General features: G+C 36.2%; 36 protein-coding genes and 1 tRNA gene. 29 read left to right on the plus strand and 8 right to left on the minus strand.

Features of this window, described 5'->3' with window-relative positions; translation table 11 throughout:
• Positions 1-290: 290 nt before the first annotated feature.
• Positions 291-1505 carry a hypothetical protein gene (locus RR062_05140; protein ID MEG2027092.1) on the minus strand — a complete coding sequence of 405 codons (1215 nt, stop codon included), beginning with the start codon at positions 1503-1505 and terminating at the stop codon, positions 291-293.
• A gap of 542 nt (positions 1506-2047) precedes the next feature.
• Positions 2048-2839, minus strand: a complete 792-nt coding sequence (locus RR062_05145) for a YhcN/YlaJ family sporulation lipoprotein (GenBank protein MEG2027093.1) — start codon at positions 2837-2839, stop codon at positions 2048-2050.
• 121 nt (positions 2840-2960) lie between these two features.
• Here RR062_05145 and RR062_05150 point away from each other — a divergent pair, with 121 nt between their 5' ends.
• The 5 genes from RR062_05150 to glgD all read left to right on the plus strand — a co-directional run bounded on the left by RR062_05150 (position 2961) and on the right by glgD (position 7342).
• Positions 2961-3155 carry a hypothetical protein gene (locus RR062_05150; GenBank protein MEG2027094.1) on the plus strand — a complete coding sequence of 65 codons (195 nt, stop codon included), beginning with the start codon at positions 2961-2963 and terminating at the stop codon, positions 3153-3155.
• An 88-nt stretch (positions 3156-3243) separates the two neighbouring features.
• Positions 3244-4155 (plus strand): alpha/beta hydrolase, encoded by a 912-nt coding sequence (locus tag RR062_05155; protein ID MEG2027095.1) that lies wholly within the window; start codon positions 3244-3246, stop codon positions 4153-4155.
• Positions 4156-4286: 131 nt separating this feature from the next.
• Positions 4287-4931, plus strand: coding sequence for a deoxyribose-phosphate aldolase (gene deoC / locus RR062_05160; protein ID MEG2027096.1), 645 nt, complete (start codon positions 4287-4289; stop codon positions 4929-4931).
• Positions 4932-5043: 112 nt separating this feature from the next.
• Positions 5044-6228: a glucose-1-phosphate adenylyltransferase gene (locus tag RR062_05165; protein ID MEG2027097.1), complete on the plus strand. Its 1185-nt coding sequence runs from the start codon at positions 5044-5046 to the stop codon at positions 6226-6228.
• A gap of 1 nt (position 6229) precedes the next feature.
• Positions 6230-7342, plus strand: a complete 1113-nt coding sequence (glgD, locus tag RR062_05170; protein MEG2027098.1) for a glucose-1-phosphate adenylyltransferase subunit GlgD — start codon at positions 6230-6232, stop codon at positions 7340-7342.
• A gap of 121 nt (positions 7343-7463) precedes the next feature.
• On the opposite strand, the gene RR062_05175 is transcribed toward glgD, so the two are convergent.
• Together RR062_05175 and RR062_05180 are read right to left on the minus strand one after the other, a co-directional pair.
• Positions 7464-7718 carry a sporulation transcriptional regulator SpoIIID gene (locus RR062_05175; GenBank protein MEG2027099.1) on the minus strand — a complete coding sequence of 85 codons (255 nt, stop codon included), beginning with the start codon at positions 7716-7718 and terminating at the stop codon, positions 7464-7466.
• A 66-nt stretch (positions 7719-7784) separates the two neighbouring features.
• Positions 7785-8522, minus strand: coding sequence for a tRNA 2-thiocytidine biosynthesis TtcA family protein (locus RR062_05180; protein ID MEG2027100.1), 738 nt, complete (start codon positions 8520-8522; stop codon positions 7785-7787).
• A gap of 108 nt (positions 8523-8630) precedes the next feature.
• On the opposite strand from RR062_05180, the gene RR062_05185 reads away from it, so the two are divergent.
• From RR062_05185 to RR062_05220, 8 genes are read left to right on the plus strand one after another with little or no spacing between them, the layout of a single operon-like run.
• The gene (locus RR062_05185; GenBank protein ID MEG2027101.1) at positions 8631-9467 is read left to right on the plus strand and encodes a patatin-like phospholipase family protein; all 837 of its coding nucleotides are present in this window, start codon (positions 8631-8633) and stop codon (positions 9465-9467) included.
• A gap of 42 nt (positions 9468-9509) precedes the next feature.
• Positions 9510-10835, plus strand: a complete 1326-nt coding sequence (locus RR062_05190; protein ID MEG2027102.1) for an MBL fold metallo-hydrolase — start codon at positions 9510-9512, stop codon at positions 10833-10835.
• The gene (gene aroC, locus RR062_05195) at positions 10832-11884 is read left to right on the plus strand and encodes a chorismate synthase (GenBank protein ID MEG2027103.1); all 1053 of its coding nucleotides are present in this window, start codon (positions 10832-10834) and stop codon (positions 11882-11884) included. Before RR062_05190 ends, aroC begins: the two co-directional genes overlap by 4 nt.
• Positions 11884-12828, plus strand: coding sequence for a 3-dehydroquinate synthase family protein (locus tag RR062_05200; GenBank protein ID MEG2027104.1), 945 nt, complete (start codon positions 11884-11886; stop codon positions 12826-12828). Before aroC ends, RR062_05200 begins: the two co-directional genes overlap by 1 nt.
• Entirely contained in the window at positions 12825-14051 is a 1227-nt protein-coding gene (locus RR062_05205) for a 3-phosphoshikimate 1-carboxyvinyltransferase (protein ID MEG2027105.1), read from the plus strand. The genes RR062_05200 and RR062_05205 overlap by 4 nt, the downstream gene beginning before the upstream one ends.
• 16 nt (positions 14052-14067) lie before the next feature.
• The gene (locus RR062_05210) at positions 14068-14859 is read left to right on the plus strand and encodes an NAD(P)-dependent oxidoreductase (protein ID MEG2027106.1); all 792 of its coding nucleotides are present in this window, start codon (positions 14068-14070) and stop codon (positions 14857-14859) included.
• Entirely contained in the window at positions 14804-15229 is a 426-nt protein-coding gene (locus tag RR062_05215; GenBank protein ID MEG2027107.1) for a type II 3-dehydroquinate dehydratase, read from the plus strand. Before RR062_05210 ends, RR062_05215 begins: the two co-directional genes overlap by 56 nt.
• The gene (locus tag RR062_05220; protein ID MEG2027108.1) at positions 15226-15726 is read left to right on the plus strand and encodes a shikimate kinase; all 501 of its coding nucleotides are present in this window, start codon (positions 15226-15228) and stop codon (positions 15724-15726) included. Before RR062_05215 ends, RR062_05220 begins: the two co-directional genes overlap by 4 nt.
• A gap of 120 nt (positions 15727-15846) precedes the next feature.
• Here RR062_05220 and RR062_05225 read toward each other — a convergent pair whose 3' ends face one another.
• A complete protein-coding gene (locus tag RR062_05225) occupies positions 15847-16611 on the minus strand; it encodes a hypothetical protein (protein MEG2027109.1) in 765 nt (254 codons plus the stop codon).
• Between the two features lie 154 nt (positions 16612-16765).
• On the opposite strand from RR062_05225, the gene RR062_05230 reads away from it, so the two are divergent.
• The 6 genes from RR062_05230 (at position 16766) to RR062_05255 (ending at position 29558) form a co-directional block, all read left to right on the plus strand.
• A complete protein-coding gene (locus RR062_05230; GenBank protein MEG2027110.1) occupies positions 16766-17302 on the plus strand; it encodes a DUF4364 family protein in 537 nt (178 codons plus the stop codon).
• A 569-nt stretch (positions 17303-17871) separates the two neighbouring features.
• Complete coding sequence (locus RR062_05235) at positions 17872-18390, plus strand: hypothetical protein (GenBank protein MEG2027111.1); 519 nt, start codon at positions 17872-17874, stop codon at positions 18388-18390.
• Positions 18391-18545: 155 nt separating this feature from the next.
• The gene (locus RR062_05240; GenBank protein ID MEG2027112.1) at positions 18546-23678 is read left to right on the plus strand and encodes a hypothetical protein; all 5133 of its coding nucleotides are present in this window, start codon (positions 18546-18548) and stop codon (positions 23676-23678) included.
• Between the two features lie 2 nt (positions 23679-23680).
• Entirely contained in the window at positions 23681-25390 is a 1710-nt protein-coding gene (locus RR062_05245) for a hypothetical protein (protein ID MEG2027113.1), read from the plus strand.
• A gap of 12 nt (positions 25391-25402) precedes the next feature.
• Positions 25403-27619, plus strand: a complete 2217-nt coding sequence (locus RR062_05250) for a prepilin-type N-terminal cleavage/methylation domain-containing protein (protein ID MEG2027114.1) — start codon at positions 25403-25405, stop codon at positions 27617-27619.
• A gap of 148 nt (positions 27620-27767) precedes the next feature.
• The gene (locus RR062_05255) at positions 27768-29558 is read left to right on the plus strand and encodes a hypothetical protein (GenBank protein ID MEG2027115.1); all 1791 of its coding nucleotides are present in this window, start codon (positions 27768-27770) and stop codon (positions 29556-29558) included.
• A gap of 160 nt (positions 29559-29718) precedes the next feature.
• Here RR062_05255 and RR062_05260 read toward each other — a convergent pair.
• From RR062_05260 to RR062_05270, 3 genes are all read right to left on the minus strand, one after another.
• A tRNA-Ser gene (locus RR062_05260) sits at positions 29719-29809 on the minus strand.
• A gap of 346 nt (positions 29810-30155) precedes the next feature.
• Positions 30156-30998, minus strand: a complete 843-nt coding sequence (locus RR062_05265) for a phosphatidylglycerol lysyltransferase domain-containing protein (protein MEG2027116.1) — start codon at positions 30996-30998, stop codon at positions 30156-30158.
• A 3-nt stretch (positions 30999-31001) separates the two neighbouring features.
• Complete coding sequence (locus tag RR062_05270) at positions 31002-31754, minus strand: histidinol-phosphatase HisJ family protein (protein ID MEG2027117.1); 753 nt, start codon at positions 31752-31754, stop codon at positions 31002-31004.
• A 302-nt stretch (positions 31755-32056) separates the two neighbouring features.
• Here RR062_05270 and RR062_05275 point away from each other — a divergent pair, with 302 nt between their 5' ends.
• The 10 genes from RR062_05275 to RR062_05320 all read left to right on the plus strand — a co-directional run.
• Positions 32057-32572, plus strand: a complete 516-nt coding sequence (locus RR062_05275; protein ID MEG2027118.1) for a hypothetical protein — start codon at positions 32057-32059, stop codon at positions 32570-32572.
• Positions 32573-32714: 142 nt separating this feature from the next.
• Positions 32715-38876 carry a hypothetical protein gene (locus RR062_05280; protein MEG2027119.1) on the plus strand — a complete coding sequence of 2054 codons (6162 nt, stop codon included), beginning with the start codon at positions 32715-32717 and terminating at the stop codon, positions 38874-38876.
• A 12-nt stretch (positions 38877-38888) separates the two neighbouring features.
• The gene (locus tag RR062_05285) at positions 38889-41120 is read left to right on the plus strand and encodes a prepilin-type N-terminal cleavage/methylation domain-containing protein (GenBank protein MEG2027120.1); all 2232 of its coding nucleotides are present in this window, start codon (positions 38889-38891) and stop codon (positions 41118-41120) included.
• A gap of 319 nt (positions 41121-41439) precedes the next feature.
• Positions 41440-41838, plus strand: coding sequence for a NifB/NifX family molybdenum-iron cluster-binding protein (locus tag RR062_05290; GenBank protein MEG2027121.1), 399 nt, complete (start codon positions 41440-41442; stop codon positions 41836-41838).
• Between the two features lie 154 nt (positions 41839-41992).
• The gene (locus RR062_05295) at positions 41993-42184 is read left to right on the plus strand and encodes a 4Fe-4S binding protein (protein ID MEG2027122.1); all 192 of its coding nucleotides are present in this window, start codon (positions 41993-41995) and stop codon (positions 42182-42184) included.
• A 109-nt stretch (positions 42185-42293) separates the two neighbouring features.
• Positions 42294-43328 carry a 16S rRNA (cytosine(1402)-N(4))-methyltransferase RsmH gene (gene rsmH / locus RR062_05300; GenBank protein MEG2027123.1) on the plus strand — a complete coding sequence of 345 codons (1035 nt, stop codon included), beginning with the start codon at positions 42294-42296 and terminating at the stop codon, positions 43326-43328.
• Positions 43329-43983: 655 nt separating this feature from the next.
• Complete coding sequence (locus RR062_05305) at positions 43984-44340, plus strand: transcriptional repressor (protein MEG2027124.1); 357 nt, start codon at positions 43984-43986, stop codon at positions 44338-44340.
• A 76-nt stretch (positions 44341-44416) separates the two neighbouring features.
• Positions 44417-45079, plus strand: a complete 663-nt coding sequence (locus tag RR062_05310) for a rubredoxin (protein MEG2027125.1) — start codon at positions 44417-44419, stop codon at positions 45077-45079.
• 2 nt (positions 45080-45081) lie between these two features.
• Positions 45082-46134 (plus strand): ferritin family protein, encoded by a 1053-nt coding sequence (locus tag RR062_05315; GenBank protein ID MEG2027126.1) that lies wholly within the window; start codon positions 45082-45084, stop codon positions 46132-46134.
• Between the two features lie 231 nt (positions 46135-46365).
• A partial coding sequence (locus RR062_05320) for a hypothetical protein (protein MEG2027127.1) occupies positions 46366-46640 on the plus strand: 275 nt, incomplete at its 3' end.

Here is a 46640-nt window from a genome sequence, read left to right on the forward strand (position 1 = left end):
GCCCGTCGCTTAAACTAACAAATAAGTTAAGTCGGCAACTAATTAAAATTGCCGACTTAACTTATTAAATTATTAAATTGTAGTAATATGTTGCCAATCTAAATTATTAAATCGTAGTAATATGTTGCCAATCTAAATTATTAAATCGTAGTAATATGTTGCCAATTTAAATTATTAGTTGTATAGTGCGTTGCCGACTTAACTTATTAAATTATTAAATTGTAGTAATATGTTGCCGACCTAAATTATTAATTGTAGTAATATGTTGCCGACCTAATATACTATAATTATTAGTTGTAATAATACTTATTTAATATTACATAAGAATTGCCATCATTTTGTTGAAAAACACTCACATTTGAATTTGGCGTTTCAATGATTTTTCCAACAATTGTCATCTCACCTGCATTCTCATGATTTTCTTTAACGGCGTTAAATGTCCCGCAAATCTCACTTTGATAGACTATGGTTTCTTTTGAAATGATAATGTCTTTAGCGTTCAATATCCCGCTTATTATGTCCTCGAAAGGATATCTAATATCCTGATCAACTTTGATTTCATATTTCACATTTAAAAACTTTGGCGCTTCGCCATTTTTTGTCAGCTTAACAAGGGCTTCTGTGTTGAAACAAATTAAATCCATATCGCCAAATTCGCCTCCAGGATCAAATCTTATAGGAGTCGTAAAATTATAAAGATATGAAACTTGCCAGCCTTGATTAACAAAATCTGCAAGGGCGCTAACAGAAGCATTTTTGTTATTGCCGTTTAAATAACCATTAATTAAAAGGTCATTAGTGACGTTTCTTTCGTCTTTTTTTGTGTGCAATACTTTTTTTTTAGTAATTAAATCGGAATTTAATGTTTCAAGAGAATTTAACATTTCGAAAATATTTTGATTATCATCAAAATATAAATTTGTTAAGATATGTTCTTCTTGAAAAATGACGCTATCACATTTAAAAGTAAGCATAATTTTAGTTTTGCCATCTTGATTTGTCATGCTATCAATTGAAACAACATTGAAATCTATGCTTACGCTTAACTTTTCTTTTAAAAGATTATTAAAACGATAAAACGCAATGCTTTCAGATTGCTCTGCCGTTAAGATTATGCTTGACTTTTGAGTTGCAATAGTGTCTTTCCCGCCTAAAGGTGAGACTTCAATTGTCATTCCGCCTTCAAGGGGAGTTAATGTAAGCTCGCGTTGCGATTCATTTAAAGTCTGAGTTCTTCCATTGATTGAAACAAGATAACCCGTTGTGTCCTTTTCACTGCTTGCATTTGGAGTTAGTTTCAAAATGCCACTATTGTTAACTTCAATCTTTGGCGCTTTTAGGGCAACCTTGTCAACGGGGATATCAATTGGCGGAGGCGGGTCGGGGTTGGGGTTAGGACCCGGGTCGGGGTTAGGGTTAGGGTTGTTGGACGAGCAGCCGGAAGACGATATAAGCACAAGGGAGACAAGCGCCGACGAAATAAAAGATTTAAAGCTTCTTTTCATAATTTCTCCTAATCAATATATTATAATTTATTAATGTTATTTGACATACCTAACAGCTTTGTCTACGTAATACCGCTTTAAGCGGTATTACCGACAAACAATACTTATAATCTTAATGGCAAGAATATCTACTTACGCAAGAAAATATGTCTTAAATACGCAAATTACATTAGATATATATATTAAGTATAAACTATTATAAATTAAAAAACAAGATTTTTATTTATTTTTGTTATAATATTTACAATTTTGTTGCTAATCGCTCAAATTTGCCCCTTTAAATATAAAAAGTATTTATAAAAGTTGCATCAACTTGGCAATCTAGAAATATTTACCTTAAAAAACTACTTACTATTATAAATAATGTATTGTTTACCTAACCGCCTTAGGCGGTTAGGTATTGTTGACAAAATATTTAGGCGGTTATGCCGACGCTATTTAAGCCTAAGTTTATGATATAGGCGGTAAGATAAATGCTCTGTGACTTGCAATTAGAAGTAAAATATTTGTTAGAATTTAAGCAAGAAATGTACTTGCAATTACTATTTGAGGCGAGTTTTTAGGTAGGGGAGAGCTTGCGGACGAGTAAAAGAGTTCTCGGTTGCGGTATTTGCAGGGTCGAATTGATAGTTGTCGCTTGAAGAAGTTGTTAAGGTTAGAGCGCTATTTTCAATAATTAAATTGTTTGTATCGTTTGACAAATTGAGAGTAGCTAAATTTTCGTTTACTTTTGCCCTTTGGCAAGGGAAAGAACTTTTAGCCGAGTCAAAAGGTTCTGTGGTACAATTTACCACGCTAGGCGTAACAACGGTAGGCAAAAAATTCGCAAGTAAATTATTACTTGCGAAGATTGTTAAATTTGCAAAGGAATTAAATTTTGGAAGTTCGTTATATTTTCTACGCCAATGCTCGGGAATTTCTTTTTCATTTGGTAGTTTAATGGGTAAGTCGTTGGTAGATAGCTCGAAATCTTTAATTAATTTTTCGTATTGACCCTTTTTGATATTTTCTAGCGCTTTAAACGCTCTAACAGAGCTACTTACAAATACTTTGTTAATTGAGGCGTCAGCCTTTGTTACCGTGTCTTTTACTAGATTAATCAAATTTTTGTAGTCCGTTGTCGACGCTACGCCCCTTATTTTTACAGCCACAAAAGCGCACGAACCAAAAATTGCGCATCTGCAATCAATAATATTAGGCAGGTCTTTTATAATTTTGCATAATTTGCAATTTGTGTCGCAAATGTTGGGTTTAATTGGTTTTTCCGCAAAGGCTATGCTTGAAGGAATTACAATAATTGCAATTAAAAGTAAAACTAAAAATAATTTTTTCATATACTACCTCTTTTTTTTATTATTTTGCAATAGTTTTAGTCAAAATATGTATTAATAATATTAATTATTACTTTTTTTTATTTAAATCTATCTTTATAATGAAATTTACAAGGAGGTGTTTATGAATTCGATAATTTTGTTCGTTTCAATTTGCGGAAGCGTCTTAGCTCTTTTTTTGGTTTATTTGATAATACAACTTAAAATTTACTATAATAACGCCGATAGAATAAGAATTACACGCAAAGCAAAAATTTTTCTTAATAAAGAAGAAAAGTATGTTTTTTATGAAATAAATCAAAAAACCGCTTCAAAATAGCTAATTTTGTATAAATATTTGTCGCATCTATTGACAAATTTATATTTTATACTAAAATAAAAGTAACTAAACAAATGGGGTAAAAAATATGAAGAACGTACAATTTTGCAGTTTTGACAAAACAATGCTTGAAACTTACTTGTGGGACGATGTTACTGCGCCAAAAGGAGTTGTGCAAATTTTGCATGGTATGGCAGAGCACGCTCGTCGCTATGACGACTTTGCAAAGTATCTCAACGCTTCTGGTTATATTGTATTTGCCGACGACCATAGGGCGCACGGAAATACCGAATGTGAACAAGACTTAGGATATCACGAGGGAGATATCTTTGAAGATACTGTTTCGGACGAAATAGCTATTACCGAATTTCTTTCTAACAAATATAATTTGCCTGTTGTTGTGCTTGGACACAGCTATGGCAGTTTTGTAGCTCAACGCTATCTTGAAAAACCTAGCAAAGCTTGTGGCATTATCCTTAGCGGTTCTGCCTATATGAAAGGGCTTATCACAAATGTTGGCGCAATGATTTCTAATATGCAATACAAAAAAGGCGCGCGTAAGAAAGGCGTTACAATGGACAACCTTTCTTTTGGCGGTTATAACAAGCCCTTTAAGGCAGAAGGCGTTAAATTTGCTTGGCTGTCGAGGGATAGGGCGCAAGTTGACAAATATATGGCGGACAAACAATGCGGATATGTTATGTCAAACGCTTTTTTCAAATATTTTATGCAAGGCTTAAAGGCAATTTATCACCCCGACAATTTGTCGCAAATTAGTTTGAACAAACCTATCGCTATTTTTAGCGGAGAAAAAGACCCTCTTGGCGGTAAAAATGCTAAGCTATCCTATAAACTTGCTAATATGTACAAAAAACTCGGCGTTAAAAACTTATCTTATACCGTATATCCTTCGGCAAGACACGAAATTCTTAATGAAATAAACAAAGAAGAAGTTTATGCAGATATGCTTGCAAGCATTGACAAATTTATTTTGGCTTAAATTAAATATAATTTTTATTAAAAACCGATAGTGATATCGGTTTTTTTAAAGTTGAACAAATTGTAAAACCTGCATTGACTTAATAGATTAAATGTGTTATATTTTAGATACTACAAAGAGAGGTAAAATTTATGAACAAAATTGCAAAAATGATAGACCACACGCTACTCAAACCAGCTAGTAACAAACAAATAGAAGAACTTTGTTCAACTGCTGTAAAATATGGTTTCGCAACCGTATGTATTCAACCCGACTATGTTAAATACGCTAAAAGCTTGCTTAACGGGTCAAGCGTGCTTGTTTGCACCGTAATTGGTTTTCCCTTAGGCGAAAATACGACGGCGGTAAAAGTATTTGAAACTAAAAATGCTATTAAAAATGGCGCCGACGAAATTGATATGGTAATAAATCCGTCGTTTTCCAGAAACAATCAATTTAAGAAAGTTGAAAAAGAAATCGCTAGCGTAGTTAAAGCTGCAAACGGCAAATTAGTTAAGGTAATAATTGAAGAATGTCTTTTGACCGACAAACAAATAGCTAAGGCAACCCAAGCCGTAATCAACGCAGGCGCTCAATTTGTAAAGACCAGCACGGGCTTTTCTACTCACGGCGCAACAATCAACGCAGTAAAAATTATGGCAGAAACCGTAAAAGGCACAAAAGTTAAGATTAAAGCCGCAGGCGGAATTAGAGATAAAGCGACAGCCGAAGAATTTATAACCGCAGGCGCAAGTCGCATAGGCACAAGCAACGGCGCTCAAATTGTAGAAGGTTAGTTAATAATTTATTAGTAAAATTGCAAATTAGCTTTGACAAAATAAATAAGCGGTATTAAACATAAGCAAAATATATTAGCCGAATGGCTAACAAATAAAAGGGGGGATAACTATGCAACACAAAAAAGATTGTATTGCAATGTTGCTTGCGGGCGGTCAAGGCAGTAGACTATATGCGCTTACAAACAACGTGGCTAAACCAGCCGTTAGTTTTGGCGGTAAATACAAGATTATTGACTTTACTTTGTCTAACTGCATCAATTCGCAAATAGACACCGTAGGCGTTTTGACGCAGTATCAACCCTTAATACTTAACGAATATATTGGCAACGGTCAACCGTGGGATATGGACAGGCTCTACGGCGGAGTACACGTTCTACCACCCTATCAAGCAAAGGGCAGTAGCGACTGGTACAAGGGGACTGCAAACGCAATATATCAAAACTTACAATTTATTGAGCGTTATAACCCTAATTACGTGCTAATTCTTTCGGGCGACCATATCTATAATATGGATTACAATAAGTTGAAAAATTTTCATATACAAAAAAATGCCGATATTTCAATAGCCACAATCAACGTAGATATTTCGCAAGCTTCACGCTTTGGCATAATGACGGCAAACGAACAAGGTCGTATTATTGACTTTACCGAAAAACCTGCTCACCCTAAAAGCACACTTGCCTCTATGGGCGTGTATATGTTTAATTATCAATCGCTTAAAGATTACTTAACGCAAGACGCTAAGCGAAAAGATTCTTCTTTTGACTTTGGCAAAGATATTATTCCTAAAATGCTTGCCGATGGCAAAGAAATGTACGCTTATCAATTTCAAGGATATTGGAAAGACGTTGGCACTCTCGACAGCTTGTGGGAAGCTAATATGGACTTGCTTTCGGGTTCGCCTTCCTTTGATATATTTGACGGCAGTTGGAAAATTCACTCTCGCAACCGCTTATCTCCGCCTATTTATAATGGCGATAATGGCGATATCAAAAATACTATTGTAAGTGGTGGCGCTAATATTTACGGCAGAGTTCGCAACAGCGTGCTAGGCAAAGGCGTTACCGTGCTTGAAGGCGCAAATGTAATTGATAGTGTGATTTTTGACGACGTAACAATAGGTCAAGGTAGTACGGTCGATTATTGCATAATTGACGAGGGAGTAAATATAGGCAAAAATGTTTCAATAGGTTCGCCAAGAATTACTAATAAAGGCTTAACCGTTATTTCACGCAATGTAAATATAAGCGATAACTGTGTTATCCCTAGCGGAATGATAGAGGAGGATATATAAGATGAACGCAATCGGTTTAATTTTTGCAAATATTCACGATGATTTACTTGTAGAGCTCACTTCTAATCGCACTTCGGCGTCAGTTCCGTTTGGCGGAAGATATAGATTAATCGACTTTTCTCTTTCTAATATGGTAAATAGCAATATTAGCAAAGTCGGCGTTGCAACAAGGCAAAACTATCAATCGTTAATGGACCACCTTTCGGGCGGTAAAGATTGGGACTTAGCTCGACGCACAGGCGGATTATTCTTAATTCCACCTTATGGTATGACCAACACTAACGCAAACGCTACTCGTTTCGACGCCCTTGTTAGCTCGCTCAACTTTATAACTCGTTCCGAAGAAGAATATATTGTGCTTGCCGACGGCGATTGCGTGTACAATATGGACTATGCTGATTTACTTAAAACTCATATCGAACAAGGCGACGACATAACCATAGCTTATAAGCCAATGTTTGTTGACTTTGCCCTATCTACTCATATTTCTTGCATAGAATTAGACAAAAATAGGGTTAAAGGGTTACTTGTGCATCGTTCGCAAGAAGGACAGGCAAACGCAAATCTTAATATCTATGTTTTAAAAAGACAACTCCTTATTGACCTAATTACCGAGGCAATTTCTCGTGGGCAAAGTGACTTTCAACACGACATTATAGGTAAAAATATTAAAAAACTTAAAATCGGCGGATATTTATTCGAGGGTAGTTTCTTCTATATCGATAGCATTAAGCAATATTTTGACACTAATATGCAACTGCTTAGGCAAGAGATTAAGGACGAACTTTTTAACAGACCATATCGTTCAATCTACACTAAGGTAAAAGACTCTGCGCCTACTAAATATTTTGAGAATGCTAATGTTAGCAATAGTTTTATAGCCGACGGTTGTAAAATTGACGGAATAGTAATTAATAGTATTTTATTTCGTGACGTAAAGATAAGTAAGGACGCAGTAGTTAAAAACAGTATTATTATGCAAGATACGGTAATTGAGAATAATTGCAAATTAAATTACTGTATAACTGACAAAAATTGCGTTGTCGCTAAGGATTTAATATTGCAAGGTTGCGAAAAAATGCCCTATATAGTGCCAAAAAACAGTAAAATTTAATAATTTAATAAATTATTAGTAATAAAAAAATTTATCTAATACTGTAAAAATACCTCTTATTCTTTTAATAAGAGGTATTTTTAATAATTGTAATTAATTGCTTTTTATACTTTTTTTAAAATTACTTTTTACATTTCATATACTTTTGTTGAGTAGCTCTTCCTCCCCGAATATGCCTAGTCGATAAATTGATATCTAATATTTTTTTAATTTTTTCTAATCTTTCTATATCTAAATAATGCAAGCGTAAACTCAAATCTTTATGTATCGTTGACTTTGAAACCGAAAAAAATTTGGCAGTTTGTCGAATTGTCGAGTTATTGCGAATGATATAGTCGGCTACTTCAAGTACTCTTATAGAAATGTATTCTTTCAACGCTTTACTCCATAATTCTATTGTTAATAGTAATATATTGTCGTAAATTGTTTGATAGAACAGCGACTATTTCTTTGTATCGATATACTTTTGGTTAGATTTATCCCAAAGATTATAAGAATCTATATTTTTAATCGCTCCAAAAACTTTATTTCGTATGTCGGGGATAGAAGTTTCTAGGCAATTTAATATTTCTTTCATTTTTTGTCTTTTTGTCAATTTGTCTACCGGACATTTGTTAGCTACTATTGGCATATCTATTGCGTAACTAATTATATCTTTTTCTTTAATGCAAATTAATGGTCTAATCACGGTGATATTTGTGCGTGTCATATAGCTAATCGGCGCAAGCGTAGAGAACCGTCCTTCGTAGCAAAGCGATAGTAACATAGTATCGATAGCGTCGTCTGCGTGGTGTCCTAGCGCAAGTTTGTTGTAACCTTGACTTGAAAGTAGCTCGCACAAAGAGCCCCTCCTCATATTAGCGCACAGACTGCACGGATTTTTAGCGTTTTTTTCTTGGGCAACGTGGGCAATTTGCGTTTTATGAACTTGATATTCAACCGCAATTTGCTTACAAAAGTTTTCAATCGGCGAATAATTCATATCAAATCCCAAATCTATGGTAAAGGCTTTAAGAACAAATTTTTGAGGGCAAAAACGTTGATAGGCTTTAAGCAAAGCGAGTAAAACCAAGCTGTCTTTTCCTCCCGACATACCAACTCCAATATTATCGCCTTCCTCAATTAGATTAAAGTCCGTAATTGTCTTTCTTAATGTTGATAATAGTTCTTGTTCTGTCATTTTCTACCTCTTTAATGATAAATTATATATGTAATTGATAAAAATGTAAAGAACTATTTACTTTTGTAACCAAAGTGTTATATAATAGTTTAGTATAAGGAGAATTTTATGTGGCCGTTTAAGAAAAAGAAAAAAACCGAAGTAACGCAAATTATTAAGAAGAACAAACTGCCTTACAAAGCAGGTCTTTCTCTTGCCGGTGGCGGAGCGAGAGGTTTTGGACACGTTGGCGTACTTAAAGCGTTTGAAGAAGAAAATATTGTTTTTGACTATGTGACCGGCACATCTGCTGGTAGTATGGTAGGGGCGTTATACGCTCTTGGTTTTACCAGCCAACAAATTATCGAGTTTGGCAAGTCGTTAAAGGCAAAAGATCTTAGACCTATCAGCTCGGTTTTAATTTCTGCGCCCTCAAAAAATATTGAAACACAATTAAATAAAGTTTTAGGCGGAGTAACTTTTGATAAATTGCAAATACCTTTTTCTTGCGTTGCAGTAAATATCGCAACAGGAGAAGAAGTAGTGTTGTCTAAGGGCTTAGTAGCTCCTGCCGTTACGGCAAGTTGCGCTGCGCCTATATTTTTTAAGCCAGCAGTAATCGACGGAGTTCAACTTGTAGACGGCGGACTTCTCAACACTATGCCCGCCGACATAGTTAGGCAAATGGGGGCGGAAATTGTAATTTCGGTAGATATCAACAGCAAACGTGCGCAAGGCACAACTTCAAGTAAATTGCTCAACGTGCTTGTTGCAACTTGGCGAATTGCAACTTCGGCGTCGGCATACAAAGGATATATGAATTCGGACTTAGTTATACAACCCGACCTTGACCGCTTCAAAGCAACTTCGCTTGACCAAGATATTGACGAGATGGTAGAAGAAGGCTACAAGGCAGCCAAAGAACAAATGCCACAGATTAAAAAATTGTTAGGCATAATTAAATAAATAAAATGTGTTTTTAAAACATTTACATAAAGGGGTACGCAAATGGCAGATTCAAAAAAAGCAAGTCCTAAAAAATCAGGCGGTAAAAAGACTAAAAATAAGACCGAACAAACAAGCGATATTTTATCTTTTGCAACTAAGGTTGTTGCTGCGGGAGCGGTAGCTTCGGCTGTAAGCCGTAGGGGAAGCAAAAAAACTAAACGAATGACTAGCGTAGTAATATTTTTGCTTTGCATAGTTATTTTTGCCGTTGGCGTAATGTATTATTTTGACGTTCCGCCTTTAAATTTCGGCGACGGATTTAAATTTTATACCTATGAGGTCAACCAGTTTGACACTCCAACAGCCACAGTTTCGGGCGAACTCAATATACATTTTATTGATGTTGGACAAGGAGATTGTATTTTTATTCAATTTCCAGACGGCAAAACTATGCTAATCGATGGTGGCGAACGTCGAACCGCTGTCGCTACGGGTATTCCTCAATATTTATTTGCTCTTTATCCTAGTCAAGACACAATTACCATAGACTATTGTATGCTAACTCACTGCGATTCCGACCACTGCGGTAGTTTAGACGACGTTATCGCTAACCCAAAAATCAACGTTAAGTCGGTCTATCAGCCACGAGTTTATTCTAAATGCTCAAATGACCCGTTGCGTAGTTTAATGCAACAAAATCCAAATGCGTATAAGCACGTTCCCGAGATAAATACCGGCGTTTACGAGTCGTTTGTAGAAGCTGTTTATCAAGAAAAGCTTTCGGGCGTTTTAACTGAGATTAATTATAATTTTGAAGGGCAAATTATAAGCGGTAGCGATTATTCCATACATACCTATAACCCTAGCGAAGAAATGTACGGCGACTTATCTACGGCTTACGAAAAAAATGATATTTCACCATTGATGGTTCTAACCTATGGCAATTATGATATTTTGCTTACCGGCGACTGCGATAAAAATGCCGAACAAAATTTTGTAGATAACTTAAATGGCGAACTTACTTTTGCCGATGGGTTTGTTTGGGACGGCGATTGCGAAGTGCTTAAAGTAGGTCATCACGGCGGGCGTGACAGCACTAATCAATTCTTTATCGACACAGTCAAACCCGAATATGCCGTAATAAGCGTTGCCGAAAAGAACAAACACGGACACCCTACCCAAGACGCTCTTTCTAGAATTGACAAATATACCGACGAAATATATATGACAAGTAAGTTAGGCAGTATAGCTATGCGTATCAACAAAGACGGCATAAGTTGGGCAAATTCACTTAAAACCGAACTTCCTTTTACCGCAATAATACAAATTAGCTTAATAGCCCAAACTTTAAGTATGTTAAATAGTAATTATTGTAGGTATTTATGATTAAATTAGAAGTTTTTGGCGCTTCGCATAGTAAATTTATTGGCGGAAAAGTGTGGGGGCTACCCAAAGGCTACGCTATTGACCAATCACAAATTCTCAGCGAGCTTAAAAAAAGACAAAACGGCTATGGAAGAAGCGCAAGACAACAAATAGAAAGCAACAACTTTCTTATTACAAGAGGTATTAAAAACAATAAAACTACGGGCGGAACGCTAGAATTTTTTATCAAAAATTTTGACGACGATATTTTGAGCAAACCAGAAATTACTGCGTTAAGAAGCGGACACGCAGATTACGTTGGTTGCGTAAAATATAATCTTACTTCGGCTAGGCAAATAGCCGAGATGTCTAGCGGTCGTAACACGCTTGCGCATACTGTTTTAGGCGCTATATGTAAGCAAATTCTTGCAACAAAAGATATATTTTTTTACAGTTATGTAAGGCAAATAGGCGGTGTTTCTACCGATATAGATGTAAATTTATCCCAAGCTATGCAAATTGAGGCAAGTTTAGTAAGATGTCCCGACCAAACTGCATCGCAACAAATGGTAGAATTAATCGACAAAGCAAGGCTTAACGGCGATACGCTAGGCGGAATTTGCCAAGTCGTTTGCTCAAATTTGCCTATCGGTTTAGGCGAGATTGTTCCTTACGCCGACAAACTTCAAAGTTTAGTAGGTAGATATTTGCTTTCGATTCCTTCGGTTAAGGGCATCGAATTTGGCAAATGGTTTGGTTCAAGTTTTGTCGGTAGCGATTGCGTCGAGCAGTTTGCTCTAAATGGACAGCGAATTGTCTACGATACAAATTTTTGTGGCGGAACAATAGGCGGTCTTACTACGGGCGGAGAATTGACGGTAAGACTTGCGGTTAAACCTATAAGTTCGCTAGCGTTACCTACCCAAACTATTGATTTATTGACTAAACAAGTCGTAACAACTTATCACGAAAGAAGTGATGTTTGCGTAGTTCCAAACATAGCTGTAATTGCCGAAAATATGCTTTCGGCAACAATATTAAATTTATTTAGTAAGGAGGGCTTAGTTTAATGGGAATTATTTACAAAAAATTAGATGTCGCTCAGCTTACAAAAGATAACACAGTTTTTGTCACCATAACAAGATTTGCCAAGCTTTTTAATTTACCAAAGGACAAAACCTTTATCGTGCCAAGCGGAGAGATGGTAAAATCACTTTATTACGCAAAAAAGTTATGTAATTTTTTAATTAAAAAGAACATAACTAGGCAGGGCGCAATCGTAGCCATAGGCGGTGGGACAGTAGGCGACCTTTCAGGTTTTGTAGCCAGTGTTTACTTGCGAGGAATTGACCTTATTCTTGTTCCAACAACATTACTTGCTCAAATAGATAGTTCTATCGGCGGTAAAACGGCTATAAATTACAAAGGTATTAAAAATATAATCGGTTCATTCTATCCCGCAAAACAAATTATAGTAGATTTTAGCTTACTTCACACCCTTAACAATAAAGAACTTATAAATGGTTATGGCGAACTGGTAAAATATACATTATTAAATCAAGAAATAGACCAACTTTACAAGTACGACGAGTATTTTAATGCGCCTTTAATTCAAAAGTGTATCGAATACAAAGATTTAATAGTATCTAGCGATTATTACGACCATTCTTTGCGTAGAAACCTTAGCTTAGGGCATACGATAGGTCATGCGATAGAAAAATGTTATAATATTCCTCACGGTAGAGCTGTTCTTTATGGTTTATATTACGAATTAATGATTTCTTCTTACTTAGGATATTTAAATTCAACCGACTTGGCTTGGGCTCGCAAACGCATACTTGACATTTCGCCTATTCCAAAATTACATAACATCAAAAATTTAGTTAGCTTAATGCAATATGACAAAAAGAACAATTTTGACAGCATAAACTTTGTATTGTTTATTGGCAACTTTTCCACCAAAGAAATATCTTTATCTTACGAGGAGGTTACAAAAATTTTACAATGTCTATGATTGTAACTCCTATCAAACGCATTAATATCAAACAATCTTCAAACGTAGGCGATAAATCTATCACGCATAGATTGCTTATTTTGGCGTCTATTTCTTCGGGAGTTAGCCACATAAGTAACGCAAATACAGGCGAAGATGTTGCGCATACAGTAGATTGTCTTAATAGATTAGGCGCAAATATTATTTGTAATGGCTCTTATTTTACCGTAAACCCAATCAAAAAAGTTGTAAGTCGAGCCACTCTTGATTGTGGCAATAGCGGTACGACAGCTCGATTGCTCGCCGGACTTGTCGCAGGCTTAGGCGTAAACGCTAAATTTATAGGTGACCCTTCATTGTCTTCTAGGCCTATGTCAATGCTCCTACCTCTGCAACAAATGGGGGCTAATGTAGAATATACTAGCGACAGTTTGTTCGTCCTAACGGCAAATGAGGGGCTTAAAGGCATAACTTACCGCAACACTTCTTGCTCTGCGCAGATTAAGAGCGCAATTTTAATAGCCGGACTGTTTGCCGAAGGCATTACTACAATCGAAGAAACTGATAAATCTCGTGACCACACCGAACGAGCTTTGTTATATTTTGGCGCAAATATTAAAATGGAAGATAAGATTATTTTGACTAAATCTAATCTATACGGTCGAGATGTCTTTGTGCCAAATGATATTTCAACAGCTAGCTACGTTATTGCCCTAGCTTTATGCAAAGGCAAAGCCGTTATCCATAACGTAGGCATTAACCCAACGAGAATGGGCGTAGTTTTAGCATTACAAAATTCTCACGCAAAAATTACAATTAAAAATATCCGCTCGAATGGTTTTGAAGAATTTGCCGACATTTACGTATACAAAAGCAAACTTAAAAAGTTTGAAAATCTTGCGCCAATTTGTCAAATTGCCGACGAAATACCTTTGCTTGCTTTGCTTAGCGCCTACTACAAAAAAGAATTTGTGGTTAAGGGCGCAAGTTCGCTTACCACAAAAGAAACTAATCGGCTAGCTACGACAGCGCAACTTATACAGAGTTTAGGCGGAGTTGCAAATTATGATAGCGACAGTTTGACAATTTCTAAGTCAAGTGGTATTATCGGTGGCAATATCACAACTTACGGCGACCATAGAATTGCCCTTTGCGGAATAGTCGCAGGTAATATTTCAAAAAACGGCGTAAATATAGATAATGCCGATTGTATAAATATATCTTCCCCAAATTTTTATATATAGTTGGAGAGAATTACTAATGAAAAGATTTGCTTTGCTAGGCTCTAATTTAGCCAACAGCCTTTCGCCTAAAATGTATGCTTTTTTCTCGAAAAAGAGTGGCATACCTTTAATATACGAAACGGTAGAACTTAACGAAAACGCAACCGACCAAGAAATTCTTGATGTAATCAAGCAATACGACGGCGTAAACGTCACAATTCCTTTTAAATTTCGGGTCGGCAAGCTTTTGGGTAAAAATACGCCCAAAAATACCGTTATAAATAGTCCGGAAGGCGACATAACTTCTTATTCGACCGATGGCGAAGGCGTCCTTGCTGCGCTTGATTATTACGGTATTGAAGTTACCGGCAAGCATTTGTTAATTTTAGGCGCTGGGGGAGCGGCATATTCGGCGACAAAATCGTTACTTAGCGTTGACGCAGAACTTACAGTAGTAGACCGTCACAAAAAGAAAGCAAAAAATCTTATGAAAGAACTAAACATTGCTTCCCCTGTTACCAAGGTTAATGGCATTTTGTCTTTTATTCCGCTTAAAAATAAACTTTTTTATGTAAGTAAGAGAGATATTAGCAAATGTGATTTTGTATTTGATTGTCTTTATAGTAGCGAAACCGAATTACTAAAAACAGCCAGAAAATATCAAAAAACAGCTATAAATGGTCTGTCTATGTTGTTTTTTCAAGGCGTGCTAAACTTCTATTTGTTTACCGGATATAGATTTACCAACACAAAATTGCTTTTTGAGGAGTTTTATGAATATTCTTATAATCAACGGGCCGAATTTAAACTTACTGGGAAAAAGGGATAGCAATCTTTACGGTAAAGATACCTTAGACGAACTTAACGCAAAACTTGCTAAATATGCAACTAATTTAGGCGCAAACTTATCTTTTTATTTTTCAAATTGCGAAGGCGAGCTTATAACCGCTATGCAACAGGCAGATTGTCAAGCAATTATTCTCAACGCAGGCGCATATTCGCATTATTCGTACGCAATTAGAGATTGTATCGAGGCAATTAAAGTCCCGGTTGTTGAAGTTCACCTTTCTAATATTTTAGCAAGAGAAGAATTTAGACAAAAACGAGTTTTTCAAGATGTCGTCGTCGGCTTTTTTTGTGGCGAGCAAATTAATAGTTATGTCAAAGCTATCGACTTTTGTTTAGCTTTAAAAAAATGAAAAATATAGCTATTATCGGTATGATGGGCGTAGGCAAAACAACGATTGCAAAACTTCTTGCAAAACAGCTTGATAAATATTCTTTTGACACCGACGAATATGTCGAATATATTCGTGGGCAAAGCATATCAAAAATTATCGCCGACTATGGCGAGCAAACTTTTCGTGAGCTAGAAGCGCAAGTTTTTTCGCTTGCCGTATCATACGAAAATGTCGTTATTTCTTGTGGCGGGGGTATAGTTCTCGGGGAGAATGCTACAAAACTAAGAGAATGTACTGTGGTGTATTTGTCGGCAACCCCAAAAGTTCTTGCCGATAGACTAAAAACTTCTTACCCTAGACCGCTACTTAGCGGTAACGACGAGCAAGAAATTTGTAATATTTATAATCAAAGAAAAATTTTATATCAACAATTTGCCGATATCACAATAAATTGTTCATATTTATCACGCAAAGCCACAGCGCAACAAATTATTGAAAAATTGAAATTATTTTAACTACAATTTAAACTAAAAAGTAAATTGCATTTTAAATTCACTACAATTCAAACTAAAAAATAAATTACATTTAAATTAAAAAGCCTAACTATTATAGTTAGGCTTTTTGTAAATACTAATTTAAATTAAATTACTTTCAATCAATAGGACGTTTACTTTTTTTATGTACGCTTCGCTAGATTTTACAATACAAAGCGTATTTTTAAAAGCTATCCACATCAACTTAATTAGCTTTGGGTTTTTACATAGCAAAGCGTTTTTGAGCGACAAAGTTATTTCCAAACAGTCTTGTTTGTCTTGTTGACAAAAATATGTTTCGGTGTTTAGTTTTTGCGACAATCTATCTAGTTGTTGGGTCATTTCTATTAACGCCGTTGTATTTATATAAATATTCTCAACTTCAAAGTATTTTGTGGCTATATCTTGTTCTTCTAAATTTAAGGTGTCGGGATTAGTGCTATTTAGAATGTCCTCGCCGGCTTTTTTAAAAGGTTTTAGAAATTGTGTTGCAAACTGCGAATAAGATATGTTGACGTCTTCGTTAGCATAGTACTCGTTGAGAAAATCGCTAAGATTTCTTCTTGCGCTATCAAACTCGGTAAGTAGACACACAACAAAAGCAAATAAACGAATTGGGTTGATAGGGGGCTTTATTTTATTGTGTTTTGTGCCGTCGGGTAACACTACGCTCTCTTTTGCTCGTAAAAATTCTACGGCATAGGTAGTGTCGGCAAGCGATTGCATAGCGCAATCTAGCAAGGGTTTAATGTCGGCAATACACCTAAGCATATTGGTAATTGCTTTGTCGGCAAGTATCATTTTAGATTGTATCAAATCATTTGCTCGATAAACAAAATCTTTAATGTTGTTTTGCAAATCTTCCATACGCCATTTACTCCTATTTTTCTTGATTATATCATAGTTACTTAGGCTTTACAAATCAATTTGAAATTATTATTAAAAAAAATATCAAACTCTGTTGTTTTATGTACAAATGTGTTGTATAATTTAGTTCTAGTAATCTGCAAAGGAAATTGTAATGGTAGGACTAACACAAGACAGCACGCAAAATAAACTCATCTTATTATTTATAATAGACCAAATGGAAATGCCTCTTGCCGAGAGCACTATTTTTGACCTATGCCAAAATAAAAATAATTGGATTGAGTATTTAGATTGTAAAATTGCCCTTGAACAACTTGTCGAGGCAAAGTTTGTTTGTAAGGTTGGCAATGGCACAGGCGAGCCTTTTTATAACATAACGGTAGAAGGCAGGGTTTGTTTGGCGCACTTTTTTGTTAGAATTCCGTCCTCAACCCGAGATGTGATTAAGAGTTATATCAGCGCAAATAGAATGAGCTATCGCCGTAGGCAAGAATACAACTCGACTTACACCAAAAAAGAAGACGGCACTTATGATGTTATTTTGCGTATTATTGACAATCTTCAAGTATCGTTAGAAATAAAGATTTGCGTCCCTAATCGCAATGTAGCTAAGTATTTAGACAAAACGTGGGGCGACAAAGCCACAAAGGCATATTCTCAAATATATGACTTGCTTATCGAACAGCAGTAATTTTTAGTTTTTTAGAATTTATTTTTTTACGACAATATTTTAATTTTTTAGTATTTTTTTATTCTCTTATTTATAGCGGTAGTTTTTAATTTTTTTAATTCTTTATTTACGACAATGGTTTTTAACCTTTTGATATTTATTATGTTTGCACTCTTTAAACAGTGTATTTTTTTAACTTTTAGCATTTTATTTATATTTGTCCTAAATGTAATTATTAAATTAATTTGATACAAAGTTATACTTAATTAACTTGATAAATATATAACCTTACAACTATTGCACTTATGTATATGCTTACCACTTAATTAACTAGATAAATATATAACCTTACAACTATGGTACTTATGTATATATGTACCACTTATTTAATCTATATTATACATAATTATTATTTATATTTATATTTATACACTTTATTTTGGTTAATATGTTGATTTTTACTTTGATTTAGTGTAATATATTTGTATATTAATCACAGTATTTTTTTGTTAATAATGACTGTATTATCAACAAAAAGATTAATTAATTTGCAATTTATTATAAAAGACAATATTAAGGAGTAGAAATTAGTGAGCTTATTTAGCGTTATTTTAATAATGTTTTGTGTCGCTTTAAGCGCCGATGTTTTGCTTTATGTTGTAAAACGTTCTAATTTTTTCTGCCCAATTTCGCAATCTACCACTTTATCGGGTCAAAAATGCCCTTCTACACGCAAAAATGGCAGTTTTCACTTAGTTTTTTTGTTTTTTGTACTTCTTGGATTTGCCTCGCTGTTTATTTCGGTAAATTATATTGAAGTTTCTAATTTTGTTAAATCATATTTAAGCGATATTCAAATTCAATTAGTAAGAGATATTATTGCCAGTCTTACTAATGGCAGTACTACGGCTATATTCTTCCAGTCTTTAATTTCGCAAATTTTAGTCGCTTTAAGCGTATCATTAATTGTTTGCGCAGTTGATTTGTTTAGACGTTTATTTTGTATAATTATTCAACATAAAGTTCATATAAACAAAGATATAAAAACTAATTTTCAACCCACTTTGGTATCAAGAATTAACCTTCAATTCAGCCGTTTCAACCAATAGAATTTTCTTTTTGGTAAATTTATCTACTCTTAATGCAGTCAAAATTACCTACGCTTAATCATTAAAATTTGTTAGTTGTTAATCCAGCGATTAAGCGACGCATATTTGCGTTAAATCAATTAATTTTTAATTTAATATAAAAGGAGTTTTTTAAAATGCAGAAAACTAAAATTAACAAAGTATCGCTTTGTTTTGCATTGATTTTTATCTTAATATCAATTAGCGTGATATTATTGTTTTCGCCTAAGTCAAATGTTTTTGGCGCAACACAAGCGGATATAATCAAGATTGATGGCGTAACTATCACTAATCCTGCGCCGTCTTGGACAATCGTAGACAATGCGACAGGCGCATATTACAAAAGCAATATAAATGGAGTTGGCAGTGGTGATACGACATTTTCATTTACTTTTACAGCTACAACGCTTGGAATGTTTAGTATTGACTACAAAGTTTCTAGCGAAAAGAGCTACGACAAATGTTCAATCCAAATCGATGGTATTGGCAATACTACCGTTGTAATTGTCAACGAAGTTTCGGGAGAGATTGACTGGACTACGGTTACCATTCCTGTTGGCGCAGGCGCACATACAGTATCAATTAATTATAAAAAAGATGTTTCTAGCGATGTAGGCGAAGACAGCGTATGTTTTAGAAATGCCAAATATGTCTATGGCGAAAAGACTGTTACAGCGGTTTCGTCTAATCCTGCCTGTGGTACGGTAACCGGGACAAAGACCGCTACCGTTGGCGCTCCCGTTACTTTTACAGCTACCGAGATTAATGGCGGTGTGTTTACGGGTTGGTTTGATAGTTCTGGAAAAATTGTTTCGCAAAGTAAAGAATTTACTTTTAATGTTATAGATACTATTACTTATACTGCGCAATTTGATACGTTAGTAGAAATTACAAAGGAACTCTATACCGACGCTTTTACCTTGCAAAACAAGCAACCTACCGATAAGCTTTGGCTTGTTAAGGGCGCAAAGGGGAATTTCCACTACGAAAGCGATATTGCCGGACAACATAATACTGCTACCGAACTACGTTTTGAGTTTAGCGGAACAGGTTTGATTGCATTTGATTATATGATTTCTTCCGAAAAAAGCTGGGACTTTTTAACAGTCACGCTTGACGGGGTAGAAATATTTAGTTCAAAAGGAAGCGAATGGTTTACTTGGCAGACAATTAATTGTCCTTCTTCAACAACGGGAAATCACGTATTGATATTTCAATATAAAAAAGACGGTAGCGGTTCTAGTGGCGAAGACTGCGTAAAATTAAGAAATCTAAGACTTGTTAGCGGTTCTTCAACTATAACGGCGGTAACTAACGACGCAAATTTGGGTACGGCAACGGGCACGGCAACACAAGCCGTTGGAACGTCGATTACCCTTACCGCAGAGCCTTGTGTGGGTTGCCGTTTTATGTACTGGGAAGATAGCGCAGGCAACCAAGTAAGCGTTGAGAATACTCTTACGGTTGTCGTGATAGAGAACACCACATATACTGCGGTATTTAATAGATATGCGCCTATTAATACTATTACTCTTACTTATGGCTCAAATGCTATTTCCATTACGGATAATTATTCGGTCTCACAAGACTATATAACTGACCGGGAGAGAATGTACACAATACGTATAGCTGATAATGGAAATACCGTAACAGTTACGCATAATGGAAAGCCTGTAACAGTAACCAACGGCGTCTATACTTATAAGGGTAGTCTTCAAACGTCTAACACGATAGTTATTACTATGAGCAAAACCGGTTTTGCCGATAAATCAATAACCATTGTTACAAAAACAGATATTTCCCTAGCTTTATGCCCCGACGGCTCTTTAACAAACATTACTAATGACCCGACAAATCCTTGGAACATTGAAGTTGGAGACGGCGCAACCTATTTAAATAGCGCTATGAAGTTAAACGGCACAACAAATATAATTTCGGCTACTTTTTCAGGCAAGGGCGTACTTGTGTTTGAATATCTAGTTTCTTGCGAAAAAGGTTATGACTGGTTAATAATTGAAGTTGACGGTAAAGAAATTCTTAAAGCGTCAGGTATAGATATCACTACTTGGACGTCTTTCGTTCACTCAATCGAAACCGACGGCGCTCATACATTAAATATAAAGTATAAAAAAGACGGTAGTGGTTCTAGTGGCGAAGACTTAGCAAAGGTTAAGAATTTTTGTTTTGCCAGCGGTATTAAAGCGGTTACCATAGCTTCAAATGACACTGCCTTAGGTACTGTAAATACAAGTGGCGGTAGCTACGAAGCGGGTAAGTTCTTATCTCTTGAAGCTATGCCAACGGGTTCAAATATATTTTTAGGTTGGTATGCTAATGGAACTTTACTTAGCCAAAAATTACAATTTAAGTATAGCGTAGTAAGAAATGAAGCCGTTCAGGCTGTTTTTGCAAAAGTAGAAGGCGACGGAACGCAGGAAGCGCCATATAACTTAACTAATCTAATTGCATCTTTAAACAAAGGGACATTAAATTTAAAGTTATTTTTACCAAGTAAAGTAGCAAATATTTATTTTTCACACGTAGAGGGTATGACGATAAAAATTGGAGCAACCCTTCAAACAGCTGTAAACAATGTCTACACAATACCTCTTACAAGTGAAATTGTAGTAACTGTGGAATGTAATGGAAAGATTGCAAATATTACTTACTTTAACGCAGGTTTGGGAACAGGCGACAATTCTATTACTAATGGCCACGGAGTTATCGACAGTCCGTATATTATTTCTAACTGGGCTCAAATGGATCTAATAAGAACAAACTTAGATAAATTCTTTAAGTTAGGCAACGCTTTAACCGGAATTACCGGAAAAACTGTTACCGTTCCTACGTGGACAAGTATTGGTAACGTAGCAGCAACGCCTTTTACCGGGGGTTTTGACGGCAACGGGTGGACTATTATTATTGAAAAATTTATAAATGGCGCATACAATGGCGGACTATTTGGTTGCGCAGAAAATGCAAGAATTGGCAACTTTACTATAATAGCTACCGCAAAGGATCAAAGCTTTACTTCACTTGGCGCAGTAGTAAGCTATTCAAAGGGCGCAAATTTAATTTACAACGTAGACGCTACCGCTCATTTTAAAGTAACCGGTCACGTTGGCGCTCTAATAGGCTCGGCAGATGCCGGAGCTATCGCTGAGAATTGTACGGCAAGGGGCGAAGTTATGGGAAATGGCAACACCGGCGGACTATGCGGTAACGGCGGAACGTTTAATTCTTGTATTTCTTACGTTGACGTTTCGGGAACCTATCTAGCCGGCGGTTTTGTTGGAGGATATAGCACGACCGGTACATTTAATAATTGTATTATGGCAGGAACAGTCCATATTTCCGGCAGTCACGGCAATAACTACCCTTACTATGGTATTTTTCACGGTTACGGCGCTTGGGTATCATTTTACTTTAATAATACGGCTCAGCGCATAACCGTAACTTATACGGACGTTGCAAATAACCCCGCAACAAGTTATGAACTATACAATACTTGTGACTTAGGTTACAAACTCGAATCAAAAACTAAAAACGCAGACGGATCAACTACCCTCGTCTTTTTAGTTTATGTGGAAAAGAGTACGGCAGATTTGGGTTTACTTAATGAAACAATCGCTAACGGCGTAACCGGTAACTATGGCGGTTATACTATTAGATTTGTTATGCAAGACGGCACTTACAAATATATTGGCACTTATAACAAAGACGCCGTTGCCTTTGAGTCTAACTTTAATGTAGACTTATCAACGCTTACAAGTTACAACAACAACTTTGCGACTATGCAAATAGATACTTCATTGGGCTTAACTGCATATAGCGAGGTTGCAAAAGCAGGCGTAAAGAACTTTAACGCAATTACCGGCAAATTTGAAGTAGCTTCTTATGACGTTTCGGTTTGCGGGTCGGTAATAGTTAATAATTCGCTTGACTTCGAACACCTTTCTTGGATAGTTAACGGCGGTATACCTACGGTATTTGGTAGCGGAGCAAGTTCATATTATTACAACTGTCGTACAGTAGCTACTCTGTCGATTAAACTTAACGCCGACATAGATTTAACTTCTTCTCCTCAATTTTATGGTTTTGGAGTAGGCGAAATGCACCCGTACAGAGGTTGCTTATTCGGTAATTTCCACAGTATTACTGTAAATATTAATAGACCTGACGCTTACTTAGTAGGTATTATCAACCTTTCTAGCGATATGACCTATGACGTCGTAATCTCTAACTTAACCGTTTATGGTAGTATAACTGGCGGTTATAGGGTTGGAATAGTAGGCGGTAACGATAGATATTATCGTTCGGGCGCTACTTCATTTATTAACGTTAAGAATTATGCAAACATAACCGCAAAGGCGCAAGCCGGCGGACTTATAGGTTACTCTAACACCGGTACTTCGCTTGCAATTAAGATTTCTAACTGCGTTAACTACGGTAATGTTAAAACGCTAGGCAATTTTGCAGGCGGATTTGTAGGCGACACCACGACTAACTCAGGTTCTTCTATTACGATTACTAATAGCTCTAACTTTGGTAGTATTGAGGGCAACGCCTATGTCGGCGGATTTGTTGGGTCAACAATAGCAGGTAGAGCCACATTCGCTAAATTTACAAACTGTTCGAATTTTGGAATAGTTAAGGCAAAAACCGAATATGCAGGCGGTTTTATTGGACACACTAGCTTTTTACAACTTGATGGTACTAATACTAACTACGGCTCTGTTTTGGGTAGAAGTTATGTAGGCGGTATTGCGGGTCGTATAAATGCTAATGGCGGACTTAAAAGTTCTGGCGCAACAATTAATCAAGGCAACATCGTAGGCGCAGGGCATAGCGTTGGCGGACTATATGGTTATGTAGCAGAAATAACTTCTTCGGGAATTAGTATAAATCTTGGAGTTGTAAAAGGTGTTTCTCTTGCCGATTATGGCGTTGGCGGTATTGTTGGCACTTTGGTAAAGGGAATAATAACTAACGCTACCAACTACGGCGACGTATACAACACTTCTACGGCAGGTTCGGCAGGCGGTGTTGTCGGCAATATTAGGTCTGACAAAAATACCACAGCCGAGATAACAAATTGCGAAAATCACGGCGTAATTGTCAGCCTTAATGCAAACACCAAGGTAGGACAAATTGTTGGAGGAATTGCAAGACCCACTAACGAAGGCGTCACTGTAACGCTTAATATCACCGAAGTAAATAGAAAAGGAAAAATTGTTGGCATTGAAAACACTGCTACAAAAGGTACCTAACTATGAAGTACAAAGTTCAAAAAGCTACCCCAAACAAAAAAGTCTTGCTAATTATTATGATAGTAATCGCTTCAATTCTTGCCATCACAGCCATTACATTTCTTGTAATTTCACTGGTGGACAATGGAGGTGGCGGTGCGGACCGTTTTATTTATCACACTACGGGAACAATTGATTTTAACGACAATGGTTTACCCGATGTAAAAGTTAAATACGGCGAGATGTCAACTAGCACAGATAATTTAGGTAAGTTTAGCTTTACAGTTTACAGCCAAACAACAATTACCTTTGAGAAGGTCGGCTTTACCTTTGAACCTTCTTCGATTGTAATAAATCAAGAGAATCAAGTTGTAAACGTAAAAGCTAAGCCTAACGGCAATTTAAATAATTATAGCCAAGTTGTTTTAGTCGACTTCGACGGCAACCCAATTAACGTCGATGTAAACTATACTTGCGGTGGTGTTCCTTATACTTTTAGCAAAGGCAACAGCAACGGAGTTAGCACCGAAATTAAAATCGGCGACATTATAATCGTGCCGGATAACGAATTTATCACGGGGGCTAGTTACCGCATTGATAATCTTAGTCAATCTAAAATTATTATAAAGGTAGAGTATAAGAAAACTAATTTAACATTACAAGTGGTCGACAAAAATGGTAACGCATTGAGCAATATTAACGCAATCGTCGGCAAAGATACTCTTACAACCGACAGCGAAGGTAAATTTTATGTCACAGTACTATTCGGTCACATAAATGTTGTAGTAATCGACCCAAACAAAAACTATGGTTTTGCCGAAACATATTCGATTAGTAAGCAAGACAACAATCGTAAAATTGTTGGCGAATATGTCAATAAGGCTGATAAGATTATCCCTGTAACTTACTCATTTGTTGACAATACTGGTAAAGCCGTTACAAATGTATATTTGTATATTAGCCAAAAGATGTTTGACTACCAAGACAGTTCTATCTTTTCAAAATATGAAAAAGTCGGCGAGTTTTACAAATTTGCCATAAACGACAAGCTGATTATTAATGATAAACAAAAGCAGTTTAGTAGCAATGACAATTTTTTAATTGCTTACGCTATTGTCGGCGAATACGGCTATGTTTTTAAAATTTATAATAGCGGAAATGACGGAATTATAGTAGGCGAAAAGGCGACAGTGTTTAAAGGAACAGTTAGCGCTTGCAAAGCCGAAGATAATATTTCAAATGCCAACTTAACCAAGGTATTTATCACAAAGCTAGGCGTTGCTTATGAATGCGTATATGACCAAAATGGCGTCGGTTCTTTTAGTCTAGCCGTTCTTGACAACGATGTTATCTTTAATAACGAGTTCTTATTGCAAAAAGATAATGGTAAGCTGTTACCTCTTGACATTTGGAAGGCAACCAAACCTACCGAATTAGTAGTCTATTTAGCAAAGCGTGTAGAATACAGCGTAGAAGTCAGCTACATTGAAGAGTATATGGCGGTTAGCGAAGGTTCTAGTTTAACTTTAACTAACTCCGTCGGTCAAGCATTTGAATGTATCGTAACGTATAATCCAGATCCAAATAACCACGTGCAAAACACTATAATTAATCTTTATGAAGGCGCAGACCTTAACTTTTTGATTGATAAGTGTTCGGCTGAAAATAAAATAGTGTCGATAGTAGTTGATGAGACTTATCATACAATTAAGATAGTCGTAACTGTTAATTAAGGGAGAATTATTATGAAAAAAACAAATAAAAAGAAAGGCTTTACCCTTGTAGAATTACTAATAGTTATTGTAATTATTGGTATACTTGCAGGAGTGCTTATTCCAACTATGTCCGGAGTAATTAAGCGAGCCCACATTAGCACTGTGACTAGCGCAATAGGCAACCTCAACACCACTCTGGCTACTCTTAGAGTAGAAGGTCTAACGCTAGAAGATATTAGCGAATACGGCGAAGTATCCGCTCCAAAACTTAGAAACGCCCTTATTAAAGAAGAAGCGGTAAACGCAGAACAACTAGATAAATTTAACGTAGCGTATAACAACGGTTATTCGGTATTCTTCGACTCTGCTACATTTACTTTTGTATTAAAGAGCCAAGAAGATATAATTGCAAATAACTCCTACGTTAAAGCTACAAATAATCCTTTTGGTCTACAAACAACTTACGCAGAAACAGTTTCCCAAGACCAAGACTACGCTTTTCCTCAAAACTCAATTATTAAAGGTATGACCTTTATGAACTATCTTAGTAAGGCCGACCGCTCTAATAAGACCGACCCTTTACTTTATAGTTTAAGTATTTTTCAAGACTTTATGGACGGTGTAACCGAGTTTTCAGCAGAAAGTTACCTAGCATCGTTAATGGCTTTAACTAAGGAAAATGCTACCGTAATAGGGTCTGCCGAAAACACTTTGCTCACGCACACTTTATCTCGTTCTTTTATAAATATAGATGCAAATGGACTTAAAAGAGCAGATATGCCAAGAGCGGCGTTACTGAGTTTACTTAATATTTCTAATGTGCCAGTCAATAAACTTCCCGTGCTACCAACCTTACAAGCTATGTTAGACAATGCCGGCGTTGCTAAGGCGTACGTTCTTCCCAGTAACATTTTTGAAGGTTATGACACAGAAGCTTCTCTCGTGCTTACTATCCCCGAAAATATGGTAATTAACGTAGAAGAATTAGCCAAAGTAATAACTGCAACTAATTCTACTACCATTAAGCTAAACGTTACCACCGAAACTAAGACTACGACCCAAACAGGCGGTATAGGAGCAACAGGAACAGTTTCTACCACAACAAACGATATTTTAGTTCAAGTAGCTACGGATACTTCAAAAGTAGTAACCATAACCAACAATATTACTAACGGCGTTATCTCTTGTATGGGTAAAGATTATGCAAGCGGTTCTAAGCTTACAATTCCCGTAGGCTCAAAGAACATCAGTATAATTGTTAAGGGCGCAAACGGTTTCCGTCCCGAATTACTACCTAAAATAGATGGTTTAACACCAATAGCTAACGTTATTCACCAATATGCGGTAGATACTATGAAAGAAGCAAATATAACTATTTCAAGCAATTTTACGGTCAAAGTCATAGATACTTACGCTTTAACTTTAAATGCTAATTTAGGTAAACAATATGTCACTAATATTGAAAAACCTATTAGAGTAGACTCGGGCGACGTTATCTTTAAATTTACAATGTCTAGTATATTTAATATGGAGTGGCTAAACGCTAACGTAAAGATAGCCGGCAACTCGGTAGCTTCAACTGTTTCACAAGCAGGCAATATTTTAACAGTAACTATTAAAAAAGCAGACATAGACACCATCGCAAATACTCTTACCTTAGACCGCAACCGTACCTTAAACTTTGTAATAGAAGTTTACGTAGATGTTAACGTAGCTAACTTAGATGCAATCACTACGGCGATTAACAACGGTTCGCAACCAAGCCTCAACTTGTTATTTAAACTAACTGAGAATTTGACCAACGTAACCGCTTCGATTGGCAATATAGAACACCCCTTTGCAGGTATCTTTGACGGCAATGGCAAAACGATTGCCAATGTTACGCTTACCTCAACATCAAATCATATTGGTTTATTTAGTTATCTTGCTCAATCGGGTGAAATTAAAAATTTAAATGTATCTTCCGCTATAATTAATAATACTACAAAGGGTTCTAGCATCGGCGTAATAGCCGGTTACTCGCTAGGCAAAGTTACTAATTGTAACGTAACGGGAACAATTAAAATTACAGCCGACGTTTCAGTAGATTCAGGCGTTTCTATCGGTTCAATAGTAGGCTCTCAAATAACTACGCCAGAAAACTCAAATAACACCATAACAAATTGCTCTTGTACGGCTACAATAACTATTAATGGAGCAGTAGTAGCTACAACTCCTCTAATAGGAAAGGAAACTAAAAAATCTTAACCTTAATTTCCAAACAATAGCCGTAACTTAATTAATAACTATAATAAATTACTACAACAAAAAGCTATCTAATTTTTTAGATAGCTTTTTGTATTAATTTAAGGTAGATATTTGTTAAATTAAGTTTAAACTACGCAAAACCGCTTTCTTGTCGCACGGCAAAACCGTTAAATGCAAAGCTATTAATAATGATAAAGACGATAATAATAACGATAAATTAGGCGTTGCAAAAGAAAGCAAAAAAGAGTATAATGGACTTATAAACAATACTTTCCCTACATACAAAGAAGGTAAGGGAACACAAGCCAACGAATTATCTACTCGTTGGGCACATAGAGCAGATATTGAACCGGGAGACAGGACGGCGATATCGTTTAATGATAAATGGTATTTGATAGAAAAATTTGACGACTCGGATTTGGGCTATCAAATTGTTGCTTCATTAACAGAAAAACAATATAAAGAATATACGGAGGAACGTTCAAATGGCAATAGACAAGAACAATCCATACAGAAAGGCGTTAGTAGATTTACTTCACTCGATAGACAACGAAATTTCTCTTTCCGAGGGGAATCGAATAATGATATTGCACGTTCTCAACAGCGAGCAGAAAATCAAAAAGTTCGTGGATTGGGTGAAGAAAAACCTCAAAGCGGGCAAACTTCAAGCAACCGAGGCAGAGATAGTGAGAGCGGCAGTTCAAGCAAGCAAGGAGAATTAAAATTTTTTCTTAAAGACAGCAAAGGCAACGCCTTAACCCAAGAACAAGTAGACTTCTTCAAAGACAGCAAGGTTAGAGACGAGTACGATAATTTACAAGTTGTCTATCACGGAACAAACAATAAGTTTTTTACCTTCGAAATGTCCAAAAACAACAAAAGAAATGTTTGGGGAGAAGGCTTTTATTTTGCAAAAGGAAAAGGATTAGCTTATGATTATGGGGAAAATATAATCGAAGCTTATTTGAATATTAAAAATCCATACATTAATGTAAAGTCAAATCTTGGGACAGCTGACTACATTAAAGATAAGTACTTTAATGATATGTGGGAAAGTAGCCGACAACTTGGTATTGATTATATCACAGACAAACTTGAACATAGTCCTATTGACCTTTTGCAATTTATAGCGGAGGAAAACAATAAACAAGTTGCGGATATATTAAATGACTATGGATATGACGGTATAATTGACGGCACGGAAATAGTTGCTTTTGACTCAAACCAAATCAAGCTCACAAGCAATCTTAATCCTACTGAAAGCGTAGATATTCGTTATTCCCTAAAACCGTTTGCCGAGCAGGTCGATGATGTTTTTAGTGGGGCAGACTCTACAAATACGCACCTATGTGTAAGCGAAAACACTCCTGAAATTTTATTGCAAGTAGGATTAGCTGATAAACCAATGCTGATTACGGCAACGCACACAAAAACAGCAATCGGTATTAACGTTTCTAACAAAAATATACACTCAGTTGATAAAACTGTATTTAAGCAGTTGCCAGAACTAATAAAAAATCCTGCTATCATAATGGAATCAATAAAACAGGGTAGTCTTGTTATTTTTGTTAACGCAATGGATTCTTATGGAAATCCTATTATTTGCGTTGTTTTAGTTGATGGTAAAGGAAACTATAACAATATTGAAATTGACGCAAATATTGTAACAAGTGTATATGGCAAAGATACCAACCCTGTTAGATTTATTCAAAAAGCCGTTGACGAGAATAGGATTCTTTATTGGGATAAAAAAATGAGTCAAGGCTTATTCAATACCCCCGGACTCCAATTGCCCGACAACATTGATAAACTTGACTCTAATGTTATTATACGCAAAACAAAGGCAAATGTCAATAGTTTTGATGAAAATGTTCGTTTTTCACTCAAAAACGGTGGCGGAGAGAGTGGGATTCGTAAGGAGCGAGATAACAAAAATTAACTAATTAAGACGATTGACAAAACAAATATATATTTTGTTAAGTTAATTGTAGCGACGGGCTAGCATTTTGGTATTTGCCAAAATGCGTTACCGTTCGTAGCCCACTCTCGTAGCAATACAAAACCACCCAAAAGGCGAACGTCTGCTTGGGTGGTTGCGGTGGCGGAGAGAGTGGGATTCGAACCCACGTGGGAGCAAGCCCCCAAACTGATTTCGAGTCAGCCCCGTTATGACCACTTCGATACCTCTCCGTATTGGTTAATTATTCTTGTTTGCAAAATAAATTAATATCGCTTAATGTTTGTTAATTATTTGTATTTGCAAAATAAATTAATGTCGCTTAATGTTTGTTAATTATTCTCGTTTGCAAAATAAATTAATGTCGCAAAATATTTGTTAATAATTTGTATTTGCTAAATATTTTAGCGAAAATATTAATTTGCTTAAAATGTAATTTAATTTACTAGATATTATCTTATGTGTTTTTGCTCGTTTTGTCAAGAATATTTGTTGCAAAGTAGATAAAAACTGTTAAATATTTATTAATTCGTTAGATTTATATTTATTTAGATAATTATAATTTACTTTGTCATAGGTCTAGTCGTTGCTAATTTTTATAATAAATTTATCGAGCAAAGCGGTGGGGTGGTAGCTTTGTTTTGATTGCCTTAGACCGTCTAACCCCATATCTTCTTCACGGTTTAGATACTTGTAGTTTTGTCCAAAAGTTGTCACAAAACTATGTAACAGCATCTCGCAAACGCCCGAAAAGCTCTTGTCGGCTCTTTCAGTGTGTTCAAACAATGTTTGTCCGTTGCCCTCGCCTAGCGCAAGCCCTACTATTTGCTTATCGGCAAAAAGAACTCCGCCGATTTGATTAAGTTTATTCCAGTTATCGATACAATCAAGCGTGGTTTCTATTTCGTATTGCGATAAACTGCTAGATTGACCGCTTTCAAGCTTTCTTAAAAATATTTCAATTTGTTTTATATCGGTTTGTTCAACGTTTATAAATTGCCAGTTATACAAACTTTTAAATTTTGCAATAAAATTTCGTTTTGCGTGATATTTTTTGCCTGCAAGGTTTGTTAAATCTTCGATATTGTAAAGATAGTCTGCCCAATTATCGTGTTTTGTCGCTTGTCCTAAGTCAAAATAAAACTGCATATCGCTCGCAATCGGCGAAAATGTTATGTCGCCTTTTACGTGTTGTCTAAGCATTTGCAAATGCTTTTGTTTATTTTCGTCCAAGCAAGGAAAATAAGAATTCTCATTTTTGCTATAAATAAACAATAAATCGTCTTCAATAGCGTATAAAAACTTATAATAATCTCGCCACATATATAACGTGCCAATGGTATAGTCGCATAAATTATGCAAATTTAAGATATGTTGCGCAATTTCGCCAACATTTTGACTATTAATTTCTTTAAATATCATAGGTTATAATTCAATTAATTTCCTCTTTTTGTAATAGCATATCACTATGCCTTTTGGTAAAGTCGAACAAATATCGTCGTAGTTACTGCCTATATCGGTTACGTTGTGACTGTCGCTACCTATTGTTACATATTTTCCGCCAAGTTTATGGTAAAGTTCAATAACTTCCATTTGTGGCGAAGGCGGTAAATTCTTACGCATTGTTGACGTGTTAATTTCTAGCGATATGTTATTTTTCACACATTCTTTAAGAATTTGTTCAGTCATAGTTTGGTCATAGCAATATTTGTTTACAAATTTCTTTGGAAAGTCTAAGTGCGCTAGGCTGTCAAACTTGCCTACTTTTGCCATTGCTAGCGTGCGAGAATATTGTTCTTGCCACAGCTGTTCTACGTTAAGTTGCCCTCTTAAATATAGCTCGGTAGGTATATGAACCGACCCTAAAATAAAGTCGTATTCAGTTGCTTTTGTTACTTTTTCAAATAACTCCAAATTTGTGTTGGGCTCGGCATATTCTAGTCCAAAAAGAATTTGCATCTTGCCCTCGTAACGTTTACAAACCTTAGCGTAATCTTTTTTGCGATTAACAAAGTCAAAGTTACGGTAAGTTTCAAACGGACCATAAACGTCGATATGGTCGGTAAAGCAAATTATATCTATACTGTTATCGATGGCGCATTGACAATTTCTTTCAAATGTCGAGTCCGCCTTAGCGTCGGGAGAATAGTTTGTGTGAACGTGCAAATCTGTTTTCATAGTACGATTAGTTTAACACTTTGCAGGGTAAATTGTCAATTTTAACTTGTAATGTTGTTAAAAATTATTATAAATAAAAAGTTTACAACTTATAAAAAGTAAATTTTACAATATTTTTAAATGTTTTTAGCCTTAGAAATAATAGCTATTTTATATAGTTATATGTAACAAAATACTTATAGTACTCAAATATTGTATAATTTTAGCAAAAGTTGTCACTTTTTTTAATAAAAGCATTGCAATTTATTCTAACGTGTTGTAACATAAGTGTATAAATTACACAAATATAAGGGGTAGGGGTTTTGACATCATTAAATATCATTTTAATAATATTTTTAGTTGCCGTTATCACAGATATTGTGTTATGGTTCTTTAAGTATTCTTCATTTTGTAATGTCGAAGATAATTCAATTTCGTCAATCCAAAAATACCCCCCCCCACAAACATACAAAGGTTTTTCTAGCACATTCTTATTACTTGTAGTTGTTTGTTTAATCTCTATTTTTGTTTCAATTAGCTATGTAGAAATTTCTAGCTTTGTCAAGTCATATTTAACCGAGACTCAAATTCAATTTGTTAAAGATTTTATCGCTAGCGCAACTAACGGTAGCGGTTTTGCAATATTTTTCCAAACCGTCGTATCCCAAATATTGCTACTATGCGGTCTTAACTTAGCCGTTTGTTTTGTTGTTAAATTTAACACTATTTGCAAAAATGTTATATTTAAACTAAATAGTATATTTAAAAAATGCAAACCTCGTCTACTACAAATTTTATATCTATATCTTAATCTTCAATTCAGTCGTTTTAACCAATAGACCCTAACTCTATTTCAATTTAACCTTTACCTAGCTTAGAATTTTAAATTTAAAATTCTATTCTTGCTATTGTAATTTAAACGGTCTAGCAACGCTAGACATTAAAAACAAATTAACTAAAAAAATATAAGGAGTAGCGCAAATGAAACCAAAACTAATCCAAACCCTTGTTTGCCTTGTCTTATCTACAATAATGTTATTCACTGCGTTTGCCGGTATTCTACCCGACACCGTCAACGCTATTAAGACCGCAATCAATCTAATCAAAGAAACTACGTCGGCTTCGGCAAATCCGCCTGCTAGCCTTGACGATATCGACACGTCTAGGCTGCCTAGACCTAAGCCGGGTGAGGCTACAAGCTCAGGCAATATTCAAGTCGATTTGCTTAGCAAAGATTCAATGAGTCCAGATATTACTATTACCAACGATACGTATTATCCTTGGATAGTAGACGGCTCTTACAACGGAAACGTTGCCTATAAATCAACAATGAAGACAAACGCTCTGTCTTCTGCAATTACCTTTAAGTTTACAAGTAGTCAAGACGGCGCTTTATATTTTGACAATAAAATAGCGTCTGGCGAGCATGGAGATTACTTAAAAATAATGTTAAACGGCGTAGAAGCGAAAATTTCAGGGTATTTTAACAATAAACAAGATTGGAAGACCAGTTATATTCCATTCAAGGCAAGTAGCGCTGAGCAAACTATACACATTATATATGCAAAAGATAGCGTAGATGGCAATTTCACGCCTCCAAACCCAAACGAAATATGGATTGCAAACGTCGGGTTAGCATTTGGACAAGCTACGATAACTTTGCAAACAAATCAAATGGATAATTCCAATTTTACTGTTAGTTCAGTAGTATTAGGAAATGCCCCCGGCGCTGTTGTTGCTTCAAATAAAGTAACCGCAACCGTACCATTTGGCACTAAGTTTTTTGCAGATTACGATAATAAAGATTCGGCAAAATATAAAAGCGCAGGTTGGTATGATGAAAGTGGTAACAAGATAGCCAATGGTAGTAGCTATATTACTGCTACAAAAACTGCTACCTATACGTTTCGGTTTGAAAAATATGTTGAAATTGACCCAATAGGTTTGACTTATAAATCAGGTTCAAAGGTAGAATCTATTATTAAAAACGAAACAACATTAATTATCAACGCTGACGAAAACAAAGATTTTTCGCTTGATTTGTCCCCCAATATCGCAAGGGGCAATACGGTAAAAATTTTACATAATAATGTTGAGAAGACTATTACCAACGGGAAATATACCTTTCCTTCTCTGCTTAGCGGTAATGACGAAATAGTAGTAACAATCTCGAAAACAGGTTTCTATGAAAAAACCATTAAGATTACTCTGCAATCAAGCCTTGTATCTTTTTTAAGCAAATCGCTTGGTGTTGGCGTTGCCGTAGATCATAAAAATACGCCTCCTTGGATAATCAAGCAAATAGAAGGAAAATTTGCTTTAAAAAGTAACTATATAGAGGGCGGTGGCGACAAGACTATATGTTCTATCGCGTTTACTGCTCAAACAGACGGCGTACTTTCATTTTTATATAAATCAAAACAAGATTATGGTTCTATGTGTTCTGCAACGATTAATAATGCCCCAATAGCAATAAACGGAAATAACGTTTGGACAAGCGTCTCAATCCCGGTTACCAAAGGCGAGAAATATACATTAGAATTTACTTCTGAAATTTACAGCTGGTATTCGCCGGATTTTTACATAATAGATTTAATTATTCTTCCCACAAGCGAGTATCCGGATATATCATTGCAATATCAAGACGGCGACAATGGCGCGCTAAGTAACGCCAACAAAATATTGTCAAACGGCGTTGACCAGAATTTTGCCTCGCTTGTTCATGACGGTGTGAATAATTCAACAAGAAAATATATCTTTAATTTAACCAATACAATCTCTGGATATTCTTATTACGCCTTAGTCAATGGAAAACGTATCGACGCCACAAACAATACAATTACTATCGAGAATATTGACGGCAAATCAACCGTAGATATCTATGTGGTCAAGGCAGGCGCGCCTGTTAAAGTAGTTAGTTATGTTATAGATTATACTTGCGACGACATTAGTGAAATCATCAATGTAAATGACGTAGATAAGTTTACTTCTATTGTAAACGATCCCACTAACCCTTGGGGACTTGACTCGGCTAAGTCGGCAGAACGTGGTAATAAGGTATTTAAGAGCAATACACAATATCTTGCAGGAACAGAAACTTCAATTAGCTTTAACGTTACCGCTCCTAGCGACGGAATGTATACGCTGGATATTGATTTTTTAGTTTCGAGTTTATATAGTGACGCTAGCTACGAATCTTGGTATGTAACCATTGACGGCGTATACGTAACGGGTGGCGACGATCGTACTTGGGGAGACTCTAATGCAGAGTGGGAGACTATGTCTTTAAGACTTATACCCGGTACTAACGTAGTTAAAATAACATTTTATAGATATGAACGTACTCCTAATGATGGCATTTCTACCCTTTGGCTATCAAATTTGCGTATAAGAGAGTATAAATATCCCACTGAGATAAAAGTAACCCGAGAAGAAGGCGCAGTTATAGAAGAATTTCCATCTTTGATAAAGGGCGGAGCTGTTCAAAAGCTCGATACTACTGTCTATCCGCTCAAACCCGAGTTTATAGCTAACTTAAATAAAGACTATGTAATCTCTGTCAGCGGACTACTTACTGGCAACAGAATCTATGCGGTATGCGGTGGAGCGACTTACTATGCGAAAGGCGATATTATTACTATACCAAGCAAAGCCGTTAATGGCAATATCTATATTTGGTACGAACTAAGTAAAGATAATGTTTGGTATGTTACGTATATACCAATAACAGTTAGCTACTCCTTGTCGGCGTTGATAACAGATGGTACGCCCGTAACCGTTACTGCCGACCCTATGGTAGAAGAAACATTTTTCGGCAAAAAGGAAGCGATACAGAGTATCCAATATGAGCCTACCGATACCGCAATACAGGGTTACCCTGTCTATACTTTAAACAATGATGCAAATCGCCCTGACTCGCCGTATACAGCGGCTATTAGGATACATATTGACTACACTTTTGACACCGATACCTTGTTTTCTTTATGGGCAATGCAAAATTATCAGATAAAAGAATATCCGTATGGTGGTAAGAATTATTTCGGAACGCTTAATTTGTTAATAGATGACAAGTTCCATAGCGATATTACAGAAACGGTAGTAGCTGATAAAACTAAGTGGAAGCAACACTTTGCCGTATTGCCAAGCGGACAGCATAGGCTAACAATAGAATTTAGTATAACTTACGTGGGTAGTATATCTAGCAATTGTAATAACCTTAAACTGGGTAATTTACAGTTTACTCCTATTCCTACAACCGGCAATGGTAGTGAGGTTACTCCGTTTAAAACTGTTGGCGTAGACACAATACTTGCAAAGGGCATTAATTATTTACAAAATATTAATATGCCTGCTAATACAGAAGAAGTATTTTTGCAATATGTAAATAAAGACAACGCTAACATCGTAACAGGAGTCACTGCTACTGCTCCCGTTATTGCTGTTGTTACTAATGGAATAATAAAAGTTTCTAACGTACAGCAAACCACTACGGTTACTGTAACTACTACGGCAAACAAAGAATTTACTGTTAAATTAAATAAAGCTGGCTTTGCAGACAAGACTATAACTGGTTCTGGTTCAAAGGCAGACCCATATATAATTAGCACGGCAGAACATTTAACCTTACTTAACGCAAATAACACCTCGTATTTTAAATTTAAGACAGCAAACGCTACCGTTACTCTGCCAGGCAATTGGACGCCTATTGGCAATGAAGCATTGTCTTTTTCAGGCGGATTAGATGGCAATGGCGTAACAATTAACGGGCTAAGTATTACAAGCGGTAATAACGTTGGCTTGTTTGGTTATGTTCGTAACGCTACAATACAGAATATTACATTAAACGCAACCGTTAAAGGTAGCGGGAATGTCGGCGCTCTTGTTGGCAATGCTCTTTTTGACACAAATATTATAAATTGTAGAGTCAACGCAACTGTTAGCGGAGCAAACAACGTTGGCGGTATTATAGGCTTCGCAAAAGAGAAAATTAATATAACCAACTGTTCTTTTACCGGTAGCGTATCCGGCGCATCAACCATTGGCGGTCTTGTAGGTCTATCGAATGTGGGCGGACTTACCGCTACTAATTGTACTGTCGGCAAAGACCCTGCGACACTTGGAAACGATGCTCAAACAAGAATAATAGGTACTAACTCAAACATCGGCGGTCTTTCTGGCAACGGCGGTGATTATGTAAGTTGTACTACTTACGCTGATGTTGTTGGCAAATATGTTGTCGGCGGTTTAGTCGGCGGTTATGATAATAATTCAAAATTTGACAATACATATATGGCAGGTTCGGTTGCTATTGAGGGCGACCACGCAAACAACTATCCATATTTTGGTTCTCTTACAGGTTATGGCGCTTGGGTTACGTATACCTTAAATGATTCGGGTATGTTAGTCACCCTAAAATATGCTTCAAGCGTTGCAGTATCTGCCATTGACATTTTTAACCACGACGACGCTCTTGAAGTTGTAACGGGATTAGTCGCAGGCTCAACAAGCGGTACGGTTAAATACAAAATAAAGTTTAAGAAAATTAACGCAGCTATTGACCTGCTAAGCGAAACTTTGGCAAACGGCATACCCGGCAACTATGGCGGAGTGACAATTAGATTTACTATGGCGGACGGTACTTATAAGTATACAAGCACGCTTGACCGAGCCGAGTTAAAATTTAAGACTAATTTCGACCTTAACCTTGACAACCTTACTAGCTATAAAGACAATTTTAGTACTATTGAGATTGACAAATCAATCGGCACTCGCTCTCACTATACCGAGACTGTCAATAACCAAGCTATATCTATTTTTGGTACGGCTCTTATAGATAATGCAAATGACTTCGAACACCTCTCTTGGATAGTTAATGGCGCTATACCTACTACGTTTGCCGGCGGACTTTATTATAACTGTCGTTCGGTTGTAACTATTTCTATTAAATTAACAAACGACATCAATCTTACGGCGGATAGAATAGTTGGTGAAAAATGTTTAAATAGAGTAGGCGGTAACAAAACAGGAGATAAGTTAAATCAATTTACCGGCTTTGCTACAAGCGAAATGAACCCGTATAGAGGCAGTATATATGGTAACAACCACAGTATTACTGTAAATATGGACTTTCCAAATGCCTATCTATTAGGTATTATCAACCTTTCTAGCGATAAGGACTATGACAATGTAATTTCTAACTTAACCGTATACGGAACAATTAATGGCGGTTATAGGGTTGGAATAGTAGGCAGTAACGATAGATACTGGCGTTCTGGTTGCGCTTCATTTATTAACGTTAAGAATTACGCAACAATAACTGCAAAGGGACAAGCCGGCGGACTTATAGGTTACTCTAACACCGGTACTTCGCTTGCAATTAAGATTTCTAACTGCGTTAACTACGGCAGCGTTACGCTTAGAGGCAATGGTACTCGTGTAGGCGGATTTGTAGGCGACACCACGACTAACGTTGGCTCTTCTGTTGAGATTGCTAACAGCTCTAACTTTGGCACAATTAGGGGATTTGGGACTGTTGGCGGTTTAGTAGGCTCTAACAAGGCGAACTGCTTTGTGGCTATTACAAACTGTTCTAACTTTGGCGACATAATTTCAACCACTACTAATATTGGCGGTTTTGTTGGCACAGTTGGCGAATTACGCCTTGAAGGAAATAACAAAAACTACGGTTGTGTTAGCGGAGGCAGTTACGTTGGCGGAATAGCCGGTAATGTTGCTATTTTAAAGAGTCTTGCTACTACCATTAACTATGGTAACGTTATAGGTAGTGGTTCTAACGTTGGCGGTCTTTATGGCGTAGTAGCAGAGCTAACTCAAACAGGCACAGATATTAATCTAGGCTATGTTGCGGGGACTTCAACAGCTACTAACGGCGTAGGTGGTATTGTCGGCTCTTTAACAAGCGGAACAATAACTAACGCAATTAACTATGGCGACGTTTTAGATAAGGCGGCAACTATTGCAGGAGCAATGACTGGCGGTATCGTAGGCTATACGTCAACCGCTACAATTAATAACTGCTTTAACTATGGTAAAATTATAGGCGTAGCTCCAAAGCAAATTCTCGGCGGCGTAACCCAACCGACAGGCAACAATGAGTCGGGTACTGTCGTAATTAAACAATAAGGGAGAATTATTATGAAAAAAACAAATAAAAAGAAAGGCTTTACCCTTGTAGAATTACTAATAGTTATTGTAATTATTGGTATACTTGCAGGAGTGCTTATTCCAACTATGTCCGGAGTAATTAAGCGAGCCCACATTAGCACTGTAACTAGCGCAATAGGCAACCTCAACACCACTCTGGCTACTCTTAGAGTAGAAGGTCTAACGCTAGAAGATATTAGCGAATACGGCGAAGTATCCGCTCCCAAACTTAGAAACGCCCTTATTAAAGAAGAAGCGGTAAACGCAGAACAACTAGATAAATTTAACGTAGCGTATAACAACGGTTATTCGGTATTCTTCGACTCTGCTACATTTACTTTTGTATTAAAGAGCCAAGAAGATATAATTGCAAATAACTCCTACGTTAAAGCTACAAATAATCCTTTTGGTCTACAAACAACTTACGCAGAAACAGTTTCCCAAGAACAAGACTACGCTTTTCCTCAAAACTCAATTATTAAAGGTATGACCTTTATGAACTATCTAAGTAAGGCCGACCGCTCTAATGCAGACGCTTTGCTAAATAGTTTAAGCATCTACCAAGATATTATGGCTGGCGAAAAAACAAGCGTAAACGATTATTTGCTTTCGCTTGCAGGTCTAAGCAAAAAAACTACGCAAATAGGCACAGCTGAGAATGCTTTGCTTATGCACGCTTTGTCTAGGGTGTTTATTGACGTAACAACTGAGGGCTTAAAAAAGCTAGATCCTTCTACTTTACTTTCTAGCTATAAGGACAAGCTAGCAATAGGTCAATTAGCGCAACTAGATAAGTTACCCGTGCTACCAACCCTACAAGCTATGTTAGACAACGGCGTTGCTAAGGCGTACGTTCTTCCCAGTAACATTTTTGAAGGTTATAGTGTCGATGCAAGTCTTTCCTTGACTATACCCGAGAACATAGTATTAAATGTTGGCGAAATAATAACTAGTATGGTAAACAATGCAGGTATTACTATGAATGTTACGCCAAGTACTAAGACAACAACTTCTGCTCCAAGTACAGACGGAACGGTTGCCTCAACGGCTATTGTAACAGTTGAGCAAGGCGGTATAACCGATACTACTAACTCTGTATTTGTGCAAGTAGCTACGGATACTTCAAAAGTAGTAACCGTAACCAACAATATTACTAATGGTATTCTAGTTTGTTTGGGAAAAGAATATTCCAAGGGTTCAACCTTTACAGTTCCCGTTGGCTCAAAGAATATCAGTGTAATAGTCAAGGGCGCAAACGGCTTCCGTCCCGAATTAATAACTGTTACTGGTCTAAAAAAGACAATGGTAGATAACCAATATTTGCTTGACACAGCTACCGTACAGACAATAACGGTTGGTGGCAATTTTACTATTCCATTTAACTCTACCTATGCGGTTAAACTAACGTCTAACTTAGAACACTGTATAACTGATTTAACTAAGTCGTCCTCGCTACTTAACGCTACTGGCGACCTAACCTTTACTGCAAGGGTAAGCAATATACCAGTGGATTTTAGGACGGTTAAATTATATCTAGCCGGACAGGACACCGGTATTACGACTACAATAGCAGGCGACGTATATACTTTTACTGTCAATTCGACTAATAGAACAACTATTGACAATATTATCTCTACTCTTACCTTAGACCGTAATCGTACTTTAAACTTTGTAATAGAAGTTTACGTAGATGTTAATGCAACTACCTTAGGAGATGTTACTACGGCGATTAACAACGGCAGTCTTAGTACAAATGGTTTGTTGTTTAAGCAAACAACCGACCTTACCGTAACTAACCCAATAGGTAACGAAGTGCACGCTTTTGCAGGTATCTTTGACGGCAAGGGCAAAAACACAACAATAAATATAACAAATACCAACCAACACGTGGGTATGTTTGCTTATGTTGGCGCAACCGCCGAAATAAAGAACGTTAATGTAACTTCCGCTATAATCAGTAATACTACAAAGGGTTCTAGCATCGGCGTAATAGCCGGTTACTCGCTAGGCAAAGTTACTAATTGTAACGTAACGGGAACAATTACAATTACAGCCGACGTTTCTTCAACTATCGGTTCAATAGTAGGCTCTCAAATAACTACGCTAGACAACTCAAATAACACCCTAACAAATTGCACTTGCAAGGCTACAATTACTATAACGAAGGGAACAGCAGTAACAAACTCTATTCCTCTTATAGGAAAGGAAATTAAAAAACCTTAACCTTAATTTCCTAGAAATAGCCGTAACTTAATTAATAACTATAATAAATCAATACAACAAAAAGCTATCTAATTTTTTAGATAGCTTTTTACTTACAAATTATAAATTACTTCTTTAATAATTTTTATTATTTGTCAGTCTAAAAAAAGCGTTTTATTCGATATTAATTTTTTAAATGTGCTATACTATAAGTATAGATAAGTCCACTACATATTAATCTTAGTATGCTAATATTAAATAAGTTAGTATGCGTTTAAAATTAACCTAATGGTTAAAAAAGTATAAATAAATTAAAATACAAATTTAAAGGAGATATATTATGAAAATAGCAGTTACGTATTCAAACGGCGAGGTATTTGGACATTTCGGTCACACTGAGGAATTTAAAATTTACGAAGTTGTAGATGGTAAAATCGTATCTAGTAGTATTGTAAAAGCTCTCGAAGGGGGACATAGCGCCCTCGCTAACTTGTTAAAGAGCAATAATATTGACGCATTAATTTGCGGAGGCATAGGCGGAGGGGCTAAAACTGCTCTTGCAGAATTAAATATTACGCTATATGGCGGAGTATCCGGAAGCGCCGATAGCGCCGTAGACGCTTTAATTGCAAATAATTTAGCATTTAACCCCGACATTACTTGCAATCACTTTAATTCTCACCATCAAGGCGAGGAACACCACTGTCACGGCGCAGACGAATGTAAAGGCTGTAAATAAGCATACAAACTTTGTAACTAATAACTTACGACAAATTAAAAAAGTTAGGCGGAATTTAATATAATTAGCATTTTTTTATTATTGTAGAAATTAATGCAAGCTACCCTTTGCGCTTTAAGCGATTAAAAATATATTGACATAGGAAAAATTAATAATGAATACCAAAGAATTAAAAGTTATTGTGGCGCTTTGCCCACAAAATCACCATTGCCCATCTTTAAAAGTGTGTCCGGTAGGTGCGCTGACACAAATTGGAAATAATGCGCCAACTGTAAACAAAGAAAAGTGTATTAAATGTGGCAAATGCGCAAGTTTTTGTCCCAAAAAAGCTCTTATACTTGAATAAACGGCGTGTAATGTCTTAAAGCCGAAATAAATAAAGTTAAATTAGCGAATAGAGTTGGACACAAAATTATTAATATTCGCAATTATAAATCTAAATTAGTAGGGGAAAAATGGAAGAACATAAACGACGCATACGCTATAAGGGCACGCACCCTCACATCTATCAAGAAAAATATAAAGAGCTAAACCCGACGCAATACGCTGACGAAATTGCAAAAACTATCGAAAAAGGTAAGACGCCGGCGGGTATGCACATACCAATTCTAGTCGATGAAATTTTGGAGTTTTTACATATTTCTTCGGGACAAGTTGGACTTGACGCAACCTTAGGTTATGGCGGACACAGTCAAAGAATGCTCGAAAGTTTGCAAGGTCGAGGTCATCTTTATGCAATCGATATAGACGGAATCGAACTTGAAAAGACAAAGTCAAGGCTAGCCGAGCTAGGCTATGGCGACGACGTATTGACGGTTAGCAAGCTAAATTTTTCTAATATTGACCAACTTAAACCGCAACAAAAGTTTGATTTTGTTCTTGCCGATTTAGGCGTTTCTTCTATGCAAATTGACAACCCCGAACGTGGTTTTACTTTTAAACACGATGGCAAGCTAGACTTGCGGTTAGATTCTTCAAGCGGACAAACGGCAAGCGAGCGACTTAAAGAACTTAACTATATGGATTTAGTAAGTATATTTACTCAAAACGCCGACGAACCTTACGCCGAGCAAATTGCTAAGGTTATTTTGCGGACTTTTAAAAAAGGCGGAGTCATAGATACTACACGACAACTTTATTCGGCGGTAGAAGAAGCCTTGTCTTTTTTACCAACTGCCGAACGCAAAGACACTATCAAAAAATCTTGTCAACGTGTCTTTCAAGCGTTAAGAATTGATATAAATAGCGAATTTGACGCATTGACTTCATTTCTTAATAAGTTACCAAGCGTTTTAAATGCTAATGGCAAGGTTGCTATACTTACATTTCATTCCGGCGAAGATAGACTGGTTAAAAAGGCATTTAAAATCGGGCTTAACGACGGCGTATATAGCCAAGTTGCTCGTGACGTAATTCGTCCAAGCATTGAAGAATGTAACAAAAATCCTCGTGCTCACTCCACAAAAATGCGGTGGGCGATTAAAAGCTAAAACCTAAATACTATTTAGTAAAGTTAGAGCTTTACTTCAAGTCCTAACAAGCCTTTAAAAATACTGTTATAATTATTCTATTACTAACATAGCGTTCGATTATATAGCATAGGGGGGGGGTATTCTTACACCCAGCTTTATGCTTGTTCTAACCAGTATTAACATAGAACAATTGCAACCGTTTATAGATTGATGTACATTTGCCCTTTTAATGATAAAATTAATCTTACAATAAGTTGCGGAATAAAAAGAATGACTGACGGCGAAACTTATGCCGACTTAATCAATATTTCAGGTAAAATGTTGCTTAATGCTAAACTTTCAGGTAAAAACAATGCTTAAATTTCTAAATAAATTGTAAAAACATCTACGCAGTTTGCATATAACAAATAAAATAGCTTAATCATATTTGATTAAGCTATTTTTTGTAAGTAATTATGGTTTTTTAAGCGTAGATAAATTAAAAATTCCACAACGCCGTTAGGCTTTCTTCAACTTCCCAACTCACAGAAATTTATCTTTCTTCAATTTGTAAAAAAATAATAAAAACTTGTTAAAAAACTCTTGACTTATAATTCTATAAAGTTTATACTTAAATAGTAATTAGGAATAGTTCTTATTCTTAAATTAATATTTAACAATTGAGGAGATTATCGTGACCAAGCAACGCAAAATTATCTATGATATTATTATGACTTCAACGCAACATCTAACGGCGGAGGAGATTTTTTTGCAGGCGCACAAGGCTATGCCTTCGATTGCTTTTGGTACGGTTTATCGCAATCTTGCTCTTATGGTAGAATGTGGCGATATCGGCAAAGTTGAGCTGGTTGGCGCTAGCGCAAGGTACGACCGCAGTTCAATTCCTCACGCTCACGCAAGGTGCGTTAAATGCGGTAGGCTTGACGACGTCGACCTAAACGATATCAAACCTTTAATAGAATGTAAGGTGCATAACTTAGTAAATTACCACCTTGATATCAACTATATTTGCGATAACTGTATTGACTAACAGCTTATGCTGTGGTAAATTAATCTAACACCTAACTATTACACTTAATAAAAATACATTATACAGGAGGAAAAAAATGAAAAAATATGTTTGTTCAATTTGTGGCTATGTCTACGACGAACAAAAGGAAGGGGTTAAATTTAGCGACTTGCCTTCAAGTTGGGTATGTCCGCTATGTGGAGCGCCCAAAAATGCTTTTGTCGAACAAGTAGCAACCTCTGCGTCAACTTCAAAGCAACAGCCGAAAGAACAAGCGCAACAGTTAAACGATAAGGAAAACGCCAAACTCAACGACAAGGAACTGACAAATGCCGAACTTAATGTTCTTTGCACAAATCTCGCCAAAGGTTGTGAAAAACAATATAGGGTAGAAGAAACAACTCTATTTAACGAAATTGCAAATTACTACAAACTTCATAGTCAACAATCAAACGGTAATGTTGATAATCTTTCGTCACAATTAAAATTTGACCTAAACGCTTACGCAACAGCTTTTGACGTTGCCAAAAATGACAAAGACAGGGGCGCATTAAGAGTGCTTACTTGGAGCGAAAAAGTGTCCAAAATTGCCGACTCTATTATTGCAAGATACAAAAAAGAAGGTACTGCGTTTCTTCAAAACACAAAAATTTTTGTTTGCGAAATATGCGGATTTATTTATTTAGGCGACGAAGCGCCTGATATTTGCCCAATTTGCAAAGTGCCAAAATTTAAAATTCACGAAGTGGGGAGGATATAACAATGACTGAAAATACAAAATTGTTTGCGGTTAGAAATTTAAGACTTTGTTCAAAAGATTGCTTATGTCTCTATGTTTGCCCAACGCACGCAACAGACACCGAAAACGGTCAAATTGACTGGAACAAATGTATCGGTTGCGGTATTTGCGCAAATGCTTGTCCTTCGGGCGCAATCTCTATGGTGCCTTACGAAATGCCACCTCAACAAGTCAAGACCGAAAAAGTTACAGCGTCGCTAAATTCTTTATTTAAAAGTAAGGTCAATCAAGAAAAAACAGCTGAAAATATCGCAAATAATGCCATTGACAAATTAGAAAAACAACTCTTTGAAGCAATAAAGCTGTCAAATCATATTATGGGCGAAGATATAGTAAGAGAGGCAGGCTACATGCTACCTCAAAGTGACAACGGAATTGCATTTTTACAAGACATTATCGCAAATAACCAAGATACAACTTTTCCAATTCATATAGCTGAAAAATTATTATACAAATTACAAAATAAAAAAGGAGATACACAAATGAACTATAAAGGAACAAAAACAGAACAAAATTTAAAAGACGCTTTTGCAGGCGAAAGTCAAGCCCGCAATAAATACACTTATTTTGCAGGAGTAGCCAAAAAAGAGGGCTTTGAGCAAATCGCCGACATCTTTACCCACACCGCAGACAACGAAAAGGAACACGCAAAACTATGGTTTAAAGAACTTAGCGGTTTAGGCAACACCGCCGAAAATCTTCTTCACGCAGCTGACGGCGAGAATTACGAATGGACAGATATGTACGAAAGGTTTGCAGTTGATGCCGAAAACGAGGGCTTTAAGGAACTTGCAATTAAATTTAGAGCGGTTGCGGTAATCGAAAAGGCGCACGAAGCTCGTTATAGAGCCTTACTCAAAAACGTAGATATGCAAACTGTCTTTGCTAAGAGCGAATTAACAATGTGGGAGTGTCGTAATTGCGGTCACCTAGTTATCGGTAAAGTTGCGCCTACTATTTGCCCAGTTTGCAATCACCCTCAAAGCTACTTCGAAGTAAGAAAAGAAAATTATTAATATTTATCAACTAATTTTTTAAATATTTAACTGTAAAAGCATTTATTTTAACTTAGTTTAACTTTTAAGGCGTTTACGCAAATTATTTAGCCGAGTATAGTTTACTCGGCTAAATTGTTATATTTATTTATTAAAAATTTATTAATTTTTTTCTAAAAACTATTGCTATTTTTTGTATTTTATTGTAACATAACAATAGAATGTTATATATACAGTAACTAGGAGTATCGTTTGACATCAATAAATATTATTTTTATATTATTTGGCGTAATTCTTGCAATAAATTTTTTATTGTGGGCTATCAAACGTACTAATTTTTTTGCCAAACAAGACGATGTTTTAAATGACGACCTAGCTGATTCAACTCATAAGGTTTCTAGTGTAAGTAGAATACCCCCCCCACAGGTAAATAACCATTCCTTTAACACTTTTTTAGTACTTTCCATAGTAGGTTTAGTATCTATATTTGTTTCGGTAAACTATGTAGAAGTTTCTAGTTTTATTAA

The organism is Clostridia bacterium, from assembly GCA_036654455.1.
GTDB lineage: Bacteria > Bacillota > Clostridia > Christensenellales > CAG-314 > JAVVRZ01.

Coding starts and splice junctions, on each gene's coding strand:
- glgD (MEG2027098.1), top strand. CDS start 6,230: ATGAACGCAATCGGTTTAATTTTTGCAAATATTCACGATGATTTACTT.
- RR062_05245 (MEG2027113.1), top strand. CDS start 23,681: ATGAAGTACAAAGTTCAAAAAGCTACCCCAAACAAAAAAGTCTTGCTA.
- RR062_05270 (MEG2027117.1), bottom strand. CDS start 31,754: ATGAAAACAGATTTGCACGTTCACACAAACTATTCTCCCGACGCTAAG.
- RR062_05230 (MEG2027110.1), top strand. CDS start 16,766: ATGGTAGGACTAACACAAGACAGCACGCAAAATAAACTCATCTTATTA.
- RR062_05220 (MEG2027108.1), top strand. CDS start 15,226: ATGAAAAATATAGCTATTATCGGTATGATGGGCGTAGGCAAAACAACG.
- deoC (MEG2027096.1), top strand. CDS start 4,287: ATGAACAAAATTGCAAAAATGATAGACCACACGCTACTCAAACCAGCT.
- RR062_05205 (MEG2027105.1), top strand. CDS start 12,825: ATGATTGTAACTCCTATCAAACGCATTAATATCAAACAATCTTCAAAC.
- RR062_05140 (MEG2027092.1), bottom strand. CDS start 1,505: ATGAAAAGAAGCTTTAAATCTTTTATTTCGTCGGCGCTTGTCTCCCTT.
- RR062_05315 (MEG2027126.1), top strand. CDS start 45,082: ATGACTGAAAATACAAAATTGTTTGCGGTTAGAAATTTAAGACTTTGT.
- RR062_05180 (MEG2027100.1), bottom strand. CDS start 8,522: ATGACAGAACAAGAACTATTATCAACATTAAGAAAGACAATTACGGAC.
- RR062_05280 (MEG2027119.1), top strand. CDS start 32,715: ATGAAACCAAAACTAATCCAAACCCTTGTTTGCCTTGTCTTATCTACA.
- RR062_05155 (MEG2027095.1), top strand. CDS start 3,244: ATGAAGAACGTACAATTTTGCAGTTTTGACAAAACAATGCTTGAAACT.
- RR062_05165 (MEG2027097.1), top strand. CDS start 5,044: ATGCAACACAAAAAAGATTGTATTGCAATGTTGCTTGCGGGCGGTCAA.
- RR062_05265 (MEG2027116.1), bottom strand. CDS start 30,998: ATGATATTTAAAGAAATTAATAGTCAAAATGTTGGCGAAATTGCGCAA.
- RR062_05285 (MEG2027120.1), top strand. CDS start 38,889: ATGAAAAAAACAAATAAAAAGAAAGGCTTTACCCTTGTAGAATTACTA.
- RR062_05240 (MEG2027112.1), top strand. CDS start 18,546: ATGCAGAAAACTAAAATTAACAAAGTATCGCTTTGTTTTGCATTGATT.
- RR062_05295 (MEG2027122.1), top strand. CDS start 41,993: ATGAATACCAAAGAATTAAAAGTTATTGTGGCGCTTTGCCCACAAAAT.
- aroC (MEG2027103.1), top strand. CDS start 10,832: ATGATTAAATTAGAAGTTTTTGGCGCTTCGCATAGTAAATTTATTGGC.
- RR062_05190 (MEG2027102.1), top strand. CDS start 9,510: ATGGCAGATTCAAAAAAAGCAAGTCCTAAAAAATCAGGCGGTAAAAAG.
- RR062_05200 (MEG2027104.1), top strand. CDS start 11,884: ATGGGAATTATTTACAAAAAATTAGATGTCGCTCAGCTTACAAAAGAT.
- rsmH (MEG2027123.1), top strand. CDS start 42,294: ATGGAAGAACATAAACGACGCATACGCTATAAGGGCACGCACCCTCAC.
- RR062_05290 (MEG2027121.1), top strand. CDS start 41,440: ATGAAAATAGCAGTTACGTATTCAAACGGCGAGGTATTTGGACATTTC.
- RR062_05310 (MEG2027125.1), top strand. CDS start 44,417: ATGAAAAAATATGTTTGTTCAATTTGTGGCTATGTCTACGACGAACAA.
- RR062_05150 (MEG2027094.1), top strand. CDS start 2,961: ATGAATTCGATAATTTTGTTCGTTTCAATTTGCGGAAGCGTCTTAGCT.
- RR062_05250 (MEG2027114.1), top strand. CDS start 25,403: ATGAAAAAAACAAATAAAAAGAAAGGCTTTACCCTTGTAGAATTACTA.
- RR062_05145 (MEG2027093.1), bottom strand. CDS start 2,839: ATGAAAAAATTATTTTTAGTTTTACTTTTAATTGCAATTATTGTAATT.
- RR062_05225 (MEG2027109.1), bottom strand. CDS start 16,611: ATGGAAGATTTGCAAAACAACATTAAAGATTTTGTTTATCGAGCAAAT.
- RR062_05215 (MEG2027107.1), top strand. CDS start 14,804: ATGAATATTCTTATAATCAACGGGCCGAATTTAAACTTACTGGGAAAA.
- RR062_05185 (MEG2027101.1), top strand. CDS start 8,631: ATGTGGCCGTTTAAGAAAAAGAAAAAAACCGAAGTAACGCAAATTATT.
- RR062_05210 (MEG2027106.1), top strand. CDS start 14,068: ATGAAAAGATTTGCTTTGCTAGGCTCTAATTTAGCCAACAGCCTTTCG.